At 64.2% G+C, this 55,915-nt stretch carries 53 protein-coding genes (1 of these 53 cut by a window edge); 31 read left to right on the forward strand and 22 right to left on the reverse strand.

Features of this window, described 5'->3' with window-relative positions:
* Positions 1 to 17: 17 nt before the first annotated feature.
* The 7 genes from FJ428_RS12780 to phnG all read right to left on the reverse strand — a co-directional run bounded on the left by FJ428_RS12780 (position 18) and on the right by phnG (position 5,326).
* A complete protein-coding gene (locus tag FJ428_RS12780) occupies positions 18 to 635 on the reverse strand; it encodes a DapH/DapD/GlmU-related protein (RefSeq protein WP_140522574.1) in 618 nt (205 codons plus the stop codon).
* Positions 632 to 1,339: a phosphonate C-P lyase system protein PhnL gene (gene phnL / locus FJ428_RS12785; protein ID WP_140522572.1), complete on the reverse strand. Its 708-nt coding sequence runs from the start codon at positions 1,337 to 1,339 to the stop codon at positions 632 to 634. The genes FJ428_RS12780 and phnL overlap by 4 nt, the downstream gene beginning before the upstream one ends.
* Positions 1,340 to 1,403: 64 nt before the next feature.
* Positions 1,404 to 2,180, reverse strand: a complete 777-nt coding sequence (phnK, locus tag FJ428_RS12790) for a phosphonate C-P lyase system protein PhnK (protein ID WP_140879528.1) — start codon at positions 2,178 to 2,180, stop codon at positions 1,404 to 1,406.
* Positions 2,177 to 3,142: an alpha-D-ribose 1-methylphosphonate 5-phosphate C-P-lyase PhnJ gene (locus FJ428_RS12795; protein WP_224518920.1), complete on the reverse strand. Its 966-nt coding sequence runs from the start codon at positions 3,140 to 3,142 to the stop codon at positions 2,177 to 2,179. The genes phnK and FJ428_RS12795 overlap by 4 nt, the downstream gene beginning before the upstream one ends.
* A complete protein-coding gene (locus tag FJ428_RS12800) occupies positions 3,139 to 4,251 on the reverse strand; it encodes a carbon-phosphorus lyase complex subunit PhnI (RefSeq protein ID WP_140500316.1) in 1,113 nt (370 codons plus the stop codon). Before FJ428_RS12800 ends, FJ428_RS12795 begins: the two co-directional genes overlap by 4 nt.
* 2 nt (positions 4,252 to 4,253) lie before the next feature.
* Complete coding sequence (phnH, locus tag FJ428_RS12805) at positions 4,254 to 4,865, reverse strand: phosphonate C-P lyase system protein PhnH (protein WP_140500314.1); 612 nt, start codon at positions 4,863 to 4,865, stop codon at positions 4,254 to 4,256.
* On the reverse strand, positions 4,865 to 5,326 hold the full coding sequence (gene phnG, locus FJ428_RS12810) for a phosphonate C-P lyase system protein PhnG (protein WP_140500313.1): 462 nt from the start codon (positions 5,324 to 5,326) through the stop codon (positions 4,865 to 4,867). Before phnG ends, phnH begins: the two co-directional genes overlap by 1 nt.
* A 116-nt stretch (positions 5,327 to 5,442) precedes the next feature.
* On the opposite strand from phnG, the gene phnF reads away from it, so the two are divergent.
* Positions 5,443 to 6,192: a phosphonate metabolism transcriptional regulator PhnF gene (gene phnF / locus FJ428_RS12815; RefSeq protein ID WP_140513789.1), complete on the forward strand. Its 750-nt coding sequence runs from the start codon at positions 5,443 to 5,445 to the stop codon at positions 6,190 to 6,192.
* A gap of 123 nt (positions 6,193 to 6,315) precedes the next feature.
* Here the strand turns inward: phnF and FJ428_RS12820 are convergent, their stop codons facing one another.
* From FJ428_RS12820 to FJ428_RS12845, 6 genes are all read right to left on the reverse strand, one after another.
* The gene (locus tag FJ428_RS12820; protein ID WP_140632884.1) at positions 6,316 to 7,335 is read right to left on the reverse strand and encodes a zinc-binding alcohol dehydrogenase family protein; all 1,020 of its coding nucleotides are present in this window, start codon (positions 7,333 to 7,335) and stop codon (positions 6,316 to 6,318) included.
* Between the two features lie 61 nt (positions 7,336 to 7,396).
* Positions 7,397 to 8,365: an ABC transporter permease gene (locus FJ428_RS12825; RefSeq protein ID WP_140500307.1), complete on the reverse strand. Its 969-nt coding sequence runs from the start codon at positions 8,363 to 8,365 to the stop codon at positions 7,397 to 7,399.
* Positions 8,362 to 9,915 (reverse strand): sugar ABC transporter ATP-binding protein, encoded by a 1,554-nt coding sequence (locus FJ428_RS12830; RefSeq protein WP_140500305.1) that lies wholly within the window; start codon positions 9,913 to 9,915, stop codon positions 8,362 to 8,364. Before FJ428_RS12830 ends, FJ428_RS12825 begins: the two co-directional genes overlap by 4 nt.
* A gap of 62 nt (positions 9,916 to 9,977) precedes the next feature.
* The gene (locus tag FJ428_RS12835) at positions 9,978 to 10,973 is read right to left on the reverse strand and encodes an ABC transporter substrate-binding protein (protein ID WP_140513786.1); all 996 of its coding nucleotides are present in this window, start codon (positions 10,971 to 10,973) and stop codon (positions 9,978 to 9,980) included.
* A gap of 336 nt (positions 10,974 to 11,309) precedes the next feature.
* Positions 11,310 to 12,308: an aldo/keto reductase gene (locus tag FJ428_RS12840; protein WP_140522562.1), complete on the reverse strand. Its 999-nt coding sequence runs from the start codon at positions 12,306 to 12,308 to the stop codon at positions 11,310 to 11,312.
* A gap of 112 nt (positions 12,309 to 12,420) precedes the next feature.
* A complete protein-coding gene (locus FJ428_RS12845; protein ID WP_140500299.1) occupies positions 12,421 to 13,926 on the reverse strand; it encodes an altronate dehydratase family protein in 1,506 nt (501 codons plus the stop codon).
* A gap of 251 nt (positions 13,927 to 14,177) precedes the next feature.
* Between FJ428_RS12845 and FJ428_RS12850 the strand changes: the two genes are divergently transcribed.
* The 6 genes from FJ428_RS12850 (at position 14,178) to gndA (ending at position 20,024) form a co-directional block, all read left to right on the forward strand.
* Entirely contained in the window at positions 14,178 to 15,080 is a 903-nt protein-coding gene (locus FJ428_RS12850) for a GntR family transcriptional regulator (protein WP_140500297.1), read from the forward strand.
* 138 nt (positions 15,081 to 15,218) lie between these two features.
* Positions 15,219 to 15,575 (forward strand): DUF2946 family protein, encoded by a 357-nt coding sequence (locus FJ428_RS12855; protein WP_140500463.1) that lies wholly within the window; start codon positions 15,219 to 15,221, stop codon positions 15,573 to 15,575.
* A gap of 102 nt (positions 15,576 to 15,677) precedes the next feature.
* Positions 15,678 to 16,220, forward strand: coding sequence for a copper chaperone PCu(A)C (locus FJ428_RS12860; protein ID WP_140816805.1), 543 nt, complete (start codon positions 15,678 to 15,680; stop codon positions 16,218 to 16,220).
* A gap of 34 nt (positions 16,221 to 16,254) precedes the next feature.
* Positions 16,255 to 16,773: a YcnI family protein gene (locus tag FJ428_RS12865; RefSeq protein WP_140500293.1), complete on the forward strand. Its 519-nt coding sequence runs from the start codon at positions 16,255 to 16,257 to the stop codon at positions 16,771 to 16,773.
* Positions 16,774 to 16,825: 52 nt separating this feature from the next.
* Entirely contained in the window at positions 16,826 to 18,460 is a 1,635-nt protein-coding gene (locus FJ428_RS12870) for a copper resistance CopC/CopD family protein (protein WP_140879529.1), read from the forward strand.
* A 115-nt stretch (positions 18,461 to 18,575) separates the two neighbouring features.
* Positions 18,576 to 20,024, forward strand: coding sequence for an NADP-dependent phosphogluconate dehydrogenase (gene gndA / locus FJ428_RS12875; protein WP_281405850.1), 1,449 nt, complete (start codon positions 18,576 to 18,578; stop codon positions 20,022 to 20,024).
* Between the two features lie 106 nt (positions 20,025 to 20,130).
* Here the strand turns inward: gndA and FJ428_RS12880 are convergent, their stop codons facing one another.
* Positions 20,131 to 21,174: a LacI family transcriptional regulator gene (locus FJ428_RS12880; protein ID WP_140632898.1), complete on the reverse strand. Its 1,044-nt coding sequence runs from the start codon at positions 21,172 to 21,174 to the stop codon at positions 20,131 to 20,133.
* A gap of 403 nt (positions 21,175 to 21,577) precedes the next feature.
* On the opposite strand from FJ428_RS12880, the gene FJ428_RS12885 reads away from it, so the two are divergent.
* From FJ428_RS12885 to FJ428_RS12920, 8 genes are all read left to right on the forward strand, one after another.
* Positions 21,578 to 22,816 (forward strand): ABC transporter substrate-binding protein, encoded by a 1,239-nt coding sequence (locus FJ428_RS12885; RefSeq protein WP_140879530.1) that lies wholly within the window; start codon positions 21,578 to 21,580, stop codon positions 22,814 to 22,816.
* Positions 22,817 to 22,915: 99 nt separating this feature from the next.
* A complete protein-coding gene (locus FJ428_RS12890) occupies positions 22,916 to 23,809 on the forward strand; it encodes a sugar ABC transporter permease (protein ID WP_140500283.1) in 894 nt (297 codons plus the stop codon).
* Entirely contained in the window at positions 23,802 to 24,737 is a 936-nt protein-coding gene (locus tag FJ428_RS12895; protein ID WP_140632901.1) for a carbohydrate ABC transporter permease, read from the forward strand. The genes FJ428_RS12890 and FJ428_RS12895 overlap by 8 nt, the downstream gene beginning before the upstream one ends.
* Positions 24,737 to 25,837, forward strand: a complete 1,101-nt coding sequence (gene ugpC / locus FJ428_RS12900; protein ID WP_181167289.1) for a sn-glycerol-3-phosphate ABC transporter ATP-binding protein UgpC — start codon at positions 24,737 to 24,739, stop codon at positions 25,835 to 25,837. The genes FJ428_RS12895 and ugpC overlap by 1 nt, the downstream gene beginning before the upstream one ends.
* A gap of 39 nt (positions 25,838 to 25,876) precedes the next feature.
* Complete coding sequence (locus tag FJ428_RS12905; RefSeq protein WP_140500279.1) at positions 25,877 to 26,623, forward strand: sugar phosphate isomerase/epimerase; 747 nt, start codon at positions 25,877 to 25,879, stop codon at positions 26,621 to 26,623.
* Positions 26,624 to 26,634: 11 nt separating this feature from the next.
* Positions 26,635 to 27,777 carry a Gfo/Idh/MocA family oxidoreductase gene (locus FJ428_RS12910; protein WP_140558368.1) on the forward strand — a complete coding sequence of 381 codons (1,143 nt, stop codon included), beginning with the start codon at positions 26,635 to 26,637 and terminating at the stop codon, positions 27,775 to 27,777.
* Positions 27,778 to 27,911: 134 nt separating this feature from the next.
* Positions 27,912 to 28,958, forward strand: a complete 1,047-nt coding sequence (gene mgrA, locus FJ428_RS12915; protein ID WP_140879531.1) for an L-glyceraldehyde 3-phosphate reductase — start codon at positions 27,912 to 27,914, stop codon at positions 28,956 to 28,958.
* A 179-nt stretch (positions 28,959 to 29,137) separates the two neighbouring features.
* Complete coding sequence (locus tag FJ428_RS12920) at positions 29,138 to 29,542, forward strand: Fur family transcriptional regulator (RefSeq protein ID WP_140500273.1); 405 nt, start codon at positions 29,138 to 29,140, stop codon at positions 29,540 to 29,542.
* Positions 29,543 to 29,575: 33 nt separating this feature from the next.
* Here the strand turns inward: FJ428_RS12920 and polA are convergent, their stop codons facing one another.
* Complete coding sequence (gene polA, locus FJ428_RS12925; RefSeq protein ID WP_181167294.1) at positions 29,576 to 32,527, reverse strand: DNA polymerase I; 2,952 nt, start codon at positions 32,525 to 32,527, stop codon at positions 29,576 to 29,578.
* A 474-nt stretch (positions 32,528 to 33,001) separates the two neighbouring features.
* On the opposite strand from polA, the gene FJ428_RS12930 reads away from it, so the two are divergent.
* From FJ428_RS12930 to FJ428_RS12960, 7 genes are all read left to right on the forward strand, one after another.
* The gene (locus FJ428_RS12930; protein WP_140763246.1) at positions 33,002 to 34,384 is read left to right on the forward strand and encodes a M20/M25/M40 family metallo-hydrolase; all 1,383 of its coding nucleotides are present in this window, start codon (positions 33,002 to 33,004) and stop codon (positions 34,382 to 34,384) included.
* 148 nt (positions 34,385 to 34,532) lie between these two features.
* A complete protein-coding gene (locus tag FJ428_RS12935) occupies positions 34,533 to 35,153 on the forward strand; it encodes a ribonuclease D (protein ID WP_140500266.1) in 621 nt (206 codons plus the stop codon).
* 83 nt (positions 35,154 to 35,236) lie between these two features.
* The gene (locus FJ428_RS12940) at positions 35,237 to 35,440 is read left to right on the forward strand and encodes a hypothetical protein (RefSeq protein WP_140879533.1); all 204 of its coding nucleotides are present in this window, start codon (positions 35,237 to 35,239) and stop codon (positions 35,438 to 35,440) included.
* A gap of 110 nt (positions 35,441 to 35,550) precedes the next feature.
* Positions 35,551 to 35,805, forward strand: coding sequence for a GlsB/YeaQ/YmgE family stress response membrane protein (locus tag FJ428_RS12945; RefSeq protein ID WP_140500262.1), 255 nt, complete (start codon positions 35,551 to 35,553; stop codon positions 35,803 to 35,805).
* A gap of 23 nt (positions 35,806 to 35,828) precedes the next feature.
* Positions 35,829 to 35,975, forward strand: coding sequence for a hypothetical protein (locus FJ428_RS12950; RefSeq protein WP_140500260.1), 147 nt, complete (start codon positions 35,829 to 35,831; stop codon positions 35,973 to 35,975).
* A gap of 137 nt (positions 35,976 to 36,112) precedes the next feature.
* Positions 36,113 to 38,377: a transglycosylase domain-containing protein gene (locus FJ428_RS12955; RefSeq protein ID WP_140672237.1), complete on the forward strand. Its 2,265-nt coding sequence runs from the start codon at positions 36,113 to 36,115 to the stop codon at positions 38,375 to 38,377.
* A gap of 50 nt (positions 38,378 to 38,427) precedes the next feature.
* Positions 38,428 to 39,180, forward strand: a complete 753-nt coding sequence (locus FJ428_RS12960; RefSeq protein ID WP_140500256.1) for an SDR family oxidoreductase — start codon at positions 38,428 to 38,430, stop codon at positions 39,178 to 39,180.
* Between the two features lie 27 nt (positions 39,181 to 39,207).
* Here FJ428_RS12960 and FJ428_RS12965 read toward each other — a convergent pair whose 3' ends face one another.
* Complete coding sequence (locus FJ428_RS12965) at positions 39,208 to 40,128, reverse strand: zinc-binding dehydrogenase (protein ID WP_140879534.1); 921 nt, start codon at positions 40,126 to 40,128, stop codon at positions 39,208 to 39,210.
* Positions 40,129 to 40,271: 143 nt separating this feature from the next.
* Between FJ428_RS12965 and FJ428_RS12970 the strand changes: the two genes are divergently transcribed.
* Together FJ428_RS12970 and FJ428_RS12975 are read left to right on the forward strand one after the other, a co-directional pair.
* Complete coding sequence (locus tag FJ428_RS12970; RefSeq protein WP_140558379.1) at positions 40,272 to 41,081, forward strand: helix-turn-helix transcriptional regulator; 810 nt, start codon at positions 40,272 to 40,274, stop codon at positions 41,079 to 41,081.
* Between the two features lie 90 nt (positions 41,082 to 41,171).
* Positions 41,172 to 41,609, forward strand: a complete 438-nt coding sequence (locus FJ428_RS12975; RefSeq protein ID WP_140879535.1) for a VOC family protein — start codon at positions 41,172 to 41,174, stop codon at positions 41,607 to 41,609.
* 102 nt (positions 41,610 to 41,711) lie between these two features.
* On the opposite strand, the gene FJ428_RS12980 is transcribed toward FJ428_RS12975, so the two are convergent.
* Both FJ428_RS12980 and FJ428_RS12985 read right to left on the reverse strand, forming a co-directional pair.
* The gene (locus FJ428_RS12980; RefSeq protein WP_140500248.1) at positions 41,712 to 43,514 is read right to left on the reverse strand and encodes a cation:proton antiporter; all 1,803 of its coding nucleotides are present in this window, start codon (positions 43,512 to 43,514) and stop codon (positions 41,712 to 41,714) included.
* A 215-nt stretch (positions 43,515 to 43,729) separates the two neighbouring features.
* Positions 43,730 to 44,179 (reverse strand): host attachment family protein, encoded by a 450-nt coding sequence (locus FJ428_RS12985; RefSeq protein ID WP_140500246.1) that lies wholly within the window; start codon positions 44,177 to 44,179, stop codon positions 43,730 to 43,732.
* Between the two features lie 432 nt (positions 44,180 to 44,611).
* Between FJ428_RS12985 and cysG the strand changes: the two genes are divergently transcribed.
* From cysG to FJ428_RS13010, 5 genes are all read left to right on the forward strand, one after another.
* On the forward strand, positions 44,612 to 46,057 hold the full coding sequence (gene cysG, locus FJ428_RS12990; protein WP_140500244.1) for a siroheme synthase CysG: 1,446 nt from the start codon (positions 44,612 to 44,614) through the stop codon (positions 46,055 to 46,057).
* Complete coding sequence (locus tag FJ428_RS12995; RefSeq protein ID WP_140500242.1) at positions 46,054 to 46,347, forward strand: DUF2849 domain-containing protein; 294 nt, start codon at positions 46,054 to 46,056, stop codon at positions 46,345 to 46,347. The genes cysG and FJ428_RS12995 overlap by 4 nt, the downstream gene beginning before the upstream one ends.
* Positions 46,348 to 46,395: 48 nt before the next feature.
* A complete protein-coding gene (locus tag FJ428_RS13000; protein WP_140685811.1) occupies positions 46,396 to 48,066 on the forward strand; it encodes a nitrite/sulfite reductase in 1,671 nt (556 codons plus the stop codon).
* Positions 48,041 to 48,805, forward strand: coding sequence for a phosphoadenylyl-sulfate reductase (locus FJ428_RS13005; RefSeq protein ID WP_140500238.1), 765 nt, complete (start codon positions 48,041 to 48,043; stop codon positions 48,803 to 48,805). Before FJ428_RS13000 ends, FJ428_RS13005 begins: the two co-directional genes overlap by 26 nt.
* Positions 48,806 to 48,966: 161 nt before the next feature.
* Positions 48,967 to 49,500, forward strand: a complete 534-nt coding sequence (locus FJ428_RS13010; protein ID WP_140500236.1) for a DUF934 domain-containing protein — start codon at positions 48,967 to 48,969, stop codon at positions 49,498 to 49,500.
* Positions 49,501 to 49,607: 107 nt separating this feature from the next.
* Here FJ428_RS13010 and FJ428_RS13015 read toward each other — a convergent pair whose 3' ends face one another.
* Complete coding sequence (locus FJ428_RS13015) at positions 49,608 to 50,630, reverse strand: fatty acid desaturase (RefSeq protein ID WP_140500460.1); 1,023 nt, start codon at positions 50,628 to 50,630, stop codon at positions 49,608 to 49,610.
* A gap of 164 nt (positions 50,631 to 50,794) precedes the next feature.
* A complete protein-coding gene (locus FJ428_RS30885; RefSeq protein ID WP_281405849.1) occupies positions 50,795 to 50,920 on the reverse strand; it encodes a hypothetical protein in 126 nt (41 codons plus the stop codon).
* A 313-nt stretch (positions 50,921 to 51,233) separates the two neighbouring features.
* On the opposite strand from FJ428_RS30885, the gene grpE reads away from it, so the two are divergent.
* Together grpE and FJ428_RS13030 are read left to right on the forward strand one after the other, a co-directional pair.
* Positions 51,234 to 51,869: a nucleotide exchange factor GrpE gene (grpE, locus tag FJ428_RS13025; RefSeq protein ID WP_140500232.1), complete on the forward strand. Its 636-nt coding sequence runs from the start codon at positions 51,234 to 51,236 to the stop codon at positions 51,867 to 51,869.
* 112 nt (positions 51,870 to 51,981) lie between these two features.
* Entirely contained in the window at positions 51,982 to 52,614 is a 633-nt protein-coding gene (locus FJ428_RS13030) for a trimeric intracellular cation channel family protein (protein WP_140560243.1), read from the forward strand.
* Between the two features lie 117 nt (positions 52,615 to 52,731).
* Here FJ428_RS13030 and FJ428_RS13035 read toward each other — a convergent pair whose 3' ends face one another.
* Entirely contained in the window at positions 52,732 to 53,619 is an 888-nt protein-coding gene (locus FJ428_RS13035) for a GNAT family N-acetyltransferase (RefSeq protein WP_140500229.1), read from the reverse strand.
* Positions 53,620 to 53,802: 183 nt separating this feature from the next.
* Positions 53,803 to 55,915: the 3' portion of a PAS domain-containing hybrid sensor histidine kinase/response regulator gene (locus FJ428_RS13040; RefSeq protein WP_140763228.1), read on the reverse strand. It continues 197 nt past the right edge of the window; the window shows 2,113 of its 2,310 coding nt (coding positions 198-2,310); its start codon lies beyond the right edge, outside the window; it ends in the stop codon at positions 53,803 to 53,805.

Below are 55,915 nucleotides of genomic sequence, written 5' to 3' on the forward strand. Positions count from 1 at the left end.
TATTCCATTCACCACCGTCATCCACCGTATTTTTCCAGGAAAGCTTCGGCCTCGAGCTGACGGAAATCGTCGAGTGCGGCGCGCAGCCTCGCATGGTCCCAATCCCACCAGGCAAGCGCCTGGTAGCGCTCGGCGGTGCGGCGGTCGAAGCGCTCGCGGACCGGCTTTGCCGGCACGCCGGCGACGATGGTGTAGGGAGCGACATCCTTCGATACCACCGCTCCGGCGCCGACGGCGGCGCCATCGCCGACGGTGATGCCGGGCAGGACTGTCGAGCCATGGCCAAGCCATGTGTCGTGGCCGATTGTGACGCGCCTGGCGCGGCGCTCAGCGAAAAATTCGCTCTCGTGTTCGGCATCGTCCCAATAGTCCGATGCGCGGTAGGTGAAATGGTGCAGCGTCGGCCGCCAGGTCGGGTGGTTGGTGGCGTTGATGCGCACGCTTGCCGCGATGTTGGAGAATTTGCCGATCGTCGCACACCAGACGGCGCAGTCCTGCATCATGTAGGAATAGTCGCCGAGTTCGCTTTCCGAAACCCGACAGCGGTCGGCGATTTCGGTCCACCGGCCAAGCGTCGAATTCTCCACGTCCGCCGTCGGGTGGACCAGCGGCGTCTCCGACAATTTCCTGCTCATGCGGCGAGCTTTCCCGGGGCGAAGGCGGTGACGTCGATGATGCGGTCGGCCACCGCTTCGCGCACATCATGGTCGTGGAAGATGCCGAGCAGGGCGACGCCTGCCGTTTTCTTGGCGGCGATGAGTTCGATCACCACATCGCGGTTCCTTGCGTCGAGCGAAGCGGTCGGCTCGTCGAGCAGCAGGATCGGGTGCTCGGTGATGAAGCCACGCGCGATATTGACGCGCTGCTGCTCGCCGCCGGAGAAGGTCGCCGGCGGCAATGCCCAGAGTTTTTCCGGCAGATTGAGCCGCGCCAGCAAGGCGCGCGCCTTACTTCTTGCTGTTTCGCGATCCTCGCCGCGCTCCACGAGCGGCTCGGCGATGACGTCGAGCGCCGATACGCGGGGCACGGTGCGCAGGAACTGGCTGACATAGCCGATGGTCTGGCGGCGCACGGCAAGCACGGTGCGCGGGCTGGCGCTGGCAAGGTCGATCAGCCCGTCTTCGTGCGTGACGATGATCTGGCCTTCGTCGACGGCGTAATTGCCGTAGAGCATCTTCAGGATCGAGCTCTTGCCGGCCCCGGACGGGCCGCCGAGCACGGTGCATTCACCGGCGCGGATCGAGAAGGAGACACCGGCGACGACAGGCAGTTTGATGCCGTCGCGCAGATGCATGGTGAAGCTCTTGGCGACGTCGGAAACAACGAGAGGCGTCGGCATCAGAAGGTACTCCAATCGTCATTCGTTTGCGGGCAGGCCAGAGGGGGGTGACTTGGCGCCATCGTCAAACCTGCAAAATGGAAGAAACAAGCAATTGCGTGTACGGCGCGCGCGGGTCGTCGAGCACGCGGTCGGTGAGGCCGCTTTCGACGACGCGGCCGTCCTTCATCACCATCATGCGCTGCGACAAAAGCCGCGCCACCGCGAGGTCATGGGTGACGACGATGGCGGCGAGGCCGAGATCGGTGACGAGGCCGCGCAAGAGATCGAGCAGGCGCGCCTGCACCGAGACGTCGAGGCCGCCTGTCGGTTCATCCATGAACACCAGCCGCGGGCCGGTGACGAGGTTGCGGGCAATCTGCAGGCGCTGGCGCATGCCGCCGGAAAAGGCGCGCGGGTCGTCGTCGATGCGGTCTTCCTCGATCTCGACGCGCGACAGCCAGTCGACGGCGGTGGCGCGGATCTTGCCGTAGTGGCGGTCGCCCACCGCCATCAGCCGCTCGCCGACATTGGCACCGGCCGACACCGTCATGCGCAGGCCGTCGGCCGGATTCTGGTGGACAAAGCCCCAGTCGGTGCGCATCAGGAAGCGGCGCTCGGCCTCGCTCGTGCGGTAGAGTTCGCGGAACTGGCCGTCGCGCATGCGGTAGCTGGCGGTGCCGGATGAGGGCAACAGTCGTGTCGACAGGCAGTTGAGCAAAGTCGTCTTGCCGGAGCCGGATTCGCCCACGACAGCCAGGACTTCGCCCGGCCACAGATCGAAGGTGACGTTGTCGCAGCCGACGCGCGAGCCGTAGAATTTGGAGAGCGCCGAAACGCGCAGCAAGGGTTCTTCGGTCATTGTATCTCCTTACCCTCCCCCTTGTGGGGAGGGTCGGCGCGCAGCGCCGGGGTGGGGGCTGCCGATGGGTCGCTACCCCCACCTTCGGCGCGACCTCCCCACAAGGGGGAGGTAGGGGCGCTGCGCCGCTTCTCGCAGTGGTCGGTGTCGGAGCAGACGAACATGTGGCCGCCGTGGTCGTCGAGGATGACCTCGTCGAGATAAACGTTCTCGGCGCCGCACAACGCGCAGGGCTGGTCGAAGGTCTGCACCTCGAACGGATGATCCTCGAAGTCGAGGCTGACCACATCAGTAAAGGGCGGCAGCGCGTAGATGCGCTTCTCGCGGCCGGCGCCGAACAGCTGCAAAGCCGGCGAGCGGTGCATCTTGGGATTGTCGAATTTCGGCGTCGGAGACGGGTCCATCACATAGCGGCCCTCGACCTTCACCGGATAGGCATAGGTGGTGGCGATGCGGCCGTGCTTGGCGATGTCCTCATAGAGCTTCACATGCATGAGGCCGTATTCCTCCAGCGCATGCATTTTGCGCGTTTCGGTCTCGCGTGGCTCGAGAAAGCGCAGGGGCTCGGGGATCGGTACCTGGTAGACCAGCACCTGGCCTGCGGCGAGCGGATGTTCGGGAATGCGGTGGCGGGTCTGGATGATGCTGGCGCTGGCGGTATCGGTCGTAACCGCCACATTGGCGACCTTCTTGAAAAAGGCGCGGATCGAGACCGCATTGGTGGTGTCGTCGGCGCCCTGGTCGATGACCTTCAGCACATCGTCGGGGCCGATGATCGAAGCGGTAACCTGGACGCCGCCGGTGCCCCAGCCATAGGGCATCGGCATTTCGCGCGAGGCGAACGGCACCTGATAGCCGGGAATGGCGATGCCCTTGAGGATCGCGCGGCGGATCATCCGCTTGGTCTGTTCGTCGAGATAAGCGAAGTTGTAGGCGGCGATGTCGGTCGGTTGCGCGCTCATTCCGCGGCCTCTTTCTTCTCTTCAATCTTGCCGGGATTTTCGCGGGCGCCGTACTCGGCGCGCATGCGGCGCACGAGGTCGAGTTCGGCCTGGAAGTCGACATAATGCGGCAGCTTCAGATGTTCGACGAAGCCGGTCGCCTGGACGTTGTCGGAGTGCGAGATGACGAATTCCTCGTCCTGGGCGGCGGCGACAATGTCCTCGCCGAGTTCGCTTGCACGAAGAGCGCGGTCGCAGAGTGCCATGGCCATCGCCTTGCGCTCGCTCTGGCCGAAGACCAGCCCGTAGCCGCGGGTGAATTGCGGTGGCGCCTTGGCCGAGCCCTTGAACTGATTGACCATCTGGCATTCGGTAACGCGCGCGGTACCGAGCGGCACAGCGAAAGGCAGTTCGGGCACGTCGAGCTCCAGCTCGACCTCGCCGATGCGGATCTCGCCGACGAAGGGATGGTTGCGGGCATAGCCGCGCTGCGTGGAATAGCCGAGCGCCAGCAGGAAGCCCTCGTCGCCGCGCGACAGCGCCTGCAGGCGGATGTCGCGAGCCATCGGGAACTCCAGCGGCTCGCGGGTAATGTCGCCGGGGACATGGTCCTGCGGCATGTCTCCGTCCGGCTCGATCAGCCCATCGCGAGCGAGGATCGCCGAGACGCGCGGCATTGGCTGCGCTTCCGTCTCGCGCCGCAAGGGCGCGGCGACATCGGCGCCGGCGGCAAGCTCGGGATCGAGCAGCCGGTGCGTGTAGTCGAAGGTGGGCCCAAGCAACTGGCCGCCGGGCAGGTCCTTGTAGGTCGCCGAAACGCGGCGTTCGACCAGCATGGTGGCGGTGTCGATGGCATTTGTATAGCCAAAGCGCGGCAGCGTGGTGCGGTAGGCCCGCACCAGGAAGATCGCCTCGATCATGTCGCCGCGCGCCTGCACGATAGCGAGTGCGGCGAGTTCGCGATCGTAAAGCGAGCCTTCGCTCATCACCCGGTCGACGCCGAGCGCCAGCTGTTCGACGATCTGGTCGAGGCGCAGTGCCGGTACCGAGCGGTCACCGCGCCGACGGTCAGCGAGCAGGCTGTGGGCGTTGGCGATCGCGGCTTCGCCGCCTTTTACCGCAACATACATCGCTAGGCCTCCGTCGTCTTGATGCGTGTCGTACGCGGCAGGCAGGCGAGGCTGTCATGTGCCGCCAGGATGATGTCGACGCCGCGCGGAAAGCGGTTGATGTTCTGCTTCCACTGCTCGATGAAATGACGCGGCATGCGGGCCGGCGCGATCGTCGCCGTCTTCTCGATGCCAGGACCTTCGAGCAGCAGCGGCGTGCCTGACGTGAGATCGCCTACCTGCAGGATCAATGTGGTCGAGCGGTCGGGATAGTCCTGCGTGCCTTGCGAGAAACCGTCGAGCGCCATCATCTCGGCCGGCGAGGCCACAAACGCGAAATGCGCGTCGGCCGGGGTGTTGGCCAGCGGCGCACCGCTGTGAAAGCCGAGCCAGGACATGACCGCTGCCGAGGCATGCAGGGCCGGGTCGAGCCAGAGCGGCGTGTCATTGTCGCACAATGCCAGCGCAACCGCGCCCGATGTCGCCGAAAGCGGCGCCGGCGGGCGGGCCAGGGCCGGCAAGGGTTGCACGCTGCCCGGCCGCGCCATTGCGTCCATGACGGCGCGAAACACCGTCTGGGCGTTGAACACCGGATCGGCGAACCCGCCCTCGATCGATTGCGCTGCGATATCCATCAATCTTCTCCGCGAACCATGGTGAAGAAATCCACCTTCGTTGCCGCCGTTTCGGCGCGGCGCCTTTCTCGTGCCGTGGTCAAGGCAGCCCGCAGCGGCGCGAGAAGGCCCGTTTCGACCGCCTCTCGGTGGGCGGGGTCCTGCCACAGCGCGTCGGCGATGGCCGCCAGCTTCGCCTTCTGCTTGTCGCGGCCGAGCGCATAGCAATGGCCGACCTGTCCGGACGGCAGGCGCACTGTGGCGCGGGTCACGGTGGCCTCGCCGACATTGAACGGCGCGCCGCCGCCGCCGATGCGGCCGCGCATGGTAACCAGGCCGGTCTCGGGACCGCGCAGCAGTTCGGCCTCGGCAGGCAGGCCGGATTCGTTCCAGAGGCGAACGATGTCGTCGCCGCTGGACTGCGCCAGGGTTGCCATGGCCGCCTTGCGTTCGGCCTGGTCGCGCGCTTCCTGTCCTCGCATGAGCAACACCCTTGCTTCTAATTTGTCTATTGATATAGACAACCATACGAATTATACCCATTACCTAACGCGAGTCCATGACGGGTGCGTGACAGGGGCCGGCCAGGGGCGAAACCGTGAACGGAAAACACGTGGCTGACGGTATCGAGCGGCGCAGCGGCGTCTCGTTGTGGCGCCAGATCGCCGACCGAATCCTGCAATCGATCGCTGCCGGCGATTTTGCCGAGAATGCCGCGCTGCCGCCGGAGGTGGCGCTGGCCGAGCGCTATGGCGTCAACCGTCACACGGTGCGCAGCGCCATCGCGGCGCTCGTGCAAGACGGGGTACTGCGGGCCGAGCAGGGGCGCGGCACTTTCGTGCTGTCGCGCAAGCGGCTGTCCTATCCGATCGGCGCGCGCACGCGATTTTCAACCGGCTTGCAGGGCCAGGCGTCGGAGCGGCATATCGTGCTGCTGGCCTCATCGGTCGAGCCCGCCAGCCGGCGCGTCGCCGAAGCCCTGGGCGTTGCCAGGGGATCGGATGTGATTCGCCTGGAGACGCGCGGCGAGGCCGATGGGAAGCCGGTGTCGCGCGCTTCCGGCTGGTTCGACGCCAGGCGCTTCGCCGGCATCGATGTGGCCATGGCCGAGACCGGGTCGATCACCGCATCGCTCAAGCGTTTCGGCATAGACGATTATCTCAGGCAATCGACGGTGCTGTCGGCGCGTCACGCCGATGCTTCCGACCTTGCCGACCTCGATCTGCAGCCGGGCGGCATCGTGCTGGTCACGGTGGCCGTCAACATGACGCCGGACGGCCGGCCGATCCAATTCGCCGAGGCGCGCTTCCCGGCGGAGCGGGTGGAGCTGAAACTGTCGGCGCTGTAGGCGTGTCGGCCTAACGCTGGAATCAGACCAGCCCGGTCGCGCGCACTTGTCAGCGGCTTGGCGTTTGGGGGTCGACCTGCGCGGGGGTGTGGTCAATTCGGGCCGGGTTCACGGCCTGCCATGTTATGCCCCTACCTCGATCACGGCCTTGATCAGCCCGGATTTCTCATGCGCCCAGCGGGCGAGGTCACGTGGCGTGTCGGCAAGCGTGGTGCGGTGGGTGACGAGCTTGGCCAGCGGCACCGCGCCATCGCGGATCGAAGCGGCGACGTGGTCAAAGTCGGCCCTCAAGGCATTGCGGCTGCCGACAAGCGTCATCTCGCGCTTGTGGAACTCGGGGTCGGAAAAGGCGATGTCGTCCTTCACGACGCTGACCAGCACCAATGTCCCGCCATGCGCGACATGAGCGAAGGCCGACTGCACCGAGGGGGTGTTCCCGGTGGCGTCGAAGACCACGTCGAAGCCTTCGCCTGATGTCGCTTCGCTGACCAGATCGGATGCCGCGCCGCGCGACCCGTCGAGGGTCTTGAAGCCGAGTTCATTGGCGGCGAAGCCGAGCCTTTCGCTGCTCATGTCGAGCAGCGTCACGTCGAGCCCGGCGATGCGGGCGAAGATGGCGGTGCCGAGCCCGATCGGTCCGGCGCCGATGACGAGCGTCCGTGCGCCGGGATCGGCACGCGAGCGCCGCACCGCATGGGCGCCGATGGCCAGGAACTCGACGGCCGCGGCATCGGCCAACGACAGGCCGTTGGCTGGATAGAGGTTTTGTTCCGGGATAAGGATCTGTTCGCACATGGCGCCGTCGCGATGCACGCCGAGCACTTCGATCCGGACACAGCAATTGGGTTTACCGTGCCGGCAGGCGATGCATTTGCCGCACGCCAGATAGGGATTGATGATGACCGGCTCGCCCGTGGCAAGACCAACGCCTTCGCCCGCCTCGACGATGGTCCCCGACACTTCATGGCCCATGATGCGGGGGTAGGCGAGGAAGGGATGCTTGCCCTCGAAGATGTGGTAGTCGGTGCCGCAGATGCCGACATGGCTGACCGCCACCAGCGCCCAGCCGGGAGGCGGCGAGCCAGCCGCGGGACGGTCTTCCACGACAAGGTCGCCGGGCGAACGGCAGACAACGGCTTTCATGCTTCAATCCAGTCGGTTCATGGAATCGTCGGCCGATTTTCGACCCGGCCGGCGATCGATTTTACTTGCCACCTCGGCGGCGCAGGCCGTCGAAGTAGACGATGACGATGATCAACATGCCGGTGATGACGCGCTGCCAGAACGTGTTGACGTTGAGCAGGTTGGCGCCGTTGTTGATGGTGGAGAGGATGAACGAGCCGATCAGCGGCCCGTGCACCGAACCGATAGCGCCGAACAACGACGTGCCGCCGATCACCGACGAGGCGATGGCTTGCAGCTCGTAGGTGTCGCCCTGCGTCGGATTGCCGATGCCGATGCGGGACGCGAGCAGCACGCCGACGAAAGCCGCGCACAGGCCGGACAGCACATAGGCCATGTAGATCGTGCGCGGCACGTTGACGCCGGAGAGGCGCGCGGCTTCCGCGTTCGAGCCGACGGAGAAGAGATAGCGTCCCCATCGCGTGTGGTGCAGGAAGACGTAGGAGGGCAGGGCAACCACGATTACCATCCAGAACAGATAGGGGATCCCCAACAGCGAGCCGCGCGAAAACGCCTGGAACGCGTCGCTGTTGATCGATATCGAATTGCCATTGGTCATCAGGAGACCGATGCCGCGCAGCGAGGTCATGGTCGCCAGCGTGATGATGAAGGGCGGCAGGCCCATCCTGACGATGCCGAAACCGTGGAACAGGCCGATGGCGACCCCCACCAGCAGTGTCGCCAGAACCGCGATCCAGACCGGCCAGCCGGCATTGATCAGCAGCGCGACGATGACGGTGGCGAAGCCGACGATGGCGCCGACGGAAAGGTCGATGCCGCCGGTGATGATGACGAAGGTCTGGCCGACGGCCAGGATGGCGATCAGGGAACCCTGGCGCAGCAGGTTGGTGATGTTGAGCGCCGAGGCGAAGGACGGCGTCGCGACCGCCAGGATGACCCACATCAGAAGCAGCAGGCCAAGCAGCGTCAGCCCGAACAGGGCATTGTAGTTGCGCTTCGGCTTTTCGGCAGGGATCGCCTCGGTGCTCATGTCTGTCCTCCCGTCTTTTCTTGTTTCTCGGCCAGGGCCTGGCTCAGAATGTCCTCGTGATCGGCGGTGCGGAAACCATGCGTGGCCACCAGCTTGCCGCGCCGGAACACATGCAGCGTGTCAGCCAGTTCGTAGACCTCAGGCAGGTAGGACGAGATCAGGATGATGCCCGCGCCCTTGGACAACAGCACACTGAACAGCCGGTAGATCTCGGCCTTGGTGCCGACATCGACGCCCACCGTCGGCTCGTCGAAGATGAACAGTTTGGCGCCGTGCGCCAGCCACTTGCCGATGACGATCTTCTGCTGGTTGCCGCCGGACAGGCTGGAGGCCAGCGCGCCGCGCGTCGGCGTCTTGATCCTGAGGTCGGCGATCTGCCGGTCCGCCTCGGCCTTCTCCTGCGCAGACGAGATCAGCAGATTTTTCGATATGCGCTTGTAGATCGGCAAATTGAGGTTCAATGCGACCGGCAGGTTGAGGCACAGGCCCTGGTCGCGGCGGCTTTCCGGTGCCAGCGCCATGCCGAGCTTGATGGCGTCGTGCTCGGAGTTGACCTGCACCTCCTTGCCTTCCCACAACACTTGGCCGGCCGATTTGCGGTGGCGGCCGTAGAGGGTGGTGACGAATTCGCTGCGGCCGGCTCCGATCAGGCCGTAGAGCCCGACGATCTCGCCCGCGCGCACCGACAGAGAGACATTCTCGAAACCCTTGCCGGACAGGTTCCGCGCCTCGGCGATCACGGCGCCCGGCGTGAAATGCTCCTTGTGATAGATCTGCTCGATCGAGCGGTTGATCATCAGCTTGACCAGCTCCGGCTCATTGGTCTCGGCGATGTTGCGGGTGCCGACCAGCGTGCCGTCACGCAGCACCGAGACGCGGTCGGCGAGCTCGAACACCTCCTCCATGCGATGGCTGATGTAGATGATGGTGACGCCTTCACCCTTCAGGCGGCGGATCAGCGTGAACAGCTGGTCGGCCTCTTTGCGGGTGAGGTAGGCGGTCGGCTCGTCGAAAATCAGGAATTTGGTGCCGCGCACGGTGGCTCGGGCGGCGGCGATCAGCTGCTGCTGGCCGATGGTGAGATCGCCGAGCACGACATGCGCCGGCAGGTCGAAGCCGAGACCGTCGATGATCTTCTGCGCTTCCCTGACCATGGCTCGTTGCTGGAGGATGCCGAAGCGCGAGTTCTCCTCGCCGAGGAACATGTTGGCGGCGACGGTCAGGTGGCGGCAGAGCACGACTTCCTGGTGCACGGCGTTGATGCCGAGCGCCATGGCTTCGTGCGGCGTCGCCAGGGCAGCCGGCTTGCCTTCCCACACAACCTCTCCGGAGGTGCGCGGGATGACGCCGGTCAGGAGCTTGATCAGGGTCGATTTGCCGGCACCGTTCTCGCCGACGATGGCGTGGATCTCTCCCGCCTTGAAGGCCAGGGTCACAGGCTTCAGCGCATGCGTGCCGGGATAGCGCTTTTCCAGACCCTGCAGCTCGAGGATCGTCCTGCCGGGCTCCAGCACGGGGGCCGGATGCAGTTCCTGCGCGGTCGACGTCATGGCAATCCTCCCTGTTGTTTCCGGGGCGCAGAGGCCCCGGAAACGGTTGCGCGTGCCGATACTCAGTTGAGCTTCGGGTTGAGCAGCGCGTCGATCTTGGGATCCTTCATGTTGGCCTTGGTGACCAGGTTGGCGCCGGTGTCGACATTGGTCTCGACCTTTTCACCCTTGGAGGCGGCAAGTGCGGTCTTGATGCCGTCATAGCCCATCCGGTAGGGATCCTGGACGACGAGGGCGGAAATGACGCCATCGTTGAGGAACTTGATCAGCTTCTCGTCGCTGTCGAAGCCAACCAGCGCCAGCTTGCCGCCGAGGCTGTTTTCGGCGACAGCCTGCCCGACGCCCTGCGCCATGATCAGGTTGGAAGCGAAAATTCCCTTGAGGTTCGGATTGGCCGTGATCAGGTCGGTGGCGATGTTGAGGCCGGTGGTGGCCTGGCCGTCGGCATATTTGTCGGCGACCAGCTTCAGGCCTGGATACTTCGCCTTGAGCTGTTCGATGAAGCCCTGCTTGCGCTGTTCGAGCGAGCCGGCGCCAGGCGTGTTGGTGATCAGGGCAACGTCGCCCTCGATCTTGCCGCCATTGGCTTCGCCGATGGCCGCTGCGAGGCCGTCAGCGGCAACGCGGCCGCCCTGGACGTTGTCGGTGGTCAGGAAGGAGGTGAAGGCCTTGGAGTCGGCGCCGGAATCGATGCCGATAACCTTGACCTTGGCGGCGGCTTCGTCGATCGGCTTGCCGAGCGCCTTGAACTCGGTCGGCGAGATGACGATCGCCGCCGGATTGCTGGCGACGGCGTTTTCGAGGATCGAGATCTGGCCGTTTACGTCGGTCTCTGCCTGGGCGCCGAGCTCCGGCACGTTGACGCCGAGATCCTTGCCGGCCTTGCGGGCCCCGGCCAGGACGATCTGCCAGTAGAAGGACGTGGTGTCCTTGACGATGATCGGAATGGTCACGTCCGCCGCCGAAACCGGCGCTGAGTGCATGACGCCGGCAAGCATCGACGCGGCCGCCAGCGCCATGACTGCGCGGCGATTGAGAATGCTGGTCACGAATTTCATGGAATTCCTCCCTAGGTCGCCCGGTGAACGATATGGAAGCTCGGTTCGGATAGGCGTAGCCAAACAGAACTTTATCAATAAAAAACAGTTGCAATATTTTGATAGTGCATCGATCCGGTCGATGCAAGCGGTGTTTATGCCATCCTCGGGGCATGGCGGTCATGACCGCACTGGCGCCTTGCTCTCCCCACGCTGCCCGACGCTTCCGTTTCGCGTGACTAACGTATGGAATATTAATTCCATAAATTAGTCAATATAGAATGCCCGTTCCTTCTTCGGTTCGCGGGATCGTGAAGCCCCGCGATCGCACGCCTTCGCCCGGGCGGATCGGGCACTTCATGCCAATTCCTGCACTACGGTGTAGGGGCGGTATCTGGCGTAGTCCGCCTGAGGCACGTCGACATCGAGCAGTTCGAGATTGCGGGTCAGGTTCGCCAGCTTGGCGGTGCCGGTCAGCACGGTGGCGACCGAGGATTCCTGGAGGGGGAACTGGAACGCGGCGGCGGCGAGCGGGTAACCACCTTCGGCGGCGATCCGCTCCATCGCGCCGACGCGGTCGAGCACGTCACCGCTGGCGGGCTTGTAGTCGAAATGGGCGCCCTGCACCGGTCCGGTCGCCAATATGCCGGAGTTGAACACACCGCCGATGACCAGCGAAGTCTGTCGGGCGCGGCAGAGCGGCAAAAGTTCGGCTTCGGCGCTGCGATCGAGCAAGGAATAGCGGCTGGCGAGCAGGATACAATCGAGCGGCGCGCGACGCATCACGTCGAGACATATCCGGACTTCGTTGACGCCGAGCCCGTAGGCGGAAATGACGCCGGAGTTTTTCAGTTCTTCGAGCGCCTTGAGCCCACCGTCCATCAACTGGCGAAAGTGCATCTTGGTCTTCTCGACGCCATGCGTGTACACGCCGATGTCGTGCACAAACAGGATGTCTATCCTGTTTAGACCAAGCCGCGCATAGCTGAAGTCGACCGAGCGCATGATGCCGTCATAGGAATAGTCGTAGTCGAGCGCGAAGGGCAGCGGATCGACATAGGAGTGATCGGGAACCTGATCCTCCGGAACGGGCCGGAACAGGCGCCCGACCTTGGTCGACAGCACATAGGAATCGCGCGGCTTATAGCGCAGGAAGTCGCCGAAACGCCGCTCCGACAGGCCGAAACCATAGAAGGGCGCGGTGTCGAAATAGCGCAGGCCCGCCTCCCACGCGCCTTGCAACGTTTCCATCGCCGCCTCGCGCGAACAGGCGCGGTAGAGCCCGCCGATCGCGGCACCGCCGAAGCTTACTTCGGTGACCTCGAGCGCCGTCTGGCCGATGCGGCGTTTTTCCATGCACAACCTCCCCGTTGCCCGCCATTATCCGGCGCGGCAGATTCCAAGACCTCAAGCCGCAGCATTCCAGGAAAGTTCGTGGCCACTTTCCGGACTGCGCGACTTCAAAGAGCTAGAGCGTCGCGCCGAGATGCCAGGGCACGAACTCGTTGTCGCCGTAGCCGAAATCCTCGCTCTTGGTCTTGCGGCCGGAGGCCGTCTCGACGATCAGTTCGAAGATCTCGCGGCCCATGCCGGCGATGGTCTTCTCGCCGGAGGCGATGACGCCGCAATTGACGTCCATGTCCTCTTCCATCTGATGATACATGGTCGAGTTGGTGGCGACCTTGATCGACGGCGTCGGCCGGCAGCCGAAGCAGGAGCCGCGGCCGGTGGTGAAGACGATGATGTTGGCGCCGCCCGCCACCTGGCCGGTGGCGGACACCGGGTCGTAGCCGGGCGTGTCCATGAACACCAGCCCGCTGCCGGTGACCTTTTCGGCATAGCCGAAGACGCCGTTGAGCGGCGTCTGGCCGCCCTTGGCTACCGCGCCCAGCGATTTCTCCAGGATGGTGGTGAGGCCGCCGCGCTTGTTGCCGGGCGAGGGGTTGTTGTCGATCGAGGCGCCGTGCTTGGCGACGTGGTCCTCCCACCACTTGACGTAGCCGTCGAGCTTCTTGGCGATCTCGGGCGTCGCGGCGCGATAGGCGAGCAGATGTTCGGCGCCGTAGATTTCCGTCGTCTCGGAGAGAATACCGATGCCGCCGACGCCGGCCAGGATGTCTACGGCAGCGCCCAGCGCCGGATTGGCTGTGATGCCTGACATGCCATCGGAGCCGCCGCATTGCAGGCCGACGACGATCTCGCTGACCGGGATGGGTTCGCGCTTGAGCTGGCCGACTTCCTCGGCGATCTCGGCCAGCACGCCCATCGCCTTTTCGACCGATTTGCGCGACCCGCCGGCATCCTGGATGTTGAAATGGCGTTTACCGGCGGCCGCACCCTTCTGGCCGTACAGCGTGAGCTGGTTGACCTCGCAGCCGAGCCCGACCATCAGCACACCGCCGAAATTGGGATGGCGGGCATAGCCGGCCAATGTGCGGTGCAGCACCATCATCCCGTCGCCGGTGGCGCTCATGCCGCAGCCCTGGCCGTGGACGATCGGGACGAAGCCGTCGATGCCGGGATATTTTGGCAGCAGCGTGCGGTTGGCTGCGTCGGCGATGGCGTGGCAGACGGTGGCCGAACAGTTGACGCTGGCGATGATGCCGATGAAGTTGCGCGTGCCGGCGCGGCCGTCGGCGCGGCGATAACCCATGAAGGTGCGGGCGCGGTCGGCCTCGGTCGCATGCTCGGCCTCGCTTGGCGGCACCACCGGCAGGCGGCCGGCCTCGAACACCAGATTGTGCGAATGGACATGCTCGCCGGGCGCGATGTCCTGCGTGGCGCGGCCAATCGCCTGGGCATATTTGACCACGGCGGACCCGGCGGGAATCGGCTTGATCGCCACCTTGTGGCCGGGCTCGATGACGGCGGCGGCAAGCGCGCCGCCGGGCAGCGCGGTGCCGGTCTCGATGCGGCCGTTGGCGACCGCGACATTGTCGGCTGGGGACAGAAGAATTGAGTTGGAGGCGTTCACGGGCGTTTCCTGGGGTGATCCTGGGAGGCGCGGATTGACACGCGCTTGTTAAGAGTTAATGTCTTTTATCGTGAAAAAACAGTTTTGCGTCAATTGTTTTTTCCGGCAGTTCCTGTGCGGCTGGATGAGTAGCGGCGCTGCAACCGGTAAGCGAGCCCTCGGCAAAGCGATTCCGCTTTCGAAGGTGATAGGAACGTCATATTGCGCTTCAAGCCGGCCGCCGCAAGCGCCGGCCAGCGATGGGTCAGGGCATGTCGAAGAGCAACAACGTCTACAAGGATGCCTATAACAGGTGCCTCAGGCTGCTCGACGAGACGCGCAGCCTGCCTTCGGAACCGGAACTGGGTACGCTGCTCGGCGTCAGCCGCACCACGGTGCGCAGCATCCTTGCGCGCATGGAAGAAACCGGACTGATCGCCTGGAACAAGCGCGCCAAGACGGTGCTGCGTGAAACGCGCCCCGATGATTTCTTTCCCGAGGAAGAGACCGACACACTGGCCGAGATCATCGAGCGGTCGTTCATGCGCAGGCTGCTCGCCGGCGGCGCCGAGGCCGGCATGCAGATCAACGAGCTCGAACTGGCGCGCGAGATCGGCGTCGGCACCACCAGCGTGCGCGAGTTCCTGATCCGCTTCTCCCGCTTCGGCCTGATCGAGAAGCGCCGTAACAGCCATTGGGTGCTGAAGGGTTTCACCCGCGCCTTCGCGCTGGAGTTGACGGAAATCCGCGAGATGTTCGAGCTGCGCTCGGCATCGGCGTTCACCGCACTGCCGCAGGACAGCGCGGTGTGGGCCGATCTCGACAATCTCGAAGAGGAACACCGCGGCCTCGCCCGTGACATCGCCACGCGCTTCAACGAGTTCTCGGAGCTCGACGAGCGCTTCCATCGGCTGATCCACCGCGCCTCGCACAACCGCTTCATCGTCGATTTCTATGATGTCATCGCCATGATCTTCCATTACCACTACCAGTGGAACAAGGCGCAGGAGCGCGAGCGCAACGAAATCGCGATCGGCGAGCATCTGGCCTATATCGCGGCGCTCAAATCACGCGACCTGGGCAAGGTCGATGCCGCCTGCCGCAAGCATTTGAAGTCGGCGCGCCAGACGCTGCTGACCTCGATCCCCGAGAGCCGGCATCCACAGAGGCCCTGATCGCGCCGCGTTGCCGCAGCACCGATTTGCCGATTTTCCGTCTCTTGCTGCCGTGGTAGACATCTTCCGGTGATCGCTTGAAGATGCAGATGGTTTGAACAGGCAAGTCATTTGACCAAAAAGGGGAGACGGTGGAGCATTCCGGTCGCGCTTGTCGCGGCCTACCTGCTGCTGCTTCAGTCGACGCTGAGCGCATTCGCCTTCGCCACCGGACCGGCCGCCTCGCAAATCGACGCCTTCGGCAACGTCATCTGCACCCACGAGGGCACTGCCCAGCTTCCCGATGGCGGCCCGCATCCGTCGCATCTGCCGGCATGCTGCATGCTGGGCTGCAGCATGGTTTCAGCGGCCTTTGCGCCGCCACCCGATGCCGGGCTTGCGCTGGCCTCGCTTTCGTTCGAAGCCGTCGTTTTCATCTTTCCGGCGGCCACGCATCTCAATTTCGCGCGCCAGCGGTCGCCGTCGAACCCGCGCGCGCCGCCGCTTTCGGCCTGAGCCTGCTGTACGCTCGGCGGAACCTTCCGCCGGTGCTTTCATCCAAAGAACGAATCGTTCGCGACCGGCCAACGGCGCGATCCCCTATTCATGGAGCAAACCATGTCCCAAGCTTTTCATATCGCGGCGCCTCCTTCGGGCGGCCGCACCAAATTCCCGCGCCGTTTCAATGAACGTGTCGGCCTTGCCGTGCTGGCGTTTGTGCTCTTGTTCTTCGGTGCCCAGGCCGTCTGCGCGCATGAATTCAAGGCCGGCGATCTCGAAATCGAGCATCCCTGGTCGCGCGCGACACCTACAGGCGCCAAGGTGGCCGGCGGCTATTTCACCATCACCAACAAGGGCAATGCACCCGACCGGCTGCTGTCGATTTCCTCCGACGTCTCCGAAAAAGCAGAGCTGCATGAAATGGGCGTCAAGGACGGCGTCATGACCATGCGGCCGGTGACGGGAGGCCTGGAAATCCCGGCCGGCGGCAAGGTGGCGCTGGCGCCCGGCGGCTATCACCTGATGTTCATCGGCCTGAAGCGGCAACCCAAGCAGGGCGAAGAATTCGCAGCCACGCTGACCTTCGAAAAGGCTGGCGCCGTCAACGTCGAGTTCGCTGTCGAAGGCATGGGCGGTGGCATGGACGACCACGCCAATTGACCGCGCCATCCATATTGAATTCAGAGGGACCATCATGAACAAGTATCTTCTGTCGGCCGGCGCGCTTCTGGCGCTGGGGACCAGTGCCGCCTTTGCGCATGTCACGCTCGAAACACAGGAAGCGGCGGTCGGTTCGACCTACAAGGCCATCCTGCGGGTGCCGCATGGCTGTGACGGCAAGGCGACGACCGCCGTGCGCGTGCAGATCCCGGAAGGGGTGATCGCGGTGAAGCCGATGCCGAAGCCCGGCTGGACGCTGCAGACCAAGAAGGGCAAGTACGAGAAATCCTACCAGCTCTACGGCCAGGCGGTGGCCGACGGCGTCAAGGAGGTCGATTGGAGCGGCGGCAATCTGCCGGACGAATTCTACGACGAGTTCGTCTTCCGTGCGATGCTGACGGCAGACCTCCCGGCGGGTCAGAAACTCTATTTCCCGGTGGTGCAGGAGTGCGATGGCGCCGCCGACCGCTGGATCGAAATCCCGGCGGCGGGGCAGGACGAAGACGCCCTGGAGAACCCCGCGCCCGGCATCGAGCTCACGCCGAAAAAGTAAGCTCTCGCGGTGCGCTCCATTGTCCGGAGCGCGCCGCATTTATGGCAATGACATGACGGTGATATTCCCTTCCAGGACGGTTCGCGCGACCGGCAAGCTCATCGGCCGAGCTGCCATAGGGCTGCTGACCTTGGCCATGCTGATTGCCGTGGCCACGACAAATCAGGCCTTTGCGCACGCCGCGCTGATCAAGACCGATCCGGCCGACGGCGCCGTGCTGTCGCAGGCCCCGGCGCAATTCGCGCTGACTTTCAGCGAACCGGTCTCGCCACTGGTGCTGACGCTGGTGAAGCCCGACGGCACGCCCGTTCCGCTGACGTCCTTCCGCCTCAGCGACCAGACCGTCGTGATCGACGATCCGCAGGCACTTGGATCGGGCACGCATGTGCTGAGCTGGCGAGTGATTTCCGCCGACGGTCATCCGGTCGGCGGCTCTCTGCTGTTTTCCATCGGCGCGGCGAGCCAGCCGCCGGCTGTTTCCGAAGCCGTCGACTGGCAATTGCGCTCGGCGATCTGGATCGGCAAGGTCTGCCTCTATATCGGCCTGTTCCTCGGCGTCGGCGGCGCCTTCGCTCTCGCCTGGCTGGCGCGGGGTGGCCGCGCCGGACAGCGCTTCGTTGCTGCCGCAATCCTGTGCGGGCTGGTCGCGGCACCCATGTCGCTTGGCTTTCAAGGGCTGGATGCGCTCGGCGCACCGCTCTCGCATATGGCGCAGCCGGCCATCTGGACCGCCGGTCTCGGCACCAGCTTCGGCTGGACGGTGTTGATCGCGTTGATCGCGCTGGGGCTCGGCCTTTTGTCGCTGGCCGGACCGCGCGCGGCCGCCAGGCCCCTCGCGCTCGCCGGCCTGGCCGGAACGGGCCTCGCGCTCGCCGCCAGCGGCCACGCGAGTGCCGCCGAGCCACAATGGCTGACGCGGCCGATGGTGTTCCTGCACGGCGCCGGCATTGCCTTCTGGGCCGGTGCGCTGGCGCCGCTCGGACTCGCGCTGAAACGGCAGGATGCCGAAGCGGTCACGTTCCTTCGCCGGTTCTCCGCCGCTATCATGCCGGTGGTGGCCTTGCTCGCCGCCGCGGGCGTGGTGCTGGCCGTCATCCAGGTGCAAACACCCGCAGCGCTGGTCAACACCGCCTATGGCCGGCTGCTGCTGGTCAAGCTTGCGCTGCTGGTCTTCCTGTTCACGCTCGCCGCCGTCAACCGCTGGAGATTGACGGCAATGGCCGAGGCGGGGGCGACGGAAGTGCGGCGCAGGCTCACCCGTTCGATCGGCGTCGAAATACTGATCGTGCTCGCCATCTTCGGTGTTGCCGCCGGCTGGCGCTTCACGCCGCCGCCGCGGGCGCTGGCGATTGCCGCGGCGCAGCCGGTGTCGGTTCATATCCACGCGCTGAAGGCGATGGCCGACCTCAGCATCACGCCCGGCCATGCCGGGCCGGTCGCCGCCTCGATGATCATCATGACCGGCGATTTCGGGCCGCTCGACGCCAAGGAGGTGACGCTGGTGCTGTCGAAGCCGGACTCCGGCATCGAGCCGCTGAAGCGGGCCGCGACAAAGCCCGGCGACGGCAGCTGGCGTGTCGACGATCTCGTCATCCCGGTCCCTGGCCGGTGGACGGCGCGCATCGACATACTGGTCTCCGACTTCGAGATGGTGAAGATCGAGGCGCCGGTAGACATCAGGCCGTGATGGCTGTCCAACACAATTCGGCGAGGCGGTTGACGCGAGCCTGAAGGCCCGTCAATCATCCTGGCAGGATGCATCTTGGCAAAAACCCGGGCAATCGCGGGCTCGAACAAACAAGATCCGAAAGCAGGGAAGAAACATGGAAAAAGCCGAAATCGGCCTGATCGGCCTTGGCACGATGGGCTCCAACCTGGCGCTCAACATCGCCGAGCACGGGCACCGCATCGCTGTTTTCAATCGCACCAAGGCGCGTACGGATGCCTTTGTCGAGAATGCCGGCGCGCTCAGGGATATGGTTGTCCCCTGCTACAGCCTGGAAGAACTTGCCGCCGCGATCCGGCCGCCGCGTCCGATCATCATCATGGTGCTGGCCGGCAAGCCGGTCGATGAACAGATCGCCGCATTGCGCGGCGTGCTGTCCCATAATGACATCGTCATCGATGCCGGCAACGCCAATTTCCGCGACACGATGCGGCGCTTTTCCGAGCTGGCGGGCTCCGGCCTCACCTTCATCGGCATGGGCGTGTCCGGCGGCGAGGAGGGTGCGCGCCACGGGCCGTCGATCATGGTCGGCGGCACCGAAGAGTCCTGGAAGCGCGTCGAGAAGGTGCTGACGGCAATCTCCGCCAAGTTCAAGGACGAGCCATGCGCGGCCTGGCTCGGCACCGACGGCGCCGGCCATTTCGTCAAGACCATTCACAACGGCATCGAATATGCCGACATGCAGATGATCGGCGAGATCTACGGCATCCTGCGCGACGGCCTGGGCATGGGGCCGAAGGAGATCGGCGCCGTATTCGCCGGCTGGAACAAGGGCCGGCTCAACTCCTACCTGATCGAGATCACCGCCAAGGTGCTGGCGTCAGATGATCCCAAGACCGGCAAGCCGGTGGTCGACATCATCCTCGACCGCGCCGGCCAGAAGGGCACCGGCAAATGGTCGGTCATCGAGGCACAGCAACTCGGCATTCCGGCGACCGCCATCGAGGCGGCGGTGGCGGCACGCGTCCTGTCGTCGATCAAGGACGAGCGGCTTGCGGCGGAAAAAGCCTATGGCAACATCGGCGTCACCAGGATTTCGGGCGACAAGGCAGACCTGCTCAAGGATTTGGAACTGGCGCTGTTCGCCGGCAAGATATCAGCCTACGCGCAAGGTTTCGCGGTGATGAGCGGCGCTTCGAAGGCGTTCAACTGGAACCTGCCGATGCCGACCATCGCCAAGATCTGGCGTGCCGGCTGCATCATCCGATCGCAGATGCTCGACACCATGGCCGAAGCTTTCGGCAGCGGCGGCGCTTCGACCAATCTCCTGATGGCGCCGGCCTTCATCACCATGATGCAGGAGGCGCATCCGTCACTGCGGCGTGTCGTGGCCAGGGCTTCAGAAGCCGGTTCGCCGGTGCCGGCGCTCTCTTCGGCCCTTGCCTATTTCGACAGCTATCGCCAGGGCCGCGGGACCTCGAACCTGATCCAGGCACAGCGTGATTTCTTCGGAGCGCACGGCTTCGAGCGTATCGACGACAAGGGCGCCTTCCATGGACCCTGGGGGAGCGGCGCGGCTGGCTAGAACGGTTCAGCATTTCGCGGAAACGGCGAACCGCTCTATCTCTCTGTTTTTGCGCAATTTTCCTTGAGAAAGCTACGCGGGAATTGCTCTGGCGGCGCGGCTTCAATCAGCCGCGATAAGCCACAACCTCGCCCGGCGCGCTGAGCGACTGCAGCGAGCCGGGCGCCGCGCCGCCGATCCAGCCGAGCACGGCGCGGGCGAGCTCGGAACCGGCCAGCCGGAAGTTCTCGTTGACGATCAGCAGTTCCCGGCGGAACAGATGCAGCAATTCCGACGACTGCTTCGACACCACGTCGATGTCGCGGCCGAGTTTCAACCCGGCGTCCTCGACGCCGGCAACAATGGCGAGCGTGGCGGCCGCGGCGCTGCTGACGATGCCGTCCGGCCTGATGTCGCGGCGCATCAGCTGCGCGGTCCTCATCCTGATCTGCTCGATCGAGTGGTCGATCGAAACGGTGTTGAACGGCACCTCCGAGGCGCCGACTTCGCTCAGCGCGTCGGCAAAGCCGTTCACGGTGTGGCCGTGGTAGGTCAGGCCTACCGGCGGCGTCACCAGGGCCAGCCGACGCCGGCCCAGGCCGGCCAGATGGCGCACCGCCTCGGCCGCGAAGGCGTAATTGTCGAAATCATGATAGGGGTGCACGAGCCCCATATCGGTGCGGCCGTGCGTTGCAAAAGGTATGCCGCGCTCCAGCATGTAGCGGGCCCTTGGATCGTTGGGCTGCGTGCGCGAAATGATGACGCCGTCGGCGGAGCCGGTCTCGACGAGATAACGCACCGGATCCAGCGGATCCTGTGAGCGCGAGTAGGGCGTGACGATCAGATGGTAGGGCGTATCGGCGATGACTTCGGTGACGCCGTAGATGATGTCCGAGACAAAGCTCATGATCTCGTGCTCGGTGTTGAGCACGAGGCTGATGACGTTGGTCTTGCCGGTTCGCAGGCGCACGCCGGCGCGGTTCGGCCGGTAACCGATCTGCTTGGCCACGAGCTGGACGCGGCGCCTGGTCTCGGCGCCGATCTCCGGCGCGTCCTTCAGCGCCCGCGACACGGTGGTGACGCCGAGCCCGGTCATGAAGGCAAGCGTCTTCAGCGTCGGCCGCTCCCTGGCCGACGTCTCGTCATCGCTGTCCGTGCGCCGTCTGTCCATTCATCCCGCCCCGTCAGGCGCTTAGCAGCCGCCGGCCAGGCCGGCAATCGCCGCCGTCGCTCCCATGGCGCGTCTCCTTAGCTGAACAAGCCTATACTGAAACGTTACAGATTGTCACGACCGGTGTTCGACCAGGCTGTGGCCGAGGTCGAAAGTCCGCATGGGCTCGCCGCCGAAAAGCGTTGGGAATCATTAGGTAGGGCCTTTTGAGCAAGCTTCTTGCGAGCGTTCTGCCTTGCCATGTGCGATTTTGTGTATTGCGCTGCACAACGGGCTCCATCCCGAAAGGATTTTGTTCGCGGCTCGAAAAATATCGAACTGACTTTCAAGGGAAGGGTTGCGCATATCCTGCAATTGCCGTATCGAAAATCTGTAACGTTTCAGATTCTGGGAGGAAACCGAAATGCGATACAAATTCCTGACCGCCGCGCTTGCGGCGACGGTGGCGTTGAATTTTGCCGGGCCGGCGGCCGCAACCGATCTGGAAGTCACCCATTGGTGGACATCCGGCGGCGAGGCCGCGGCGGTCGCCGAACTCGCCAAGGCCTTCGACGCAACCGGCAACCACTGGGTCGACGGCGCCATCGCCGGGTCCGGCGGCACGGCGCGGCCGATCATGATCAGCCGCATCACCGGCGGCGACCCGATGGGCGCCACCCAGTTCAATCACGGCCGGCAGGCGGAAGAGCTGGTGCAGGCAGGCCTGATGCGCGACCTCACCGATGTCGCCACCAAGGGCAAGTGGACCGAGGTCGTGCGGCCGAAGAGCCTGCTCGACGGTTGTACCATCGACGGCAAGATCTATTGCGTGCCGGTCAATATTCACTCCTGGCAGTGGCTGTGGCTGTCGAACGCGGCCTTCGAGAAGGCGGGCGTGCCGGTGCCGAAGAACTGGAACGAATATGTCGCCGCCGCCCCGGCGCTGGAAAAGGCCGGCATCGTCCCGCTCGCGGTCGGCGGGCAGGCCTGGCAGGCATCGGGCGCATTCGACGTGCTGCTCGCCGCAGTGGGCGGCACGGACACCTTCCTCAAGGTCTACAAGGACAAGGATGCGACGTTCGCCGCCGGTCCCGAAGTCGCCAAGGTCTTCAAGGCGGCCGACGATGCGCGCAAGATGGCCAAGAACACCAATGTGCAGGACTGGAACCAGGCGACCAACATGGTCATCACCGGCAAGGCCGGCGGCCAGATCATGGGCGACTGGGCGCAGGGCGAATTCCAGGTCGCCGGCAAGACCGCCGGCAAGGACTATACCTGCCTTCCCGGGCTTGGCCTGAACGAGGTCATCGCCACCGGCGGCGACGCCTTCTACTTCCCGCTGCTCAAGGACGCCGACAAGTCCAAGGCGCAGGAAGTGCTGGCCGAGACCTTGCTCGATCCCAAGACCCAGGTCGCCTTCAATCTCAAGAAAGGCTCGCTGCCGGTGCGCGGCGACGTCGACCTCAACGCTGCCAATGATTGCATGAAGAAGGGGCTCAACATCCTGGCCAAGGGCGCTGTCATGCCCTGGACGGACCAACTGCTCTCGCAGGACAGCCAGAAGCAGAAGGAGGACCTGTTCTCGGAGTTCTTCGCCAAGCCCGACATGACGCTTGAAGAGGCGCAGAAGCGCTTCGCCGACATCATCGCCTCGGCCGATTGACCGCCGACGAGCCGCCTCGCTCCCGACCCGGCCACCGCAGGGCCGGGAGCGAGGCGTGCCGACCTTGCCGCCCTTACCCGATCCAGCATGGCTGCACCGATGAGCAAGAGCGAACGCCCGAGCCAACTCTTCCGCAATCTCAACGCGAAGGTCGCCTCGATCCCGATGATCCTCACCGCGCTGGTGGTGTTTGTCGGCGGCACGGCCTGGACGGTGCTTTATTCCTTCACCAATTCGAAGCTTCTGCCGCGGCTGCATTTCGTCGGGCTCGACCAGTACTACCGGCTGTGGGCGACGCCGCGCTGGCTCGTCTCGATCGAGAATCTCTTGATCTACGGCGTGCTGTCGCTCGTCTTCTCGCTGGTAATCGGCTTCCTGCTCGCCGCCCTGCTCGACCAGAAGATCCGTTTCGAGGACACGTTCCGCACCATCTTTCTCTATCCCTTCGCGCTCTCCTTCATCGTCACCGGCCTCGTCTGGCAATGGCTGCTCAATCCCGATTTCGGCATTCAGGGAGTGGTTCGCGACCTCGGCTGGACAAGCTTCAATTTCGATCCGCTCTACAATTCGAGCATCGTCATCTACGGCATATTGATCGCCGCGCTGTGGCAAGGCACCGGGCTGATCATGTGCCTGATGCTGGCCGGCCTGCGCGGCATCGACGAGGACATCTGGAAGGCCGCGCGGGTGGACGGCATCCCCACCTGGAAGACCTATCTCTTCATCATCATCCCGATGATGCGGCCGGTCTTCATAACCACGCTGGTGATCATCGCGTCGGGCATCGTCAAGGTCTACGACCTCGTCGTCGCGCAGACCAGCGGCGGTCCCGGCATTTCCTCTGAAGTGCCAGCCAAATATGTCTACGACTACATGTTCTTCGCCCAGAACCTCGGCCAGGGTTTTGCCGCCTCGACCATGATGCTCTTGTCGGTGATGATCGTCATCGTGCCGTGGGCCTATCTCGAATTCGGGGGCCGCAAGCGTGTCTGATCATGCCGTCTCCCTGGCCGCGTCCCCTGCCGCCATCCGCGCCGATGCCTCGGGGCCGAGCGGACCGAAGCCCCGGCACATGTTGTCGCGCCGCAACATCTTCCTGTACGGCACGCTCATCGTGGTGATGCTCTATTACCTGCTGCCGCTCTACGTGATGGTTGTCACCTCGCTCAAGGGCATGCCGGAAATTCGTCTCGGCAACATCTTCTCGCCGCCGGTCGAGATCACGTTCGAGCCGTGGGTCAAGGCATGGTCGCAGGCCTGCACCGGTCTCAACTGCGACGGTCTCTCTCGCGGCTTCTGGAACTCGGTGCGCATCACCGTCCCCTCGGTGATCCTGTCGATCGCAATCGCCTCGGTGAACGGCTACGCGCTGGCCAATTGGCGCTTCAAGGGCGCCGACACGTTCTTCGTCATCCTGATCGTCGGGGCCTTCATCCCCTATCAGGTGATGATCTATCCGATCGTCATCATCCTGCGCGAGATCGGCCTCTATGGCAGCCTGAGCGGCCTGGTGATCGTGCATTCCATTTTCGGCATGCCGATCCTGACGCTCTTGTTCCGCAACTATTTCACCTCCATGCCGGAGGAACTGTTCCGGGCGGCGCGCGTCGACGGCGCCGGCTTCTGGGGCATCTATCTGCGCATCATGTTGCCGATGTCGCTGCCGATCTTCGTCGTCGCCGTCATCCTGCAGGTGACCGGCATCTGGAACGACTTCCTGTTCGGCGTCGTCTATACGCGCCCCGACACCTATCCGATGACGGTGCAGCTCAACAACATCGTCAACTCGGTGCAGGGGGTGAAGGAATACAATGTCAACATGGCCGCCACCATCCTGACCGGGCTGGTGCCGCTGGTCGTCTACTTCATTTCCGGCAAATTGTTCGTGCGCGGCATTGCCGCCGGCGCGGTGAAAGGGTGATGTCGATGGCGGCAAACGGCACCAGCGTTTCGATCCAGGACCTGTCGCTGAACTTCGGCTTGGTCTCGGTGCTGCAGACGCTCAACCTCGACGTCGCCGAGGGCGAGTTCATAGTGCTGCTCGGACCCTCGGGCTGCGGCAAGTCGACCTTGCTCAACTGCATCGCCGGACTGCTCGACATTTCGGACGGCCGCATCTTCATCAAGGGCAAGAACGTCACCTGGGAAGAGCCCAAGGACCGCGGCATCGGCATGGTGTTCCAGTCCTACGCACTCTATCCGCAGATGACGGTGGAGAAGAACTTATCCTTCGGGCTGCGCGTCGCGGGCGTGCCCAAGGACGAGATCGCGAAGCGCATAGCGCGCGCCGCCGAGATCCTGCAGATCGAGCCGCTGTTGCAGCGCAAGCCCGCGGCGCTCTCCGGCGGCCAGCGCCAACGCGTGGCGATCGGGCGCGCGCTGGTGCGCGACGTCGACGTGTTCCTGTTCGACGAGCCACTGTCGAACCTGGACGCCAAGCTGCGCTCCGAACTGCGCGTCGAGATCAAGCTTTTGCACCGCAAATTGCAGAATACCATGATCTACGTCACGCATGACCAGATCGAGGCGATGACGCTGGCAGACCGTATAGCGGTCATGCGCGGCGGCGTCATCCAGCAGCTCGACGCGCCGCAGACCATCTATAACAAACCGGTCAACCGGTTCGTCGCCGGCTTCCTCGGCTCGCCGGCGATGAACTTCATCGACGGCAGGCTCGAGAAAGACGCTGGCGACTGGTTTTTCGTGGCCGACAATCTCAAGGTTCCACTCGGCACCTATCAATTCGACAAGCAACCGGACGCCGGCCCTGCCGTGTTCGGCATCCGGCCCGAGCATGTCAGCCTGAACAGCGGCACGGGCTGGCCATTCTCGACGGCGGCCAATGTCGAGGTGGTCGAACCGATGGGGTCCGACACGCTCGTGTGGCTGAAGCTTGCAAGGCAGAATTTCAGCGTCCGGGTCACCTCGGAACGGACGCCCAAAAACGATGAGGCGGTGACGGTGGGCTTCGACCCGATGCGCGCCTCGCTCTTCGATGCCCAAACCGGCAGCCGCATCTAAAGCCCGATAACCATCCCCCAAGCAGAACGGACAAAGACGATGAACTGGTCATTCCAACTTTACAGCGCGCGCAATTTCCAGCCCTGGGAAGGCGTGCTCGAGATGCTCGGCAAGCTCGGCTACACAGAGGTTGAAGGCTTCGGCGGCGTCTATGACGATCCCAAGGCCTTCCGCGCTCAACTCGACAAAAACGGCCTTGCCATGCCGACCGGGCATTTCTCCATCGATGCGCTGGAGAAGGATTTCGACGGCGTGCGCAGGATAGCTGAAGCGCTCGGCATCAAGCTTTTGATCTGCCCCTTTCTCATGCCTGAGTCCAGGCCTTCGGACGCTGCCGGCTGGCGCGGCTTCGGCGAGCGCCTGGCCAAGGTCGGCGAGACGGCGAAGAAGGGCGGCTACGGCTTTGCCTGGCACAATCATGATTTCGAGTTCAAAAAACTCGCCGACGGCTCGCTGCCACAGGATCACATCCTGGCTTCAGCGCCCGACATCGGCTGGGAGATGGATGTCGCCTGGGTGGTGCGCGGCGGCGCCGATCCGCTGCCCTGGATCGAAAGGCACGGCAAGCGCATCGTTGCCGTTCACGTCAAGGACATGGCAAGGCCGGGCGAGGGGCTGGACGAGGACGGCTGGTCGGATGTCGGCCACGGCACGATCGACTGGGCCGGCCTGATCGAGGCGCTGCGGGCCAAGAGCGCGGCCAAATATTTCATCATGGAACAGGACAATCCCAATGACATCGAGCGCTTCGCCCGCCGTTCGATCGCAACCGTAACGGCCTATTAGGAACAAGCATCATGGCAAACAAACTTGGCGTCGGCGTCATCGGCTGCGGCAACATCTCGAAGGCATATTTCTCGCTGGCGCCGCTGTTTCGCGGCATCAAGATGCGGGCTTGCGCCGATATCAACATGGACGCCGCGAAAGCGCGGGCGAAGGAGTTCAAGCTGCGCGCCGAGACGGTCGAGGACCTGCTCAAGGCCGACGACATCGACATCATCGTCAACCTGACCATTCCGGCCGTGCACTACGAAGTGTCGAAACAGGTGCTCGACGCGGGCAAGCATGTCTATTCGGAAAAGCCCTTCGTGCTTTCGGTCAAGGAGGGGCTCGACTTGAAGAAGCGGGCGGAGAAGAAGGGACTTCGCATCGGCTCGGCACCCGACACCTTCTTCGGCGGCGCGCATCAGTTGGTGCGCAACCTGATCGATACCGGCAAGCTCGGCAGGATCACCAGCGGCACTTGCCATGTCATGGGGCACGGCATGGAGCACTGGCACCCCAATCCGGACTTCTTCTTCCAGCCGGGCGCCGGCCCCGTGCTCGACATCGGGCCGTATTACATCACCAATCTGATCCAGCTGATCGGACCGGTGAAGCAGGTGGCGGCCTTCGCCACAACCCCGGCCAAGGAACGCACGATCAGTTCGAAGCCGCGCGCGGGCGAAAGGATCCCGGTCAACACGCCGACCACCATCCACGGCCTGCTGGAGTTCGAGAACGGAGCCGTGATCACGCTCAACACCAGCTGGGACGTCTGGAGCCACGGCCATGCGCCGATGGAGCTCTATGGCGAGATGGGGAGCGTGTTCGTGCCGGATCCGAACTTCTTCGGCGGCGACGTGCGCTTCACCGAAGCGGCCAAGCCGGTCAAGAAGCTGCCGAGATGGCAGCATCCGTTCGGCGTGCCCAACGAGATGCATTCGCAGGGCATGATGGCCAATTATCGCACCGCCGGCCTCGCCGACATGGCGATTGCGATCTCCGAGGGCAGGCCGCACCGCTGCTCGATGGAGCTGGCGCTGCACGCCGTCGACGTCATGACGGGAATCCTGCGCTCGGGCGAAACCGGCAAGTTCGTCGCCATGCAGACCACCTGCGAACGTCCAGCCGCGCTCGGCATCAAGGAAGCCAAGGCGCTGATGGCGAAGAAGAGCTAGATCGCGGATTATCGATAATTTTGATGAACCCTCTCCCCGTTTTCGCGGGGAGAGGGTAAGGGTTCGGGCGCAGGGCCTGCGCGTCGCGTTCGCGATGACAGTGCCCAGTCCATCCAGCTTCGAGGATTTTCCCCATGCCCTATGTCGCCGCCGAAAACCGCTATGAAAAAATGGTCCATAACCGCTGCGGGCGGTCCGGCCTGAAGCTGCCGGCGATCTCGCTGGGGCTGTGGCACAATTTCGGCAACGACACGCCGCACAGGACCAAGCAGGCGATCGCGCGCAAGGCCTTCGACCTCGGCATCACGCATTTCGACCTCGCCAACAATTACGGGCCGCCGCCCGGCTCGGCCGAGATTGCCTTCGGTGAGATACTGCGCACCGACTTCGCCGCCTACCGCGACGAACTCATCATCTCGACCAAGGCCGGCTACGAGATGTGGGCGGGGCCCTACGGCCAATGGGGCGGACGCAAATATTTGCTGGCCAGCCTCGACCAGAGCCTGAAGCGGATGGGGCTCGACTATGTCGACATCTTCTATTCGCACCGCTTCGATCCGGATACGCCGCTGGAGGAGACGATGGGCGCGCTCGACCATGCGGTACGCGCGGGCAAGGCGCTCTATGTCGGCATCTCATCCTACAATTCGCAGCGCACGCGCGAGGCGGCCGATATACTGAAGCGGCTCGGCACGCCTTGCGTAATCCATCAGCCGAGTTATTCGATGCTGAACCGCTGGGTCGAGGACGATGGCCTGCTCGATACGCTTGATGGGCTGGGCGTCGGCTCGATCGTGTTCTCGCCGCTGGCACAGGGCATGCTGACCGACAAATATCTCGGCGGCATTCCCCAGGGCAGCCGTGCCTCCCAGGGCAAGTCGCTGCGGCCGGCCTTCATCAACGACAAGACCATCGCCAACATACAGGCGTTGAACGCGATCGCGGGCCGTCGTGGCCAGACGCTGGCGCAGATGGCGCTGGCGTGGGTGCTGCGCAAGGGCAAGGTGACATCGGCGCTGATCGGCGCCAGCCGGCCGGAGCAGGTGGAGGACTGTGTCGGCGCGCTGGAGGCGCCCGACTTCAGCGACGCCGAGCTTGCCGAGATCGACAATTACGCGCGCGAGTCCGACATCAATCTGTGGGCAGCCTCGGCCGAGCGCAACGGCCCGCCGAGGAAGTAGGCATGGAAGCCGGTAGACGACGGCGGGAGCCCTCCCGCCGTTGTCTTCGCGGAATGCCGCGCCAGCGCGTTTCAACAGAGGAGTAGCAAAGACAGCGGTTCGTCGCTATCTGAACGGGGGCGGCCGTTTGCATATGGAAACGGCCCGTATGTGACACGAGGCAGGTCGGAAACAGGATCATGGCGGCAAGGGATGTGCTGACGAAGAACCAGCTGTGCGTGCTCGAGAAACTCGAGGCCGCCAGCGGGCCGCTCAGCGCCTACACCTTGCTTGACCAACTGCGCGAGCGGGGTTTCCGCGCGCCCCTGCAGGTCTACCGCGCGCTCGACACGCTGGTGAAGTCCGGCTTCGTGCATCGGCTGGAAAGCCTCAATTCCTTCGTCGCCTGCGTCGAACCGCACGATCACAGCCATTCCATGACCGCCTTCGCCATCTGCGACACATGTGGCCAGGTGAGCGAAATGTCCGACCATGATGTCGGTCACCGGCTGGACGAATGGGTGCGCTCCACCGGCTTTGCCGCCAAGAAGGCGGTGATCGAGTTCCGCGGGACCTGTGCCAAGTGCCGGGCGCAAGCTGCCTGAAATGTGTTGATATTCAGGTGATGTCGGCTGGCGCTAGTGCGCCTCGTCCCAATTGTTCGCCGCTCGAGCGTCCACATGCAGCGGCACCGACATGGACACCGCCGGCATGGCCGCGTTCTCCATGACATGGCGCACGACGGGGATCGTCGCCTCGACTTCCGCCTCGATCGTCTCGAAGATCAGCTCGTCATGCACCTGCAAGAGCATGCGGGCCGAAAGCCTGGCCTTCTCCAGCGCCTCGTCCATGCGCACCATGGCGCGGCGGATGATGTCGGCGGCGGTGCCTTGCAGGCGCGCGTTGATCGAGGCGCGCTCGTTGAAGGCGCGGATCGAGGGATTGGAGGACCGGATCTCGGGGTAGTGGATGCGGCGGCCGAAGATCGTCTCGACGAAACCGTGCTCGCGGGCATAGGCCTTGGTCTCTTCGATATAGTCGCGGATGCCGGGGAAGCGCTCGAAATATTTTTTGATGTAGTTGCTGGCCTCCTCGCGCGGGATCGACAGCTGGTTGGCGAGGCCGAAGGCCGAGATGCCGTAGATGATGCCGAAATTGATCGCCTTGGCGCGGCGGCGCACTTCCGAAGGCATGCCCTCCACGGGCACGTTGAACATTTCCGAGGCGGTGATGGCGTGGATGTCGGCGCCGTCGGCGAAGGCCTGCCGCAATTGCGGGATCTCGGCAACATGGGCGAGCACGCGCAATTCGATCTGGCTGTAGTCGGCCGAAACCAGGCGGTTGCCCTTGTCGGCGATGAAGGCTGTTCTGATCCTGCGGCCTTCGGCGGTGCGCACCGGGATGTTCTGCAGGTTCGGGTCGGAGGATGACAGGCGCCCCGTCGTCGTCGCGGCGAGCGCGTAGGAGGTGTGGACCCGCTTGGTGTCCGGGTTGACGAAGCCGGGCAGCGCATCGGTGTAAGTCGATTTCAGCTTGGTCAGCTGGCGCCAGTCGACGATCTTGCGCGGCAGTTCGTGGCCTTCCGCGGCAAGGTCTTCCAGAAGTTGCGCCGAGGTCGACCATTGGCCGGTCTTGGTCTTGGAGCCGCCGGGCAGACCCATGCGGCCGAACAGGATGTCGCCGAGCTGCTTGGGCGAGCCGATGTTGATGCGCTCGCCGACGAGCTGATAGATTTCTTCCTCGAGCCGGGCTGCGCCCTGCGCCAGTTCGCCCGACAGCCGCGACAGGATCTGCCGGTCGACCGAGATGCCGCGCTGTTCCATGCGCGCCAGCACCGGCACCAGCGGCCGTTCCAGCCGTTCATAGACCGACACCAGGCCCTTGGCGGCGAGCCGCGGCTTCAGCACCAGCCAGAGCCTGAGCGTCACATCGGCGTCCTCGGCCGCATGGGCGGTCGCCTTGTCGACATCGACCTGGTCGAAGCCGACCGAATTCTTTCCGGAGCCGGTCACGTCCTTCAGCCGAAGCGGACTATGGCCCAGCCATTTCTCGGCAAGCGCGTCCATGCCGTGGCCATGCGAGGTGCCGGCATCGAGCACGTAGGAGATCAGCATGGTGTCGTCGAAAGGGCCGACGTCGATACCGTAGCGGCTCATGATGACGAGATCGTATTTCAGGTTCTGCGCGATCTTGAGGACAGACTTGTCCTCGAGCAGCGGTTTCAGCACGGCCAGCGCCTCGCGCAGCGGGATCTGGTTGTCGATCGGACCACCGCCGAGCAGGTCGCCATTTCCGCTCCTGTGGGCGAACGGCACATAGGCGGCGCGACCTGGCGCCGTCGCCAGCGACAAGCCGATCAGTTCGGCCTGCATCGGATCGGGCGACGTCGCGCGGGCATCGAAGGCGACGATGCCGGTCTCCAGCGCCTCGGCGACCCAGGCCTTCAGGCTGGCGACGTCGCGGATGCATTGATAGGCCGAAATGTCGATCTTGCGGGCGGTGGCGGCCTCCAGGCGAAGCGCCGACAGAAGCGAAGGGGTGTTGCCCTCCTTCGTGCCGCCGCCTGCTTCCAGGGCCGTCTCGCCGTCCTGCTTCGCCTCGGCGCTGGGCGCGACCGGCGCGCCGGCGCCGACATCGGGTCCATGCGCGAAATCAGCGCGTTCGACCGTCACCGCGACCGCCTGCACGTCGCTTGCCTCGGTTCCCGTCGTTTCCGCCACGCGGCGGGTCAGCGAAGAGAATTCCATGGTCTTGAGGAAGCCGATCAGCTTCGGCCCGTCCGGCGCGTGCAGGACGAACTCGTCCAGCCCCTCGGCCACCGGCACATCGTTCTTCAACGTCACCAGCTGGCGCGAGATGCGCGCCTTGTCGGCATTGGCGATGATGGATTCGCGTCGTTTCTCCTGCTTGATCTCGCCGGCGCGCTCAAGCAGTCCGTCGAGGTCGCCGAACTGTTCGAGCAGTTGCGCCGCGGTCTTCGGCCCGATACCCGGCACGCCGGGAACATTGTCGACGGAATCGCCGGTCAATGCCTGCAGGTCGATCATCTTCTCCGGCGGCACGCCCCATTTCTCGATGACCTCGGGAATGCCGATCTGGCGATCCTTCATCGGATCGTACATGCTCACCGTCGGGCCGACCAACTGCATCAGGTCCTTGTCGGAGGAGATAATGGTGGTGTCGCCGCCGGCCTCGCAGGCCAGACGGCAATAGGTGGCGATGAGGTCGTCGGCCTCGAACCCTTCCATCTCAAGGCAGGGCAGGTTGAACGCCCTGGTCGCCTGGCGGATGAGGCCGAATTGCGGGATCAGGTCTTCCGGCGGCGCCGAACGGTTGGCCTTGTATTCGGGATAGAGGTCGTTGCGGAAGGTTTTCGACGAATAGTCGAAAATGACCGCGAAATGCGTCGGCACGATGCCGACATCGGTGTTGCGCGCATCCTGCATCAGCTTCCACAACATGTTGCAGAAGCCGGACACGGCGCCGACCGGCAGGCCGTCGGACTTGCGGGTCAGCGGCGGCAGCGCGTGATAGGCACGAAAAATGTAGCCGGAGCCGTCGACAAGAAAGAGATGATCGCCTTTTTTCATGCCGGCAGGGATAGCGCGGCGCAGCGGCTTGGTCCATGCCAAAGGCACCGCTTCCAGCAACACCCTGACAGGCAGGCGACAGGTTGGTTGGAAAGAGCTGAAATCGGCATTATTTTCGCCTGCGAGACGGCTTGGTCCCGCCTGTCCAACGGCTGCTCACGGCCATGTTACAAAAGTGTAATATTCGTGCCCTTGAATCGCCACGTTCGAGGACACAGATAAATGGCATCGGCAATTTTCGCCGACGTCCGGAGCAAGGCCCGTCCCCCGCCTATCCCGGACACCTGCGGCAGCCTATCCCCCCTCTCCGGGCTGCCGCATCGTTTCGAGTAGAAGGGCCGCCGTGGTTCCCCCTCCACCACGGCGGTCTTTTTTGTTCGAATACGCGCTTGGAGCCCGTGGTCCAATGGTCCCGGGCTTTTCGTTTGTCCGCTCTGCCTTTAGGGTTCCGGCACTGAATCGAAAGGCTCATCAATGTCAATTTCCCCCGTTCTCGACCGTCTCGACAAGAATCTCGACCAGAGCCTGGAGCGCCTGTTCGGCCTGCTCCGGATCAGGTCGATCTCCACCGATCCGGCCTATGCCGCCGATTGCCGCAAGGCGGCCGAATGGCTGGTGGAAGAACTCAAGGTGATCGGCTTCGACGCCAGCGTCCGCGACACGCCCGGCCACCCGATGGTGGTTGCGCATCATGATGGGCCGGCCGGTTCACCGCATGTGCTGTTCTATGGCCACTATGACGTACAGCCGGTCGATCCGATCGAGCTTTGGGAAAACGACCCGTTCGCGCCGGCGGTCAAGGAGATCGAGCCCGGCCACAAGGTGATCACCGGGCGCGGCTCGGCCGACGATAAGGGTCAGTTGATGACCTTCGTCGAGGCTTGCCGGGCCTGGAAGCAGGTGCATGGCAATCTGCCGTGCCGCATCACCATCCTGTTCGAGGGGGAGGAGGAGTCGGGCTCGCCGTCGCTGAAACCCTTCCTCGAAGCCAATGCCGATGAACTCAAGGCCGATTTCGCGCTGGTCTGCGATACCAGCATGTGGGACCGCGACACGCCGTCGATCTGCGTGGGGCTGCGCGGGCTGGTTGGCGAGGAGATCATCGTGAAGGCCGCCGACCGCGACCTGCATTCGGGTCTCTATGGCGGCGCCGCTGCCAACCCGATCCGCATCCTGGCAAAGGTGCTGGCCGACATTCACGACAAGGACGGCCATATCACCATCCCGGGCTTCTATGACGGCGTCGAGGAAACGCCGTCGCAGATCCTGAAATCATGGGAAACGCTGGGCGAAACGGCCGAGACGTTCCTTGGCCCCGTCGGCCTGTCGATCCCGTCGGGCGAAAAGGGCCGCTCGCTGCTGGAACTCACCTGGGCACGGCCGACGGCCGAGTTCAACGGCATCACCGGCGGCTATACCGGCAAGGGCTTCAAGACGGTGATCGCGGCGCAGGCCTCGGCGAAAGTATCTTTCCGCCTCGTCCACAAGCAGGATCCCAAGAAGATCCGCGCCGCCTTCCAGCAATTCGTCAAGGAGCGCATTCCGGCCGACTGTTCGGTGGAGTTCCACCCGCATGGCGGCTCGCCGGCAATCCAGCTTTCCTACGACTCGCCGTTCCTGGCCAAGGCCAAGACGGCGCTGTCGGACGAATGGCCGAAGCCGGCGGTGACGATCGGCAGCGGCGGCTCGATCCCCGTAGTCGGCGATTTCCAGACCTATCTCGGCATGGAATCGCTGCTGGTCGGTTTCGGCCTCGACGACGACCGCATCCACTCGCCGAACGAAAAGTATGAGTTGAGTTCGTTCCACAAGGGCCAGCGCTCCTGGGCACGCATTCTGGACGCGCTGACGCGCTGAGCCGGGAACTCACGAAAGGCGGGAAAATCAAGTTTATGTTGATTTTTCCACCGATCACGGCAAGGACGGGTTGCCAGCGCAACGTGCTGGAGCGCGCGCGTCCGCTCGATGGATGCGCGATGCCGAAAGCGCGACCCCGGAGAAGACGATGAGCGATATCCGTTTCCACAAAAACGATCTGCCCGACCTGTCCCGCTACAATGTCGGGGCGGTTGCCATCGATACGGAAACGCTGGGCCTGAACCCGCATCGCGACCGGTTGTGCGTGGTGCAGATTTCACCCGGCGACGGCAGCGCCGACGTCATCCAGATCGCGCCGGGCCAAAAGGAAGCGCCGAACCTCGTCAAGCTCTTGGGAAACCACAGCGTGACCAAGCTGTTCCACTATGGGCGCTTCGACCTTGCCGTGCTCTACCATGCGTTCGGTGTGATGCCCGAGCCGGTATTCTGCACCAAGATCGCCTCGCGGCTGACCCGCACCTACACCGACCGGCATGGTCTCAAAGACATCTGCTTCGAGCTTCTGGGCGTCGGCCTGTCCAAGGCGCAGCAATCGTCGGACTGGGCGGCCGAAACGCTGTCGCCCGAACAACTCGAATACGCCGCATCCGACGTGCTCTATCTGCACCGGCTGCGCGACGTGCTGGCGGCGCGGCTGGCGCGCGAGGATCGCACGAAAGAGGCCGACGCCTGTTTCCGCTTCCTGCCGACACGCGCCAAGCTTGACCTCATGGGCTGGGACGAAGAGGATATTTTCGCTCATAGCTGACGGCGTCGCGGCGCTGCCGCCGATGTTCCGTCCGGGACCAGATGCCGGCCGTCGTGTTCCGTCGGCTCGAAAAGAGGGATGACATGACGGATAGGAAGCCCATATCGACCGCGCCCACCGACGGCTCCAAGGTCACCGTGACCTGGAAGGACGGCGACGGCGTGCTCAACGAATCCATCGCGCAATACCGGGACGGCGGCTGGTGGGTCTACATCGACAGCGATACGCAGAAGAAGGTCGAGCCGACGAGCTGGCGGCCCGCCGGGAGCGACGACGGCGACCAATGAGCAGGCCGCTGGCGAGGGCGGCGGCTTTCGCATAGCCTGAAGCCGTTGATATCGAGGCCGATTCGGGGCTTTCCGCTCCGCGCTCGCCTCTTGCTCGGAGGGAAATCGCCATGGGCGTCGAAAGCCTGCTCGTCTTCATCATCATCGGTGCCATCGCCGGCTGGCTCGCCGGTCTCATCGTCTCCGGTTTCGGCTTCGGCCTGATCGGCAACATCATCGTCGGCATCATCGGCGCGTTCATCGCGGGCTGGCTGTTCCCGCGGATCGGCTTGTCCATCGGCGGCGGCATCCTCGCCTCGATCATCCACGCCACGATCGGCGCCATCATCCTGCTGATCCTGGTCAGGGTCCTGAAGCGAGCCTGAGGCCGGGCACCGAGGAGCGCGCCATGAAACAGAATACGCTTTATCTCGTCATTGGCGCGCTCGTCGTCGTGGTCATCGCGCTCGGCGTCTACGTCTACCGCGAACAGACCAAGCCGAAAGGCGTGGAGCTCAAGATCGACGACAAGGGCATCTCGATCCAGCAGAACTGAACGGAGCCCGGGCTTGCCGGCTCCGCATTGCTCCCCACGCCTGACTATCGCTGCCTGCCGGATTTAACCCGCCTTTAAACCGCCGCATCTACTCTGCAACCCGAACGCCATAGGCATCGGGATATCAAGCGCAGCGCATGGCGAACCACAGAGACAGCCGCATCGAACCCAGTTTCGAGGGACCGCCACAAGCGAGATCCCAGACAGGTCTTTCGGTGAGCGAGGAGGACCGCGTCGTGCCCAGCAACCGCAAAGCCTCCGCCAAGCGCAAACCGCCGAAGGCAAAATCGTCGCGTGCCAGGCGCGACCGAAGCCGGCGCGGCCTGTTCGGCGTGCTCGGCCGGCTGGTCTACTGGTGCTTCGTGCTGGCCATCTGGGGCGGCATCGCCGTGGCCGGCGTCGTCGTCTACTACGGTGCCAAGATGCCGGCGGCCACGACCTGGTCGATCCCCGATCGCGCGCCCAATATCAAGATCGTCTCCGCCGACGGCCAACTGCTCGCCAATCGCGGCATGAGCGGCGGCGAGGCGGTCGGCCTGCACGAAATGTCGCCCTACATCCCCGAGGCGGTCATCGCCATCGAGGACCGCCGCTTCTATTCGCATTTCGGCGTCGATCCGATCGGCCTGTCGCGCGCCATGGTCGCCAACCTCGCCGGCGGGCATTTCTCGCAAGGCGGTTCGACGCTGACGCAGCAACTGGCCAAGAACCTGTTCCTGACGCCAGACCGGACGTTGGAGCGCAAGGTGCAGGAGGTGCTGCTGGCGCTGTGGCTGGAGCACAAGCACACCAAGGACCAGATCCTCGAAATGTACCTCAACCGGGTCTATTTCGGCTCGGGCGCCTATGGCGTCGAAGCGGCCTCGCGCCGTTATTTCGGCAAGAGCGCGCGCGATGTCACCTTGTCGGAGGCGGCGCTGCTTGCCGGTCTCCTGAAGGCGCCGTCGCGACTGTCGCCGGCGCGCGATCCCAAGGCCGCCGAGGACCGCGCGCAGCTGGTGCTCGCCGCCATGCGCGACGAGGGCAAGATCAGCGCCAAGGAGCTGACCACGGCGATGAGCGCGCCGGCAACGCGCGCGCCGTCCTACTGGACAGGCTCGGAAAACTACGTCGCCGATACCATCATGGAAGAACTGCCCGATCTGATCGGCGACGTGCGCGGCGACATCGTCATCGATTCTACCGTCGACCTGAACCTGCAGAAGCTCGCGGAACAATCGATCCGCCGGCTGATCGACGAAAGCGGCAAGAAGCTCAACGTCACCCAGGGCGCGCTGGTGTCGATCGACGATTCGGGCGCGGTGCGCGCCATGGTCGGCGGCTACGATTATTCGACCAGCCAGTTCGACCGCGCCTCGGAAGCGCGCCGGCAGCCCGGTTCGGCGTTCAAGCCGTTCGTCTACATGGCCGCCCTCGAGGCCGGCCGCACGCCCGACAGCGTGCGCAACGATGCGCCGATCAAGATCGGCAAATGGACACCCGACAATTACGGCGGCAAGTATTTCGGGAAGGTGACGCTGGCAACCGCCTTGGCGAAGTCGCTGAACTCGGTGGCGGCCCAGCTGACCATGGAAGTGGGGCCGGACGCAGTGGTCGAGGCGGCGCATCGCATGGGCATCCAGTCCGATTTGCAGGCCAACACCTCGATCGCGCTCGGCACGTCGGAAGTGACGCCGCTGGAGCTGACCTCGGCCTATGTGCCTTTCGCCAATGGCGGTTACAAGCCGGATATTCATTTCATCCGCCGCGTGACATCAGCCGAGGGCAAGGTGCTGTACGACGCCGGCAGCGGCAGCGCGCCACGCGTGGTGAAGCCCGAGATCGTCGGCATGATGAACTCGATGATGACCGGGACGGTGGAGATCGGCACGGCCAGGAAGGCGGCCTTCACCTGGCCGTCGGCCGGCAAGACCGGCACCAGCCAGAATTCGCGCGACGCCTGGTTCGTGGGCTACACCGCCAATCTCACCACCGGCGTATGGTTCGGCAATGACGACGGCAGCCCGATGAAGAAGGTCACCGGCGGCGCGCTGCCTGCGCAGGCCTGGCACGAGTTCATGGTCGCCGCGCATGAGGGTGTGCCCGTGCGGCCGCTGCCCGGCACCTGGAAGTCGACCCCGGCCGATAGGATCGTGCCGGACGAAATCCCGTCGGCCGATGCGACGCAGTCGGCTCCGAAGCCGCAAGCGCCTGTCGGCCAGTCGGCGCCCGCCGCCGTCGCGGCGCAGCCAGCGCCGGTTCGCGCGCCCCGCCCGGCCCAGACGGTCGACGCCGATGGTTTCGATATGCCGGGCGATTCCGGAACCACCGCGTCGGTCGGACATCCGGTGCCGCCGGGCAGTGTCGGCGGTCCGCTCAAGAAGCGGCAGACCTCGATCCTCGACATTCTCGGCGGAGGCTAGCGGCAACTCGCCTCTCGCCAGCGCCACACCGTTCGGCTACACCTCCCGACATGGCAGAGATCGACACTAGGAAGACCATTGTGCTGACCGGCGCCAGCCGTGGCATCGGCCATGCCACGGTCAAGCGTTTCTCGCGCGAGGGCTGGCGCGTCATCACCTGCTCGCGCCAGGCGTTTGCCGAGGATTGCCCGTGGCCGGCCGGGCCCGAGGACCACATCAAGGTCGATCTCGCCGACCAGGAGGATGTCGGCATCGCCGTCTCCGAAATCCGCCACCGGCTCGAGGCGCATGGCGGGCAGCTGCACGCGCTGGTCAACAACGCCGGCATTTCGCCAAAGCTCAAGGACGGCAACAGCCGCATGAACTCCATCGACACGCCGATGCATGTCTGGCGCGACGTGTTCCAGGTCAATTTCTTCGCGCCGATCATGCTGGCGCGCGGGCTGTTCAAGGAACTGGCATCGGCGAAAGGGTCGATCGTCAACGTCACCTCGATCGCCGGCACCCGGGTGCATCCCTTCGCCGGCACCGCCTATGCGACATCGAAGGCGGCGCTCGGCTCGCTGACGCGCGAGATGGCGCATGATTTCGGCCCGCACGGGATCCGCGTCAACGCCATTGCGCCGGGCGAAATCGACACCGCGATCCTGTCGCCGGGCACGGACAAGATCGTCGAGACCATTCCGCTCAGGCGGCTGGGCACCACGGCCGAGGTCGCCGACATCATCTTCTTCCTGTGCTCCGGGCAGGCGTCTTATGTGACCGGCTCGGAAATCCACATCAATGGCGGCCAGCACGTGTGATGGGGCAGGTCTCAGCCTAGGGATCGTTCATCCGGTCATGGTGAGAACGGCCTTGCCGCTGAAGCTGCGCTGTCGCAGAGCGTCCAGGGCTTGGGCGATGTCGGTCCATGGCATGGTCAGGGCGACGCGGGTTTCCAGCCGGCCGGCCGCAACGAGAGCGAGCAGCGAGGCGATGTCCGAGCCAATGCCCGCGCCAGACGTGTAGTAGGCGAAAGTCTGAAGCCTCGCCCCCTCGTGACCCGGAACGAACTGGCGGAACCCAATTGGCGTGAGTTCGCCACTGCTCGAGCCGAACATGACGATCGTCCCGCCAGGAGCGACGCGTTCGATCGCGTGGGCGAGGCTTTGGCCGCCGACCGACTCGGTGATCAGCGAGAACGCCCCCTCAGCCAGTTCGATCGACTCGACGACTTGCCCGGCACCCAGGCGGCGGAGATCCTCGCCATGCCGGGAGGCCGCGACCGCGGTCACGCTCGCGCCCTGTTCGCGCGCGATCTGGAGCTGGAAACGGCCGACCGCACCGCTTGCGCCGGTGATCAGGACCCGCTGGCCGGCAAGGTCGCCGCCATGGCGCAAAGTCCTGAGCGCGGTGGTGCCCGCGACCGGAAGCGTGGCCGCGGAAACGAAGCTGACCTCATCCGGCAGGACGGCGAGGCGGTCGGTCGAAACCGCGACGCGTTCGGCCCAGCCGGCCTGGTCGACCAAGGCCGCGACGCGGGCGCCCACGGCTGGCCCGGAGCCGTCGGCCGCTGGCCGTTCGACGATCCCGACGATGTCCTGGCCGGGTATCCAGCCGTCCGGGCGTATGGTGAGCAGGCGCAATTCGCCGCGATTCAACGAGGTTGCGTGGACCGAGACAAGCGCCTCGTTTGCGAGAGGCCGAGGGTCCTCGACCTCGGCAAGCGTCAGTCCGGTGGGGCTGTCGGAAGACATGACTAGGGCGAGCATGAGACGTACCTTCCTGCTGGTTTGTGGATGCAAAGCGCGGTGGCATCCTGATCAACCGGGTGCATGGGCAAGCTGGAACCTATCGACTTCCCAGCTTGAAGAATTTAGCTATCGTGGCGTTTAATCGCTAAAAGCCGTCAATCATGAGACAACCTCTTCGTTACCCATGGCTCGATTTCAATGTGGATGACGTCCTCGCACCGGCAATCGCCGTGCGCGTCGACGTTACCGAAACCAGGGCCGAAGTCCCCTCCCATCGGCATCGCAAAGGCCAACTCGTCTTCGCGCTCGGCGGTGGCGTCACATGCCGCGTCCCGAGCGGCCTGTGGATGGTGCCGCCGCATTGCGGGGTGTGGATTCCCGGCGACATGGAGCACAGCAATATCGCGACCGCCAACGCCCGGATCTTCTTCGTCTACATCGAGCCGGGAGCCGCCGAATTGCCGGACCGGTGCTGCACCCTTTCGGTCTCGCCGCTGCTGCGCGAACTGATCATCGAACTGTCCGATGGCGTGGGGGATGATGAGGCGAGGGATGCGCTTTTGATCAGGATGCTGCTTGCTGAGCTGCCGCGCATGCCTGTCCAGCGGCTGCATCTGCCGATCTCATCCGAGCCGCGATTGAGGCGGATCGCCGAAGCGTTGGCGCAGGATCCCGCCGACCGCAGCACATTGTCGGAATGGGCCAGCCGGGTTGCGCTCAGCGAGAGCAGTCTCGCCCGTCTCGTCGTGAAGGAGACTGGCTTAAGCTTCGGACGCTGGCGCCAGCAGTTGCATCTGATCGTCGCAATTCGAGAACTGGCCTCCGGTGCGAGCGTGCAGCAGGTCTCCGGCGATCTCGGCTATGATTCCGTCACCGCCTTCATCACCATGTTCAAGAAGGCGCTTGGCAAGCCGCCGGCAAAATACCTCGGCAGCGTCGCGCAAAATGGCGGCTCTGCCTTCGTGGCGTGATCAACCTGGCTGCAGGCGGAGCACCTCGAGCATCCATTGTTGGACCAAGCGACGCCTTGTAGATTCGAACGAGACCTTGGAGACTGAAACATGGCGCTCAAGCGGATGGACAACGTAGGAATCGTCGTCGAAGATCTCGGAGAGGCGATTGATTTCTTTCGCGAACTCGGCCTCGAGCTCGAAGGACGGGCCACGATCGAAGGAGAATGGGCCGGACGTGTCACCGGACTGGGCGATCAGCATGTCGAGATTGCCATGATGCGCACACCGGACGGCCATAGCCGGCTCGAGCTCTCCCGCTTCCTCATGCCGCCTGTCGTCGCAGATCACCGGAACGCCCCGGTCAACGCCCTAGGGTACCTGCGCGTCATGTTCACCGTGGACGACATCGACGAGACGCTTGAGAGGCTCCGCACGCGCGGCGCGCAGCTCGTAGGCGAAGTAGTCCAGTATAAAGACGTGTATCGGCTCTGCTACATCCGTGGGCCTGAGGGGTTGCTCATCGGACTCGCCCAAGAACTCGGTTAAGCGCAATACGAAGAAATGGCAGGAGTGGCCGATGTCAGCGGGCGCGTCCAAGGCCGCCCCACCTGTTCGAGGTCCCGCCCTCCACGGTCGGCCGCGTTCTCGCTAAGCACGGACTAGTTCCGTGTAGGCGGACGGTTCAGCCGCCCGCGGCTTGTGACCAAGCACCTCTTCCACGATGCCGCGCGCGATCTCGCGTTCGCCCATGATCACCGTATCGGCGCCGAGCCCCTTGAGATGCTCGACCTCGGCATCGGAATGGGCGCGGGCGACGACATTGATGGCGGGATTGGCGGCGCGCGCACGCAGCACGATCTGACCGGCCTCGAAGGCATTGGGGATGGCCAGGATCAGCCGTTTTGCGCCTTCGGGATTGGCGGCTGCAAACACTTCGGCATTGGCGGCGTTGCCGGCCACGGTCTCGATGCCCTCGGCCCTGAGCTTCACCAGTGTCTTGTCGGCATCCTCGACCACCAGGAAGGGCAGGGCGGCTTCCTTCAACGCAGCGCCGACGAGACTGCCGACACGGCCGTAACCAATCAGGATAGCGTGGCCGCTGAGGGCCGTTCTTGGCGGCGGCCCATCCTCCTGCTTCGCCGCCGAGGCGACGGAAGCCACCTGGCCGGGCTCCGTCGCCGGGCCGACCGGTTTGGGCTCCACAGGCGGCGCCGTCCTGGCGGCGCGGGCCTCGAGCCATGGCTTCATCCAGTCGATGACCAGGAACATCACCGGGTTGAGCACGATCGACAGGATGGCGCCCGCCAGGATGAGGTCTCGCCCCTGTTCGGGCAGCAGTTTCAGCCCGACGCCGAGTTCGGCCAGGATGAAGGAGAACTCGCCGATCTGGGCAAGGCTCGCCGAAATCATCAGCGCCGTCGCCAGGGGATAACCGAAGGCGACGACGATGAGGAAGGCCGCCAGCGACTTGCCGACGACGATGATGGCGAGCGTTGCCAGAATCGGCAAGCCGTTGCTGAACAGGCTGAACGGGTCGAACAGCATACCGACCGAGACGAAGAACAGCACCGAGAAGGCATCGCGCAACGGCAGCGATTCCTCCGCGGCGCGGTGGCTGAGTTCGGACTCGCTCATGATCATGCCGGCGAAGAAAGCGCCCAGTGCCAGCGAGACGCCGAACAGCTTGGCCGCGCCGAAGGCGACGCCAAGCGCTATCGCCAGCACCGAAAGCCGAAACAGCTCGCGCGAGCCGGTATGGGCGACATAGTGCAGGATCCAGGGAATGACGCGGCGGCCTACCACCAGCATGACGATGACGAAGGCGGCGACCTTGGCCAGCGTGATGCCGACGACACCCCAGATGCCGTAGCTCGCGGGCAGCGACAGCAGGCCGCTCGCATGGGCATCCGCCTGCTCCTGGCCGCCAAGCACGCCGGCAAGCGCTGGCAAAAGCACCAGGGCCAGCACCATGGCCAAGTCCTCGACGATCAGCCAGCCGACGGCAATGCGGCCGCGCTCGGTCTCGATCAGGCGGCGCTCCTGCAGGGCGCGCAGCAGCACCACGGTCGAGGCCACCGACAGCGCCAGGCCGAAGACCAGTCCTGCTCCCGCCGACCAGCCGAGCATCCAGGAAAGCCCCGCGCCGAGTGCCGTGGCAAAGCCGATCTGAACGATGGCGCCGGGCACGGCAATGGCGCGGACCGACAGGAGATCCTTCAGCGAAAAATGCAGGCCGACGCCGAACATCAACAGGATGACGCCGATTTCGGCGAGCTCATTGGCAAGGCCGGCGTCAGCGACGAAACCGGGCGTGTTCGGCCCAACCAGCACGCCGGCCACGAGATAGCCGACCAGCGGCGGAATGCGGAAGCGGTTGGCGAGAGCGCCGAAGACGAAAGCGAGCCCCAGACCGGCTACGATGGTGGCGATAAGGGGAGTGTCATGCGGCATTGTCTATGGAGCGCCTTTCAAGCCAGCGATGCAGGATATGCGCCGCCCGAAGCCGCCGCCTGTTTGCAATATGGTGGATTGGGTGTCGGCCACGCAACCCCGCAAAACCGGGAATTGCCGGTGAAGCGACAAATACCTCGCCGGTGGGCAAGCAAGCCGGAATCCGAGGTCAGCCGAAATCATGCGCCGCAATGGCGGCGCTCGATAGGCAACGATCAAGCTGCCCGCAACAGAGCCTCGATCTCGAATACCGCGTGGTTGGTCAGCGTCTTGGGAATTTCCGCGCTGACCTTGTCGCTGACTTCCTTGTGCAGGATCTTGCGCATCGCGCCGAGCACGAGCGGCGGCGCGATGAGGATGATTTCGTCAAAAGAGCCTCGATGAGCCAGCTTGTAGAGTCGTTCGGCGAGTTCGTCGGCAAAGCGCTCCTTGCCGATCCGATGCCAATCCGTCTCCTCGACCGCGCTGCGGTGAACCGAGGGACCGTCATTGTAGCGACCGGGACTGTCGCTGCCTTGCTCGCGCGTTGGCGGGTTGTCCTGCCTCACTTCCTGCACCACTTCGAGGTTCGGAAATTTGGTGTCACCTGCATTTCTGAGGAAGAGCGCTTTTTCTCCGTCGGCCACCATGATCCAGATGCCGTGCTTCAACTTGATCGCGCTCATGACGCCGGGCTCCTTCCTTCGCTGCCGCCACGCTTGGCTTCACGCCGCGGCCAGGTATGATTTTGAATTGCGCATGCGGAAGGAACGCGCCTCGATCCGGTAATGTTCCAGCCAAAAAGCCAGGTCATACGGACGCTCCGTCGAGGTGGAGGCGCGCGCACGACCGCCAGGCAGCTTTAATCTACTAAATTAGTAGAATTTAGAAAAAACGGTTTTGTCATAAAGCGCGTTCGGCCCAAAAAAGAGGAGAAATCAAGGCCCGCGACAGCGGCTTGATGCCGGTCTCCGCAACAAGGTGGAATATTTTTCTCTTGGCCGCGGCCCTTTAGAAAAAGCGATTGCATCCCGGAAGGTGATGCGCGAGTGGGTTTCTTCAGCTTTTTCGCGCCCACGCGTAGAAGTGAAGACCAGATCAGGATTCCGTTCGTATCCATGCCGCAGCCCGCCCCCAAGCTCAATGCCTTCCCCGTCTTCGTACGGGTCGAGGACGAAGCCGTAACGATCGTCGGCGGCGGCGACGAAGCGTTGGCCAAGGCACGATTGCTTGGGCAGTCCAGCGCTACGCTGCGCATCGTCGCGGAGAGCGCCTCACCGGACATGCTCGGCTTCATCGCGCAGAGTGGCGCCACCCACATCGCGGCCTATGAGGCGAGCCGGCTGGAAGGCTCGGTGATGGTGTTCGCTGCCAGCGGCGATGAGGCGCTCGACCGGCGCGTTGTCCAGGATGCGCGCCGGCTCGGCATCCCCGTCAATGCGGTGGACCGGCCGGAGCTTTGCGATTTTTTCACCCCGGCGCTGGTCAATCGCGCACCGGTCGCGATCGCCATCGGCACGGAAGGCGCTGGGCCGGTGCTGGCGCAGATGCTGCGTGCCCGCATCGACCGCATGCTGTCGCCTTCGTTGGGCAGGCTGGCGGCTCTCGCCGCGTCGTTCCGGGCCGCCGCTGAAAGCCTGCCCAGGGGCAATTCGCGCCGCCGGTTCTGGAGCGAGTTCTTCGGCGGTGCGCCGGCGCGCGCCGTCGAAGCTGGCAAGCTTTCGCAGGCGCATGACGCAGCCGCCGATCTTCTGCGTTCGGCTGCATCCGCTTCAGGCCATATCGCCCTGGTTGGCGCGGGCCCCGGTGCCGAGGACCTTTTGACGCTGCGTGCGCATCGCCTGCTGATGGAGGCCGATGTCATCGTCCACGACGCGCTGGTGCCGGAGGCTGTCGTCGCCATGGGCCGACGCGACGCCGAGCGCCTGGCGGTCGGCAAGCGCAAAGGCTGTCACACCAAGAGCCAGGCCGAGATCAATGCGCTGCTGGTCGAGCTTGGCCGCGAAGGCAAGCGTGTGGTGCGGCTGAAGTCGGGCGATCCCCTGGTGTTCGGCCGGGCCGGCGAGGAGATGGCGGCGCTGCGTGATGCCGGCATCGCCTATGAGGTGGTTCCGGGCGTTACCGCTGCTTTCGCTGCCGCCGCCGATTTCGAATTGCCGCTGACGCTGCGCGGGGTTTCCTCCTCGATGGTGTTCACCACCGGTCATGATCTCAAGGGCAATTCGCTGCCCGACTGGGCCAAGCTTGCCATTTCGGGTGCCACCGTTGCTGTCTATATGGGCCGCTCGGTGGCCGCGGAGATTGCCGGCCGGCTGATCGAGGCCGGGCTTTCGCCCGATACGGCGGTAGCCGTGGTCGAGAATGCCAGCCTCGGCAATCGCCGCCGTTTCCACGGCACGCTTGCCGACCTGCCGTCGTTGGAAGCGCGCGCCGATCTCTCAGGTCCGGTCATGACCATCATCGGCGATGCGGTCGCCGGCGCCAATTTCGAACGGTCCGAACCGCTCGCGGCACACAGGCATGAAGGTGCGCCCATAGCTGCCACCGAGGGAGTTCAGCAATGAAGATACTGACCGCCAACCGGCTCGCCGACGGCATCGCCGTCTGGTACGCAGACGGCGGCTGGGCCGAGAGGGCGGACCATGCCGACCTCGCCCATGACAAGGCGGCCGAGGATCGCCTGGAAGCGATCGGTGCCAAGGCCCACGCCGACAACGAAGTCCTCGACGTCAACCTCATCGATGCCGAAATCGTGAACGGCGTTGTCGAGCCGGTGCGGTTGCGCGAGAAGATCCGCGCCGCGGGCCCGACCATTCGCAACGATCTTGGCAAGCAGGCCTCCCGGGCGGCGTAAGCCCAGACCAGAAGTGAACACGGGCGGACGCGCCCTGAAAGACGAAGCATGTACCGCTACGATGAGTTCGATCACGATTTTGTCCAGGCCCGCGTCGCCGAGTTCAGCGACCAGGTCCAGCGCCGGCTCGCCGGCGAGATCACCGAGGACCAGTTCCGGCCGCTCAGGCTGATGAACGGCGTCTACCTGCAATTGCACGCCTATATGCTGCGCATCGCGGTGCCCTATGGCACGCTGAACAGCAAGCAGTTGCGCATGCTCGGCCACATCGCGCGCAAATACGACAAGGGCTACGGCCATTTCACCACGCGCCAGAACATCCAGTTCCACTGGCCGGCGCTGTCCGACATTCCTGCGATCCTGGCCGATCTGGCGAGTGTCGAGATGCACGCCATCCAGACCAGCGGCAATTGTATCCGCAACGTCACCGCGGACCATTTCGCGGGTGCGGCGGCCGACGAGGTCGCCGATCCGCGTCCCTATGCGGAAATCCTGCGCCAGTGGTCATCTGTTCATCCGGAGTTTTCCTACCTGCCGCGCAAGTTCAAGATCGCGGTAACCGGCGCGGAGCGCGACCGCGCCGCCATCCAGACCCACGACATCGGCCTGCACCTGAAGAAGAACGCGGCCGGCGAGCTCGGCTTCGCCGTCTATGTCGGCGGCGGCCAGGGGCGCACGCCGATGGTCGCCAGGAAGATCCGCGATTTCCTGCCGGAAGCCGACCTTTTGTCCTACTGCACGGCGATCCTGCGCGTTTACAACCTGCATGGCCGCCGCGACAATAAGTTCAAGGCGCGCATCAAAATCCTGGTCCACGAGACCGGCGTCGAGGAGATCACGCGCCAGGTCGAGGCGGAATGGCAGCAATTGAAGGACGCCGAGTTGAAGCTGCCGGAAGCAGACATCCGCGCCATCGACGCCTATTTCGCGCCACCAGCGCTGACCGCGCGGCCGGACGGCGACGAGGCTGTAAAGCTGGCACGCCTCGATTCCAAGGGCTTCTCGGATTGGCTCGACCAGAACGTGGTGACGCATCGCCACCCCGACTATGCGGCGGTGACCATCTCGCTGAAGGGTATCGGCGAAGTGCCGGGCGATGCGACCGACAGCCAGATGGAAGCGATTGCCGATATCGCCGAGAAGTATGGATACAACGAGTTGCGCGTCAGCCACGAGCAGAACCTGATCCTGCCGCATGTGGCGCGCGCCGACCTGAAGGCGGTCTATGACGCGCTGGTCGATATCGGCCTGGCGACCGCCAATTCGAACCTGATATCGGACATCATCTCGTGCCCGGGCCTCGACTATTGCGCGCTGGCCACAGCGCGTTCGATCCCGATCGCGCAGGAGATCTCGCGTCGCTTCGCCTCGCTGGAGCGGCAGCGCGAGATCGGCGAGTTGAAGCTGAAGATCTCCGGCTGCATCAATGCCTGCGGCCATCACCATGTCGGACACATCGGCATTCTCGGAGTCGAAAAGAAAGGCACCGAGCTGTACCAGGTGACGCTTGGCGGTTCGGCCGACGAGAACACTTCGGTGGGCGAGATCATCGGCCGCGGCTTCTCGTCGGAAGAGATCACCGACGCCATCGAGCAGATCGTCGAGACCTATCTCGGCCTTCGGCTCAACTCACAAGAGAAATTCATCGACGCCTACCGCCGTGTCGGTCCCGCGCCGTTCAAGGAGGCGCTCTATGCTGGCGAAGCCAAGGCCGCTTGACCCTATCGTCGACGCCGATGACGGCATCGCCGCCAAAGCGGCGGGGTTTGACGCGCTTTACGGCCACCTGAATCCGCTCGACATCATCGAACGCGCGGCAGGCGACCTGTTTCACGATGAGATTGCCGCGGTGTCTTCCTTCGGTGCCGATTCGGCCGTGCTACTGCACATGATTTCCGAAGTCGATCGCTCGCTGCCGGTCATCTTTCTCGATACTGGCAAGCATTTCGAGGAGACGCTCGGCTATCGCGACGCCCTGGTCGCCGATTTCGGGTTGACCAACATCCAGGTGATCAAGCCCGACGAGGCAGCACTCGAGCGGATCGATCCGACCGGCAATCTGCACCAGACCAACACCGACGCCTGCTGCGACGTGCGCAAGGTCGAGCCGCTGGCACGGGGCGTGGCGCCTTTCCGCGCCTGGTTCACCGGCCGCAAACGCTTCCAGGCCTCGACGCGCGCAGCACTTCCGGTGTTCGAGGCGGTCGGCCCACGTATCCGCATCAATCCGCTGGCGCACTGGACGACGTCGGACCAGGCGGACTACATGCGCGCGCATGCACTGCGGGAAAATCCGCTGGTCGCCTATGGCTATCTGTCGATCGGCTGCTTCCCGTGCACCCAGCCGGTGCAGCCGGGCGAGGACGCGCGCAGCGGCCGCTGGGCCGGCCATGCCAAGACCGAGTGCGGCATTCACCTGTCGGGACTGGAGAAGTCGCTGACCGACGCATCGTTATAGGGTATGCTGATATTCAGGTGGGGCCGGCCTGCAAACGGCGGCTTCGGGGGCTCACGTACTACAAGTACGCTCCGCTCCGGCTCTCGGAAGCTACCGTTTTCGACTCGGGCCTGCTTGAATCTCCACACCCCCTTGAGCTCTTTGAATTTTAGGAAATTTCGATGACTGAACCGACGATACCGGAGACCCGCCTCTGGACCCCGACGGGTTTTCGGGAGGATGAGTGGGCTCATGCCGAAGGCGCGGAAGCGCTGTCCGGCAATGGCCGCTTCATCCTGCCGCTGCAGGCGTTTCTCGATCTCGATCCGGAGGTGCGCCGGTCGGCCAAGGAAAGGATCGGTGTCGTGCTGCAACCCGGCGATCAGCTCGAAAGGATTGCTGGCCTGCTCGACCAACTGTCGCTGGTGGCGCTGGCTTTTCCGTCGTTCAGCGATGGCCGCTCCTTCTCAAAGGGCGAATTGCTGCGCAGCCGACATCATTTCGAAGGTGCCGTGCGCGCCACCGGCCAGGTGCTGGTCGACCAACTGCCGCATATGCTGCGGCTCGGTTTCGATGAATTCGAAATCTCCAATCCCGTGCTCTTGAAGCGGCTGGACGAAGGCCGCACCGGCGGATTGGGACTCTACTACCAGCCTGCCGCCGTGCCGAAGCCCAAGGGACCAAAATACTCCTGGCGTCGGCTGCGTGCCGGCTGACGTCACGACACTTCCAGCGACAGGTTTGCGGCCGCCTGTCCTCTCCCGTCACGACGACAGGAGGTGCCGCCGGCGGATCGGGGACAGCAGAGCCAGGCAGAAGATGGCTACGCCGCCATCCGTGCCTGGCGAAACGACACCAGCTTGCCGCTGTTTTCATCCCACAGCGCCAGCTTGACGCAGCGCAGGCTCTCAAGAAGGGTGATGCGGCCTATGCCGCGCAGTTCCGGATAATCGCGCAGCACTTCCTGCAGGCGGTAGCCTGGCACCTTCGCGGAGAGGTGATGGACATGATGGACACCGATGTTGCCGGTGAACCAGTTCAGCACCGGCGGCAGGTCATAATAGGAGGATCCGTGCAAGGCGGCACGCTGGAACTCCCACTCATCGTCCTTCGCCCATTCGGTCTCCTCGAACTGGTGCTGGACATAGAACAGCCAGATGCCGGCGGATCCGGCAAGGATGACGATCGGCAGGTGGACGACCAGAAAAGCGCCAATACCGACGAACCATATCAGGATCGACGCTGCCAGAACGATGGCGAGGTTGGTGGCCATCGAGGATACCCAGGGCTTCAGGCCACCGCGCATCATCCCGACCGGCAGCCTTTGCTCGAAGATGAAGAGCCATATCGGCCCCAGTCCGAACATGACCAAGGGATGGCGATAGAGACGATAGGCGAGGCGACCTCTCCAGGACATCCGCCGGTACTCCGCGACCGTCAACGTCTTGATATCGCCAACGCCGCGCTCGTCGAGATTACCCGCGCTGGCATGATGGGTGGCATGAGCACTCCGCCAGCAATCATAAGGCGTCAGCGTAAGCACGCCCAGGACGCGGCCTATCCAGTCATCGGCGGTGCGGTTGGCGAAGAAAGATCCGTGCCCGCAATCGTGCTGGATCATGAAAATCCGCACCAGGAAGCCCGCCGCCGGCAAGATCAGCACCAGCCCCCACCAATGGCCATAGGCAAAGGCGATCGAGGACAGCGCCCAGAGTGCTGCGAAAGGGATCAGGGTGATCGCCAGTTCGACGGCGCTGCGCCGCCTGTCCGGCTTCTTGTAGCGCGCCAGGATCTTCAACCAGGCGCGCTTACTGTTGGCGGCAGTCTCAGGGGAAATCATGTTCATCATGAAGCATAGGCGGAGGGGCCCGGCTCCCGCAAGGCTAATCACGAGAAATTACCGCGCGTAATTGTCGCGATGGGGCGCGGGATCCTCGATCCAGGCCGCGACTTCAGGTTCTGTTCTAACCCTGCAACTCTGCCAACCCGGATCGCATCCGGTCACATGCATCAATGGCGCGCGCCGCCAGCCATGCTGTTTTCCAGGCCGTCGAGACGTTCGAGCTGGTCCCGGAAGCGGTCGGGAATGTCTTTCTCGGCGCGAAAGGCCGGCAGCGCATGCAGAAAGCGTCTCACCGCCGCCGTGCCTAGTGGCGCCGGATTTCGGCGGCGATCCGATCTTTCTTTTCGCCCTTGTCGCGGGGTGTCATTTCAAAAATCCTGTGTCGGTTCGAAAATCCTCCAGCCAGCAAATGGTTCCCCGATCGCGCCGCCGGGGCAAGCAAAGGTGGAAGCTATGGTAAAGTTTGAATTAAAATCGAAGCATCGCACTGATCGCCATTCGGTTTGAACGGCTGGGCGCGTGCCTTCGCTTACCCCTTGATTTTTGCCCACCAAACCTCGATATCGGGCTCAAAATCCACACTATTCGAGATGATGGGAAACGGCGATGAGCGACCAGGCAAAAGACGAACGCGCGCCCGACGAAATTGAGGCGACCGAAGCCAATGCCGAGCGCACGGAAGGTGGCGTCGATGGCGATTATGAAGCGGTTGTGCGGCTCCTGAAGGAGAATGAAGAGCTGAAGGACAGGGCGCTTCGCGTTGCGGCCGAGATGGAGAACCTGCGTCGCCGCACCGCGCGCGACGTGCATGACGCGCGTACCTATGCGGTCGCGAACTTCGCCCGCGACATGCTGTCGGTTTCGGACAATCTGCGCCGCGCGCTGGACGCTATTCCCGCCGAGGCCAAGGCGTCCGGCGATGCGGGTTTCAAGGCGCTGATCGACGGCGTCGATCTCACCGAGCGTGCCATGCTGTCCGCACTGGAGCGGCACGGCGTCAAGAAGCTCGCGCCGGAAGGCGAGAAGTTCGATCCCAATTTCCACCAGGCCATGTTCGAAGTGCCCAATCCCGATGTGCCGGCCAACACGGTGGTGCAGGTCGTGCAGCCGGGCTATTCGATCGGGGAGCGGGTGCTGCGCCCGGCCATGGTCGGCGTTGCCAAGGGCGGCCCGAAAATCGCCGCCGGCGAAGCGCCGGTCGAGCCGGGGCCCGTCAACGAGCAGGCGGAGAAGGATGCGTAGTTAGGGGAATAGCGCAGTAAGGCAGTAAGGCAGTAAGGGGCGTATCAACAGTACGGCTTCGTGCTAAACATACTTCCCTACTCCCCTGCTGCCTTACTCCCTGGTCCCGCCCTTGAACCCCATCGCGCTTCTCGACTATGCCGGCGTTGCGGTCTTCGCGGCGACAGGTGCGCTTGCCGCGTCGCGCAAGCAGCTCGACGTTATCGGCTTCCTTTTCCTGGCGTGCGTCACCGGCATCGGCGGCGGCACTCTTCGCGACGTCATCCTTAACCTGCCGGTTTTCTGGATCGCCAATTCCAGCTATGTGCTGATCTGCGCGGCGGTTTCGGTGCTGGTGTTTTTCAGCGCGCACCGTGTCGAATCCCGCTGGAAGTGGCTGCTCTGGCTCGACGCCGTCGGGCTAGCCGCTTTTTCGGTGATGGGTGCGGCCAAAGGGTTGGCCATCACCGGTTCGCCAGTCGTTTCCGTCATCACCGGCGTGCTGACCGCCACATTCGGCGGCATCCTGCGCGACGTGCTGGCAGGGGAGCCTTCGGTGCTGCTGAGGCCGGAAATCTATGTTACGGCCGCCCTGGTTGGCGCGTCGATCTTCACATTGGGCGATGTCGCCGGACTGCCGCAGATCGTGTCAGGCTTGGCCGGTTTCGCCGCGGCATTCGCCGTGCGCGGCGGCGCGCTCAAATTCGGCTGGTCGTTTGCGTCCTACAAGAGCCGGCCCGGCAGGCGGCCGGAGGATATTTCGTGAGAGAAGGGATTAGGGGTTAGTGATTAGTGAGTAGTGAGTAGTGATTAGGGTTAATCAGTAGGTGTAAATTATGATGTCTTCACTACTGACTACTGACTACTGACTACTGACTACCGATCACGCCGCAAAACGCTGCGCTTCCCCGCCGTAATAATTGACGTAGCGGGCGCCGATCTCCTTGACCGGCATCACCACGAACACATCGACCGTCGAGAATTCACGATCGATGACGCAGCCGTCGCCGATGCGGGCGCCGACCCTGAGATAGCCCTTGACCAAGGGCGGCATCGCAGCGATCGCTGCCTTGGCATTGACCGCCTCGATCGGCATCAGGTCCATGGAACAATAGCGGCCTGCGACGGCGCGCACGTCCCAAGCCGAATTCGTGCGGCAGTGATGCGCCAGATAGGTGAGCGCCTCGGCATGGGCCGCCGGCACCGTGCCCTGGAAAGACGCACAGCCGGTCATCACGCCAATGCCGTAGTGGTTGATGTAGGCCCAGATGCCTTGCCACAACGCCTCGATGGTGCGCTTCGAACGGTATTCCGGCAGGACGCAGGAGCGGCCGAGCTCGAGAAAGCGCTGGCCGGGGTGACGGGCGATGAGCTTGGTCAGCTCGAACTCGCCTTCGGAATAGAAGCCGCCGGCGGCCGCAGCGATTTCTTGCCGCAGCAGCCGGTAGGTCCCGACGATGCGGCGATGTTCGGGGCCGGAAAGCGAGGTATCGAAGACGAGCAGGTGATCGCAGTGCGGATCGAAGCGGTCGGCATCACGGCGGTCCTGCACCTGAAACAGGTTCTTCCTGGCGCCAAGCTCGTCGTAGAATACCCGGTAGCGCACTTCCTGCGCGGCCGCGATCTCGGCCTCGTTGCGGGCCAGCCGCACTTCGAGGTTGCCGATACGGCCGAGCGCTGCGCCCTTTGTGACGGAATCGACATTGCGCCCGGCAAGCAAGGCGCCGCCGGCGTTCGGCCGAGTGTCACATTCCGGCATAACTGTATGCACGAGTGATTCTCCTTCGAGCCATCCCTCTTGGCACGGGGATACGGTGTAGGTGCAACAGGATTGTGACAGTACCGTGATACGGCGTCGCGGGCAATACTTCGTCGGCTGGCGAATACGGTCAACCGGCTACGTTATGCAAAAGCAAGGTGGCGCCGCTCGGCAGGAGATTGAAGAAAAAAAGTCTCAGGCGGCGACCTGCCCCTCGATGGCGTCGACCAGTGCATCGGGGTCGAGCGGCTTGGTGACAAAGCCGCTGGCGCCGTGGGCGAGCACCGCATGGCGGGTCTTTTCCTGGCTGTCGGCCGACAGCACCATGATGGGCACTGGCGGCACGGCCGTCTCCTCCTCATGGCGGCGGATGGCGGCGATGGCGTCCATCCCATCCATCACCGGCATGTGCAGGTCCATCAGCACCACGTCGAAGCGGTGTTTGTGTCCGGCACCGGTAACGGCCTCGACCGCCGCCTTGCCGTTGCCGACAACCTTGACGCGATGACCGGCCTTCAGCAGCGTGGCGCGAGCGAGCATGGCGTTGATGTCATTGTCCTCGGCGATCAGCACCGACAGGCCACGCTGGCGATCACTGGCGGCGCGAAGCGCCGGCGGGTGGGGCTTTTCCGGCCGTGTCGGGGCAAGCGCCGGCGCATGACTGCTCAGAAGCACACGCAAAAGTGTTCCGCCTCGCACCGGTCTGGCGAGGAAGGTCGCGTAGCCGCTGGCGCGGAACTCGCCGAGCATGCCGCGATCGGTCGGGGCGATCAGCGTGATGGCTTCGCAATCGGAAAAACCGCTTTGGCGCAGCCGCTTGAGCAGTCTTCCGTCGCCCTCTTCCATGGCCGCGTCGACCAGCAGCACGTCGCAATCGCCGGAGAACGATGCCGCCTGCGCCACGGTGGTGGCGATATCGACCGCGCCGCCGTTGGCGCGGATGCTGCGGGCGATGGCGTCGGCCTCGACGATATTTCTCGACAGGATTACCGCGTGCCTGCCCTGAAGCGCGTCCATCCGGCCCGGTGGTGGCTCGCTCGCGGAGATGGCCGGGATATCGAAGACGAATTCCGAACCCTGACCCAACCGGCTGGAGACGGAAATCGTGCCGCCCATGGCGGTCACCAGGCGCTTGGAGATGGCAAGACCGAGACCGGCTCCGCCATGCGCGCGCGTCGAGGTACCGTCGGCCTGCTCGAACTCCTCGAAAATGCGCTCCATGTCGTCTTCATGCAGGCCTGGCCCGGTATCCGCGATGGTGAAGCATATGCGGTCGGTGGTTTCAGTGCGGGCGCGCGCTATACTCACCAGCACCCCGCCGCTGTCGGTGAACTTGATGGCGTTGCCGATCAGGTTGAGCAGCACCTGCCTGACCCGGCCCGGATCTGCGGTGATCAATTGCGGCACGTCGGGCTCGACATGGCAGCCGAGGCCGATATCCTTGGAGAAGGCGCGCGCGGCGAGGAGCTCGACAACGTTGTCGGCGATCTCGCGCACCGACATTGGCTGCGGTTCGGGATCGAAGCGTCCCGCCTCGATCTTGGAATAGTCGAGCAGGTCCTCGATGAGGGCCAGCAGGGCGCTGGCCGAGGTCGAAATGGCGCCGACATAGGTCTGCTGCTCCGGCGACAGGCTGGTATCGGCCAACAGCCTGGCCATGCCCATGATGCCGTTCATCGGCGTGCGGATTTCATGGCTGACGGTGGCGAGGAAGCGCGATTTGGCCTGGCTTGCGTATTCGGCCCGCTCGCGCGCGGTGATCAGCGAGGATTCGGCACGCTTGCGGGCGGTGATGTCGCGGGCGATGGCGCGATGCGAGACAGAACCGCTGTCCTTGTCGCGCACCGACAGTTCGATCCACGAGAACCAGCGCGAACCGCCGGGGGTGCGGATGGCGACGTCGGTGGAACTCAGGCATTCATGGTCGGAAAAGGCGGCGTCGGGAACGATACCGACTTCGATGCCAAGTTCAGCCAGGGTCTTGCCGGCGAGGTCGCGCTGGTCGACCTCGACGAGATCGGCGAACACCTTGTTGGCATAGACGATATAGCCGTCGCGGTCGCGGTGGATGACGAGATCGCCAAGCGCGTCGATCAGACCGCGAAAGCGCTCTTCGCTCTCCTGCATCTCCCACATGCGATCGGCCAGCGTCTCGATCTCGGCACGGCTGCGAGCCGTGGTTTCATCAAGCAGCGCGGCGGTGCGGTATTCGTTCCTTCTGGCGCGCAGGTGCAGGCCGAAGCCGGCAAGGCCGGTCGCCAGCAAAGCGAGGCTGATGAAGATCGGCGCGCCGGTCAGGTGCGTCAGC

Source organism: Mesorhizobium sp. B2-8-1, from assembly GCF_006440955.1.
Taxonomy (GTDB): Bacteria; Pseudomonadota; Alphaproteobacteria; order Rhizobiales; family Rhizobiaceae; genus Mesorhizobium.

What these genes read in the sequence shown, in the direction of transcription:
- FJ428_RS12780 (WP_140522574.1), bottom strand. Translation starts at nt 635, where the DNA reads ATGAGCAGGAAATTGTCGGAGACGCCGCTGGTCCACCCGACGGCGGAC.
- phnL (WP_140522572.1), bottom strand. Translation starts at nt 1,339, where the DNA reads ATGCCGACGCCTCTCGTTGTTTCCGACGTCGCCAAGAGCTTCACCATG.
- phnK (WP_140879528.1), bottom strand. Translation starts at nt 2,180, where the DNA reads ATGACCGAAGAACCCTTGCTGCGCGTTTCGGCGCTCTCCAAATTCTAC.
- FJ428_RS12795 (WP_224518920.1), bottom strand. Translation starts at nt 3,142, where the DNA reads ATGAGCGCGCAACCGACCGACATCGCCGCCTACAACTTCGCTTATCTC.
- FJ428_RS12800 (WP_140500316.1), bottom strand. Translation starts at nt 4,251, where the DNA reads ATGTATGTTGCGGTAAAAGGCGGCGAAGCCGCGATCGCCAACGCCCAC.
- phnH (WP_140500314.1), bottom strand. Translation starts at nt 4,865, where the DNA reads ATGGATATCGCAGCGCAATCGATCGAGGGCGGGTTCGCCGATCCGGTG.
- phnG (WP_140500313.1), bottom strand. Translation starts at nt 5,326, where the DNA reads ATGCGAGGACAGGAAGCGCGCGACCAGGCCGAACGCAAGGCGGCCATG.
- FJ428_RS12820 (WP_140632884.1), bottom strand. Translation starts at nt 7,335, where the DNA reads ATGAAAGCCGTTGTCTGCCGTTCGCCCGGCGACCTTGTCGTGGAAGAC.
- FJ428_RS12825 (WP_140500307.1), bottom strand. Translation starts at nt 8,365, where the DNA reads ATGAGCACCGAGGCGATCCCTGCCGAAAAGCCGAAGCGCAACTACAAT.
- FJ428_RS12830 (WP_140500305.1), bottom strand. Translation starts at nt 9,915, where the DNA reads ATGACGTCGACCGCGCAGGAACTGCATCCGGCCCCCGTGCTGGAGCCC.
- FJ428_RS12835 (WP_140513786.1), bottom strand. Translation starts at nt 10,973, where the DNA reads ATGAAATTCGTGACCAGCATTCTCAATCGCCGCGCAGTCATGGCGCTG.
- FJ428_RS12840 (WP_140522562.1), bottom strand. Translation starts at nt 12,308, where the DNA reads ATGGAAAAACGCCGCATCGGCCAGACGGCGCTCGAGGTCACCGAAGTA.
- FJ428_RS12850 (WP_140500297.1), top strand. Translation starts at nt 14,178, where the DNA reads ATGTCGAAGAGCAACAACGTCTACAAGGATGCCTATAACAGGTGCCTC.
- FJ428_RS12860 (WP_140816805.1), top strand. Translation starts at nt 15,678, where the DNA reads ATGTCCCAAGCTTTTCATATCGCGGCGCCTCCTTCGGGCGGCCGCACC.
- FJ428_RS12865 (WP_140500293.1), top strand. Translation starts at nt 16,255, where the DNA reads ATGAACAAGTATCTTCTGTCGGCCGGCGCGCTTCTGGCGCTGGGGACC.
- FJ428_RS12870 (WP_140879529.1), top strand. Translation starts at nt 16,826, where the DNA reads ATGACGGTGATATTCCCTTCCAGGACGGTTCGCGCGACCGGCAAGCTC.
- FJ428_RS12880 (WP_140632898.1), bottom strand. Translation starts at nt 21,174, where the DNA reads ATGGACAGACGGCGCACGGACAGCGATGACGAGACGTCGGCCAGGGAG.
- FJ428_RS12885 (WP_140879530.1), top strand. Translation starts at nt 21,578, where the DNA reads ATGCGATACAAATTCCTGACCGCCGCGCTTGCGGCGACGGTGGCGTTG.
- FJ428_RS12890 (WP_140500283.1), top strand. Translation starts at nt 22,916, where the DNA reads ATGAGCAAGAGCGAACGCCCGAGCCAACTCTTCCGCAATCTCAACGCG.
- ugpC (WP_181167289.1), top strand. Translation starts at nt 24,737, where the DNA reads ATGTCGATGGCGGCAAACGGCACCAGCGTTTCGATCCAGGACCTGTCG.
- FJ428_RS12905 (WP_140500279.1), top strand. Translation starts at nt 25,877, where the DNA reads ATGAACTGGTCATTCCAACTTTACAGCGCGCGCAATTTCCAGCCCTGG.
- FJ428_RS12910 (WP_140558368.1), top strand. Translation starts at nt 26,635, where the DNA reads ATGGCAAACAAACTTGGCGTCGGCGTCATCGGCTGCGGCAACATCTCG.
- mgrA (WP_140879531.1), top strand. Translation starts at nt 27,912, where the DNA reads ATGCCCTATGTCGCCGCCGAAAACCGCTATGAAAAAATGGTCCATAAC.
- FJ428_RS12920 (WP_140500273.1), top strand. Translation starts at nt 29,138, where the DNA reads ATGGCGGCAAGGGATGTGCTGACGAAGAACCAGCTGTGCGTGCTCGAG.
- polA (WP_181167294.1), bottom strand. Translation starts at nt 32,527, where the DNA reads ATGAAAAAAGGCGATCATCTCTTTCTTGTCGACGGCTCCGGCTACATT.
- FJ428_RS12930 (WP_140763246.1), top strand. Translation starts at nt 33,002, where the DNA reads ATGTCAATTTCCCCCGTTCTCGACCGTCTCGACAAGAATCTCGACCAG.
- FJ428_RS12935 (WP_140500266.1), top strand. Translation starts at nt 34,533, where the DNA reads ATGAGCGATATCCGTTTCCACAAAAACGATCTGCCCGACCTGTCCCGC.
- FJ428_RS12940 (WP_140879533.1), top strand. Translation starts at nt 35,237, where the DNA reads ATGACGGATAGGAAGCCCATATCGACCGCGCCCACCGACGGCTCCAAG.
- FJ428_RS12945 (WP_140500262.1), top strand. Translation starts at nt 35,551, where the DNA reads ATGGGCGTCGAAAGCCTGCTCGTCTTCATCATCATCGGTGCCATCGCC.
- FJ428_RS12950 (WP_140500260.1), top strand. Translation starts at nt 35,829, where the DNA reads ATGAAACAGAATACGCTTTATCTCGTCATTGGCGCGCTCGTCGTCGTG.
- FJ428_RS12955 (WP_140672237.1), top strand. Translation starts at nt 36,113, where the DNA reads ATGGCGAACCACAGAGACAGCCGCATCGAACCCAGTTTCGAGGGACCG.
- FJ428_RS12960 (WP_140500256.1), top strand. Translation starts at nt 38,428, where the DNA reads ATGGCAGAGATCGACACTAGGAAGACCATTGTGCTGACCGGCGCCAGC.
- FJ428_RS12965 (WP_140879534.1), bottom strand. Translation starts at nt 40,128, where the DNA reads ATGCTCGCCCTAGTCATGTCTTCCGACAGCCCCACCGGACTGACGCTT.
- FJ428_RS12970 (WP_140558379.1), top strand. Translation starts at nt 40,272, where the DNA reads ATGAGACAACCTCTTCGTTACCCATGGCTCGATTTCAATGTGGATGAC.
- FJ428_RS12975 (WP_140879535.1), top strand. Translation starts at nt 41,172, where the DNA reads ATGGCGCTCAAGCGGATGGACAACGTAGGAATCGTCGTCGAAGATCTC.
- FJ428_RS12980 (WP_140500248.1), bottom strand. Translation starts at nt 43,514, where the DNA reads ATGCCGCATGACACTCCCCTTATCGCCACCATCGTAGCCGGTCTGGGG.
- FJ428_RS12985 (WP_140500246.1), bottom strand. Translation starts at nt 44,179, where the DNA reads ATGAGCGCGATCAAGTTGAAGCACGGCATCTGGATCATGGTGGCCGAC.
- cysG (WP_140500244.1), top strand. Translation starts at nt 44,612, where the DNA reads ATGCCGCAGCCCGCCCCCAAGCTCAATGCCTTCCCCGTCTTCGTACGG.
- FJ428_RS12995 (WP_140500242.1), top strand. Translation starts at nt 46,054, where the DNA reads ATGAAGATACTGACCGCCAACCGGCTCGCCGACGGCATCGCCGTCTGG.
- FJ428_RS13000 (WP_140685811.1), top strand. Translation starts at nt 46,396, where the DNA reads ATGTACCGCTACGATGAGTTCGATCACGATTTTGTCCAGGCCCGCGTC.
- FJ428_RS13005 (WP_140500238.1), top strand. Translation starts at nt 48,041, where the DNA reads ATGCTGGCGAAGCCAAGGCCGCTTGACCCTATCGTCGACGCCGATGAC.
- FJ428_RS13010 (WP_140500236.1), top strand. Translation starts at nt 48,967, where the DNA reads ATGACTGAACCGACGATACCGGAGACCCGCCTCTGGACCCCGACGGGT.
- FJ428_RS13015 (WP_140500460.1), bottom strand. Translation starts at nt 50,630, where the DNA reads ATGAACATGATTTCCCCTGAGACTGCCGCCAACAGTAAGCGCGCCTGG.
- grpE (WP_140500232.1), top strand. Translation starts at nt 51,234, where the DNA reads ATGAGCGACCAGGCAAAAGACGAACGCGCGCCCGACGAAATTGAGGCG.